This is a genomic window from Aeromonas sobria (genome assembly GCF_000820145.1).
Lineage (GTDB): Bacteria > Pseudomonadota > Gammaproteobacteria > Enterobacterales > Aeromonadaceae > Aeromonas > Aeromonas sobria.
This window is the reverse complement of record NZ_CDBW01000023.1, coordinates 1-57,671: the sequence shown is the minus strand read 5'-3', so window position 1 is coordinate 57,671 and position 57,671 is coordinate 1. Positions and strand designations below refer to the sequence as shown.

Annotated in this window: 52 protein-coding genes, 1 tRNA gene and 1 riboswitch (1 of these 54 running past the window's edge); of the genes, 20 read left to right on the top strand and 33 right to left on the bottom strand. The window is 58.2% G+C overall.

The window, feature by feature from the left end; translation table 11 throughout:
- Positions 1-647 carry the 3' end of a lytic transglycosylase gene (locus BN1135_RS11580; protein WP_042021220.1) on the top strand. 916 nt of this gene lie to the left of the window's left edge, so only the last 647 of its 1,563 coding nucleotides appear in the window; its start codon lies beyond the left edge, outside the window; it ends in the stop codon at positions 645-647.
- Positions 648-809: 162 nt separating this feature from the next.
- On the opposite strand, the gene astE is transcribed toward BN1135_RS11580, so the two are convergent.
- Together astE and BN1135_RS11570 are read right to left on the bottom strand one after the other, a co-directional pair.
- Entirely contained in the window at positions 810-1,835 is a 1,026-nt protein-coding gene (astE, locus tag BN1135_RS11575; protein WP_042021219.1) for a succinylglutamate desuccinylase, read from the bottom strand.
- 294 nt (positions 1,836-2,129) lie between these two features.
- Positions 2,130-2,339, bottom strand: a complete 210-nt coding sequence (locus tag BN1135_RS11570; protein ID WP_042021218.1) for a DUF1127 domain-containing protein — start codon at positions 2,337-2,339, stop codon at positions 2,130-2,132.
- 523 nt (positions 2,340-2,862) lie between these two features.
- Between BN1135_RS11570 and BN1135_RS11565 the strand changes: the two genes are divergently transcribed.
- The gene (locus BN1135_RS11565; protein ID WP_042021216.1) at positions 2,863-3,756 is read left to right on the top strand and encodes a DNA replication terminus site-binding protein; all 894 of its coding nucleotides are present in this window, start codon (positions 2,863-2,865) and stop codon (positions 3,754-3,756) included.
- Between the two features lie 138 nt (positions 3,757-3,894).
- Here the strand turns inward: BN1135_RS11565 and BN1135_RS11560 are convergent, their stop codons facing one another.
- The 4 genes from BN1135_RS11560 to punC all read right to left on the bottom strand — a co-directional run bounded on the left by BN1135_RS11560 (position 3,895) and on the right by punC (position 11,752).
- Complete coding sequence (locus tag BN1135_RS11560; RefSeq protein ID WP_042021215.1) at positions 3,895-7,758, bottom strand: DEAD/DEAH box helicase; 3,864 nt, start codon at positions 7,756-7,758, stop codon at positions 3,895-3,897.
- A gap of 406 nt (positions 7,759-8,164) precedes the next feature.
- Positions 8,165-9,019, bottom strand: coding sequence for a patatin-like phospholipase family protein (locus tag BN1135_RS11555; protein ID WP_042021214.1), 855 nt, complete (start codon positions 9,017-9,019; stop codon positions 8,165-8,167).
- 634 nt (positions 9,020-9,653) lie between these two features.
- A complete protein-coding gene (locus BN1135_RS11550; protein ID WP_042021213.1) occupies positions 9,654-10,379 on the bottom strand; it encodes a CBS domain-containing protein in 726 nt (241 codons plus the stop codon).
- 185 nt (positions 10,380-10,564) lie between these two features.
- A complete protein-coding gene (gene punC / locus BN1135_RS11545; RefSeq protein ID WP_042021212.1) occupies positions 10,565-11,752 on the bottom strand; it encodes a purine nucleoside transporter PunC in 1,188 nt (395 codons plus the stop codon).
- 120 nt (positions 11,753-11,872) lie between these two features.
- Between punC and punR the strand changes: the two genes are divergently transcribed.
- The gene (gene punR, locus BN1135_RS11540) at positions 11,873-12,790 is read left to right on the top strand and encodes a DNA-binding transcriptional activator PunR (RefSeq protein WP_042021211.1); all 918 of its coding nucleotides are present in this window, start codon (positions 11,873-11,875) and stop codon (positions 12,788-12,790) included.
- A gap of 212 nt (positions 12,791-13,002) precedes the next feature.
- Here punR and BN1135_RS11535 read toward each other — a convergent pair.
- Positions 13,003-13,092 (bottom strand) — tRNA-Ser (locus BN1135_RS11535).
- Positions 13,093-13,420: 328 nt separating this feature from the next.
- The gene (locus BN1135_RS22145; protein ID WP_175479120.1) at positions 13,421-13,567 is read right to left on the bottom strand and encodes a hypothetical protein; all 147 of its coding nucleotides are present in this window, start codon (positions 13,565-13,567) and stop codon (positions 13,421-13,423) included.
- Here BN1135_RS22145 and BN1135_RS11530 point away from each other — a divergent pair.
- Complete coding sequence (locus tag BN1135_RS11530) at positions 13,566-14,489, top strand: L,D-transpeptidase family protein (protein ID WP_139245252.1); 924 nt, start codon at positions 13,566-13,568, stop codon at positions 14,487-14,489. The two genes, BN1135_RS22145 and BN1135_RS11530, sit on opposite strands and share 2 nt — an antisense overlap.
- A gap of 69 nt (positions 14,490-14,558) precedes the next feature.
- Positions 14,559-15,545, top strand: coding sequence for a DUF481 domain-containing protein (locus BN1135_RS11525; protein WP_042021209.1), 987 nt, complete (start codon positions 14,559-14,561; stop codon positions 15,543-15,545).
- Between the two features lie 120 nt (positions 15,546-15,665).
- On the opposite strand, the gene BN1135_RS11520 is transcribed toward BN1135_RS11525, so the two are convergent.
- From BN1135_RS11520 to BN1135_RS11505, 4 genes are all read right to left on the bottom strand, one after another.
- A complete protein-coding gene (locus BN1135_RS11520) occupies positions 15,666-17,081 on the bottom strand; it encodes an SLC13 family permease (protein ID WP_042021207.1) in 1,416 nt (471 codons plus the stop codon).
- 245 nt (positions 17,082-17,326) lie between these two features.
- A complete protein-coding gene (locus BN1135_RS11515) occupies positions 17,327-18,052 on the bottom strand; it encodes a MaoC family dehydratase (RefSeq protein WP_042021205.1) in 726 nt (241 codons plus the stop codon).
- Between the two features lie 244 nt (positions 18,053-18,296).
- The gene (rlmF, locus tag BN1135_RS11510) at positions 18,297-19,268 is read right to left on the bottom strand and encodes a 23S rRNA (adenine(1618)-N(6))-methyltransferase RlmF (RefSeq protein ID WP_042021202.1); all 972 of its coding nucleotides are present in this window, start codon (positions 19,266-19,268) and stop codon (positions 18,297-18,299) included.
- Positions 19,269-19,416: 148 nt separating this feature from the next.
- Positions 19,417-19,905 carry a C40 family peptidase gene (locus tag BN1135_RS11505; protein WP_042021200.1) on the bottom strand — a complete coding sequence of 163 codons (489 nt, stop codon included), beginning with the start codon at positions 19,903-19,905 and terminating at the stop codon, positions 19,417-19,419.
- 275 nt (positions 19,906-20,180) lie between these two features.
- Here BN1135_RS11505 and BN1135_RS11500 point away from each other — a divergent pair, with 275 nt between their 5' ends.
- Positions 20,181-20,903: a 4'-phosphopantetheinyl transferase family protein gene (locus tag BN1135_RS11500; RefSeq protein WP_042021197.1), complete on the top strand. Its 723-nt coding sequence runs from the start codon at positions 20,181-20,183 to the stop codon at positions 20,901-20,903.
- Positions 20,900-21,748, top strand: a complete 849-nt coding sequence (locus tag BN1135_RS11495; protein WP_042021195.1) for a tetratricopeptide repeat protein — start codon at positions 20,900-20,902, stop codon at positions 21,746-21,748. The genes BN1135_RS11500 and BN1135_RS11495 overlap by 4 nt, the downstream gene beginning before the upstream one ends.
- Positions 21,749-21,901: 153 nt before the next feature.
- On the opposite strand, the gene BN1135_RS11490 is transcribed toward BN1135_RS11495, so the two are convergent.
- Together BN1135_RS11490 and ribB are read right to left on the bottom strand one after the other, a co-directional pair.
- A complete protein-coding gene (locus tag BN1135_RS11490) occupies positions 21,902-22,144 on the bottom strand; it encodes an Lpp/OprI family alanine-zipper lipoprotein (protein ID WP_042021193.1) in 243 nt (80 codons plus the stop codon).
- Between the two features lie 224 nt (positions 22,145-22,368).
- Positions 22,369-23,022: a 3,4-dihydroxy-2-butanone-4-phosphate synthase gene (ribB, locus tag BN1135_RS11485; protein ID WP_042021191.1), complete on the bottom strand. Its 654-nt coding sequence runs from the start codon at positions 23,020-23,022 to the stop codon at positions 22,369-22,371.
- A gap of 105 nt (positions 23,023-23,127) precedes the next feature.
- Positions 23,128-23,284: riboswitch (FMN riboswitch) on the bottom strand.
- Positions 23,285-23,552: 268 nt separating this feature from the next.
- Here ribB and purU point away from each other — a divergent pair.
- A complete protein-coding gene (purU, locus tag BN1135_RS11480; protein ID WP_042021375.1) occupies positions 23,553-24,389 on the top strand; it encodes a formyltetrahydrofolate deformylase in 837 nt (278 codons plus the stop codon).
- A 78-nt stretch (positions 24,390-24,467) separates the two neighbouring features.
- Here purU and BN1135_RS11475 read toward each other — a convergent pair whose 3' ends face one another.
- Positions 24,468-25,730: a DUF945 family protein gene (locus BN1135_RS11475; protein WP_042021190.1), complete on the bottom strand. Its 1,263-nt coding sequence runs from the start codon at positions 25,728-25,730 to the stop codon at positions 24,468-24,470.
- A gap of 107 nt (positions 25,731-25,837) precedes the next feature.
- The gene (gene cls, locus BN1135_RS11470; protein WP_042021374.1) at positions 25,838-27,319 is read right to left on the bottom strand and encodes a cardiolipin synthase; all 1,482 of its coding nucleotides are present in this window, start codon (positions 27,317-27,319) and stop codon (positions 25,838-25,840) included.
- A 97-nt stretch (positions 27,320-27,416) separates the two neighbouring features.
- Here cls and BN1135_RS11465 point away from each other — a divergent pair, with 97 nt between their 5' ends.
- A complete protein-coding gene (locus BN1135_RS11465; protein ID WP_042021372.1) occupies positions 27,417-27,959 on the top strand; it encodes a YceB family lipoprotein in 543 nt (180 codons plus the stop codon).
- Positions 27,960-27,963: 4 nt separating this feature from the next.
- On the opposite strand, the gene BN1135_RS11460 is transcribed toward BN1135_RS11465, so the two are convergent.
- Positions 27,964-28,404 (bottom strand): GNAT family N-acetyltransferase, encoded by a 441-nt coding sequence (locus BN1135_RS11460; protein WP_042021371.1) that lies wholly within the window; start codon positions 28,402-28,404, stop codon positions 27,964-27,966.
- Positions 28,405-28,732: 328 nt separating this feature from the next.
- On the opposite strand from BN1135_RS11460, the gene BN1135_RS11455 reads away from it, so the two are divergent.
- The gene (locus BN1135_RS11455; RefSeq protein WP_396027170.1) at positions 28,733-29,482 is read left to right on the top strand and encodes a lytic transglycosylase domain-containing protein; all 750 of its coding nucleotides are present in this window, start codon (positions 28,733-28,735) and stop codon (positions 29,480-29,482) included.
- Between the two features lie 84 nt (positions 29,483-29,566).
- On the opposite strand, the gene aqpZ is transcribed toward BN1135_RS11455, so the two are convergent.
- Together aqpZ and BN1135_RS11445 are read right to left on the bottom strand one after the other, a co-directional pair.
- Positions 29,567-30,256, bottom strand: a complete 690-nt coding sequence (gene aqpZ, locus BN1135_RS11450; RefSeq protein ID WP_042021370.1) for an aquaporin Z — start codon at positions 30,254-30,256, stop codon at positions 29,567-29,569.
- 253 nt (positions 30,257-30,509) lie between these two features.
- Positions 30,510-30,731, bottom strand: a complete 222-nt coding sequence (locus tag BN1135_RS11445) for a DUF1653 domain-containing protein (RefSeq protein ID WP_042021186.1) — start codon at positions 30,729-30,731, stop codon at positions 30,510-30,512.
- Positions 30,732-31,124: 393 nt separating this feature from the next.
- Between BN1135_RS11445 and BN1135_RS11440 the strand changes: the two genes are divergently transcribed.
- On the top strand, positions 31,125-32,339 hold the full coding sequence (locus tag BN1135_RS11440) for a pyridoxal phosphate-dependent aminotransferase (RefSeq protein ID WP_033136717.1): 1,215 nt from the start codon (positions 31,125-31,127) through the stop codon (positions 32,337-32,339).
- A gap of 197 nt (positions 32,340-32,536) precedes the next feature.
- Here the strand turns inward: BN1135_RS11440 and fabV are convergent, their stop codons facing one another.
- From fabV to BN1135_RS11415, 5 genes are all read right to left on the bottom strand, one after another.
- Positions 32,537-33,730 carry an enoyl-ACP reductase FabV gene (gene fabV, locus BN1135_RS11435; RefSeq protein ID WP_042021184.1) on the bottom strand — a complete coding sequence of 398 codons (1,194 nt, stop codon included), beginning with the start codon at positions 33,728-33,730 and terminating at the stop codon, positions 32,537-32,539.
- Between the two features lie 150 nt (positions 33,731-33,880).
- Positions 33,881-34,468 (bottom strand): histidine phosphatase family protein, encoded by a 588-nt coding sequence (locus BN1135_RS11430; RefSeq protein WP_042021181.1) that lies wholly within the window; start codon positions 34,466-34,468, stop codon positions 33,881-33,883.
- A gap of 154 nt (positions 34,469-34,622) precedes the next feature.
- The gene (locus tag BN1135_RS11425) at positions 34,623-35,276 is read right to left on the bottom strand and encodes a helix-turn-helix transcriptional regulator (RefSeq protein WP_042021179.1); all 654 of its coding nucleotides are present in this window, start codon (positions 35,274-35,276) and stop codon (positions 34,623-34,625) included.
- Positions 35,277-35,340: 64 nt separating this feature from the next.
- Positions 35,341-36,630 (bottom strand): L-cysteine desulfidase family protein, encoded by a 1,290-nt coding sequence (locus BN1135_RS11420; protein ID WP_042021176.1) that lies wholly within the window; start codon positions 36,628-36,630, stop codon positions 35,341-35,343.
- Between the two features lie 22 nt (positions 36,631-36,652).
- A complete protein-coding gene (locus BN1135_RS11415; RefSeq protein ID WP_042021172.1) occupies positions 36,653-37,036 on the bottom strand; it encodes a Rid family detoxifying hydrolase in 384 nt (127 codons plus the stop codon).
- A 251-nt stretch (positions 37,037-37,287) separates the two neighbouring features.
- On the opposite strand from BN1135_RS11415, the gene BN1135_RS11410 reads away from it, so the two are divergent.
- From BN1135_RS11410 to BN1135_RS11400, 3 genes are all read left to right on the top strand, one after another.
- Positions 37,288-38,583 (top strand): SLC5/6 family protein, encoded by a 1,296-nt coding sequence (locus tag BN1135_RS11410; protein WP_083220976.1) that lies wholly within the window; start codon positions 37,288-37,290, stop codon positions 38,581-38,583.
- Between the two features lie 224 nt (positions 38,584-38,807).
- Positions 38,808-40,814 carry a methyl-accepting chemotaxis protein gene (locus BN1135_RS11405; RefSeq protein ID WP_042021171.1) on the top strand — a complete coding sequence of 669 codons (2,007 nt, stop codon included), beginning with the start codon at positions 38,808-38,810 and terminating at the stop codon, positions 40,812-40,814.
- Between the two features lie 262 nt (positions 40,815-41,076).
- Positions 41,077-41,364: a hypothetical protein gene (locus tag BN1135_RS11400; protein WP_042021170.1), complete on the top strand. Its 288-nt coding sequence runs from the start codon at positions 41,077-41,079 to the stop codon at positions 41,362-41,364.
- Positions 41,365-41,443: 79 nt separating this feature from the next.
- Here the strand turns inward: BN1135_RS11400 and BN1135_RS11395 are convergent, their stop codons facing one another.
- Positions 41,444-41,632: a hypothetical protein gene (locus tag BN1135_RS11395; protein ID WP_042021168.1), complete on the bottom strand. Its 189-nt coding sequence runs from the start codon at positions 41,630-41,632 to the stop codon at positions 41,444-41,446.
- 264 nt (positions 41,633-41,896) lie between these two features.
- Positions 41,897-43,798 (bottom strand): biosynthetic arginine decarboxylase, encoded by a 1,902-nt coding sequence (speA, locus tag BN1135_RS11390; RefSeq protein ID WP_042021166.1) that lies wholly within the window; start codon positions 43,796-43,798, stop codon positions 41,897-41,899.
- Between speA and BN1135_RS22140 the strand changes: the two genes are divergently transcribed.
- Positions 43,779-44,168, top strand: coding sequence for a hypothetical protein (locus BN1135_RS22140; protein ID WP_157830656.1), 390 nt, complete (start codon positions 43,779-43,781; stop codon positions 44,166-44,168). The two genes, speA and BN1135_RS22140, sit on opposite strands and share 20 nt — an antisense overlap.
- A 586-nt stretch (positions 44,169-44,754) precedes the next feature.
- On the top strand, positions 44,755-45,978 hold the full coding sequence (gene pepT, locus BN1135_RS11385; RefSeq protein WP_042021165.1) for a peptidase T: 1,224 nt from the start codon (positions 44,755-44,757) through the stop codon (positions 45,976-45,978).
- 144 nt (positions 45,979-46,122) lie between these two features.
- Here the strand turns inward: pepT and BN1135_RS11380 are convergent, their stop codons facing one another.
- The 4 genes from BN1135_RS11380 to BN1135_RS11365 form a co-directional block, all read right to left on the bottom strand.
- Positions 46,123-46,431: an Rdx family protein gene (locus BN1135_RS11380; RefSeq protein WP_042021163.1), complete on the bottom strand. Its 309-nt coding sequence runs from the start codon at positions 46,429-46,431 to the stop codon at positions 46,123-46,125.
- Positions 46,432-46,508: 77 nt separating this feature from the next.
- Positions 46,509-47,633 (bottom strand): adenosylhomocysteinase, encoded by a 1,125-nt coding sequence (locus tag BN1135_RS11375; protein WP_042021162.1) that lies wholly within the window; start codon positions 47,631-47,633, stop codon positions 46,509-46,511.
- Positions 47,634-47,828: 195 nt separating this feature from the next.
- Positions 47,829-48,566: a hypothetical protein gene (locus BN1135_RS11370; RefSeq protein WP_042021160.1), complete on the bottom strand. Its 738-nt coding sequence runs from the start codon at positions 48,564-48,566 to the stop codon at positions 47,829-47,831.
- Complete coding sequence (locus BN1135_RS11365) at positions 48,566-49,126, bottom strand: YceI family protein (RefSeq protein WP_042021159.1); 561 nt, start codon at positions 49,124-49,126, stop codon at positions 48,566-48,568. The genes BN1135_RS11370 and BN1135_RS11365 overlap by 1 nt, the downstream gene beginning before the upstream one ends.
- Positions 49,127-49,235: 109 nt before the next feature.
- Here BN1135_RS11365 and BN1135_RS11360 point away from each other — a divergent pair, with 109 nt between their 5' ends.
- Complete coding sequence (locus tag BN1135_RS11360) at positions 49,236-50,138, top strand: LysR family transcriptional regulator (RefSeq protein ID WP_042021158.1); 903 nt, start codon at positions 49,236-49,238, stop codon at positions 50,136-50,138.
- 29 nt (positions 50,139-50,167) lie between these two features.
- Here BN1135_RS11360 and BN1135_RS11355 read toward each other — a convergent pair whose 3' ends face one another.
- On the bottom strand, positions 50,168-50,584 hold the full coding sequence (locus BN1135_RS11355) for a hypothetical protein (RefSeq protein WP_042021157.1): 417 nt from the start codon (positions 50,582-50,584) through the stop codon (positions 50,168-50,170).
- A 67-nt stretch (positions 50,585-50,651) separates the two neighbouring features.
- Between BN1135_RS11355 and BN1135_RS11350 the strand changes: the two genes are divergently transcribed.
- On the top strand, positions 50,652-52,382 hold the full coding sequence (locus BN1135_RS11350) for a formate--tetrahydrofolate ligase (protein ID WP_042021156.1): 1,731 nt from the start codon (positions 50,652-50,654) through the stop codon (positions 52,380-52,382).
- Between the two features lie 197 nt (positions 52,383-52,579).
- Here BN1135_RS11350 and BN1135_RS11345 read toward each other — a convergent pair whose 3' ends face one another.
- Positions 52,580-54,235 carry a methyl-accepting chemotaxis protein gene (locus BN1135_RS11345; RefSeq protein ID WP_042021155.1) on the bottom strand — a complete coding sequence of 552 codons (1,656 nt, stop codon included), beginning with the start codon at positions 54,233-54,235 and terminating at the stop codon, positions 52,580-52,582.
- A gap of 416 nt (positions 54,236-54,651) precedes the next feature.
- Positions 54,652-55,308 (bottom strand): GTP cyclohydrolase I FolE, encoded by a 657-nt coding sequence (gene folE, locus BN1135_RS11340; protein ID WP_042021153.1) that lies wholly within the window; start codon positions 55,306-55,308, stop codon positions 54,652-54,654.
- Positions 55,309-55,619: 311 nt separating this feature from the next.
- On the opposite strand from folE, the gene moeA reads away from it, so the two are divergent.
- Both moeA and moeB read left to right on the top strand, forming a co-directional pair.
- Positions 55,620-56,846: a molybdopterin molybdotransferase MoeA gene (gene moeA, locus BN1135_RS11335; RefSeq protein WP_042021152.1), complete on the top strand. Its 1,227-nt coding sequence runs from the start codon at positions 55,620-55,622 to the stop codon at positions 56,844-56,846.
- Positions 56,843-57,598: a molybdopterin-synthase adenylyltransferase MoeB gene (gene moeB / locus BN1135_RS11330; protein ID WP_042021151.1), complete on the top strand. Its 756-nt coding sequence runs from the start codon at positions 56,843-56,845 to the stop codon at positions 57,596-57,598. Before moeA ends, moeB begins: the two co-directional genes overlap by 4 nt.
- Positions 57,599-57,671: the final 73 nt, after the last annotated feature.

Below are 57,671 nucleotides of genomic sequence, written 5' to 3'. Positions count from 1 at the left end.
CCCGTGGCCCTTACCGTCTGCTGGTACCGGTAGAGTATGCCGATACCCTGGAGCTGGCGCTGGCCGATCTGCCCCAAAGTGAGCGCACTCGCACCACTACGGGCTCTGGCTCCTATCTGGTCACCAGTGGCGACACCCTGTCACGGATCGCCCAGAATCACGGCGTCAGCGTCAGTGAACTGAAGCTGGCCAACAATCTGCGCAGCAATAACCTGCGTCGTGGTCAGCGACTGGAGATCCCGGACAACGGTCGGGTCAGCAGCAAAGCCACCCCCGCCAGCAAGCCTCAGCAGCTTGCCAGCCGTGGCAGCAGCCAAAACAAGATCAACTATAAAGTCCGCTCAGGTGACAACCTGTGGAGCATCAGCCAGACCCATGGCGTCTCCCATAGCGAACTGGCCAAGTGGAACGGTCTGAATGCCAAATCGGCACTCAAGCCGGGCATGAAGTTGGTGGTCTATACCAAGCCAGGCAAGAAGAGCGGTAAGTCGATGGTGTATCAGGTACGCCGCGGTGACTCTGTCTCCTCCATCGCAGCCCGCTTCCAGGTTGCCATCAACGATGTGATGCGCTGGAACCAGCTGGATAAAGGGGAATACCTCAAGCCCGGTCAGGAGCTGACCCTGTTTGTGAAGAACAACAGCTAAGCGCCACCCCTTGAACTCGATAAAAAAACGGGGCCAGTCAGATGACTGGCCCCGTTTTTTTTATTCCTGCGGCAAAGCGCTGTGTCTCAGCCGCAAACCCAAACAGTGGGCTTGGCGCCGCCTGCGAACGCCTCACCACTCTGCCGGCAAAGAACTCAAGCGCTATTCCCAGAGCCTTGTTGGCACCACCAGCAACACGGTGCGCTGGCCGACCGCCACGTTGGCATTGGGAAAGACGACGGCTTCTCGCGGCTGCTCAACCGTGTAGCGCAGCTCGCCATCCTCGGCCAACACGAATCCTTGGGGAAATTCGGTGAAGTTGTCCACATCGCTGGCAAACAGGAAGCGAAAGTCCGCCGATTTTTTAGTGATCACCCGATCGATGGCAAACAGGGTGAACTCCTCCGCCCGCCAGGGCTCCAGCACCACTTCATCCTGACTAACCAGCTCTTGCAGTGCCTGCCGGGTCTCGATAAAGCGGGTCATGTCGTTCTCGCCAAACGGCCGAACCTTGCCCAGCTCCACCGTAAAGGCATGGGCCCCATGCTGGCGGGAGCTGTAGTAGCTGAAGGTGGTGGTGGGGGCATTAGACAGCAATAGGGTACGCACCCCACAGGCGCCAAGGAACTGCACCTGCTCGCGGCAGTGGGGCCGCTCGTGGGGGAAGGGGTAGACGGCGAACTTCTCGTGGCGAGAGCCGCGAATGGCGGTGTGCAGATCGTAGTGATAGCGAGGCCGGGCCGGATCGGCAAAGAAGCGGCTCACATACTGCTCGAGGCGCATGGCGCGGATCCGCTCCCGATTGCAGAGCCCCTCCCCCTTGCTGTGGGCACCAGAGAAGAGCCGGTTCATGTTCTCCTCTACCTCTCGCAGCCCCAGATTCATCGCCGCCGGATTGCCAAACAGAAACAACAGCCGATGGCGGGCGCTCAGCTCGCCAGAGAGCAAACGGCTCAGCAGCTGGTTGCAGATCTCGATGGGGGCGGTCTCGTTGCCGTGAATGCCGCAAGAGAGGACGATATCCTTGCGCCCGTCCAGCAATTCGCCTGCGCCACTGGCAGGCTCCAGACAGAGCACTCCCGTATCCCAGACGCTGACCCGCGCGCCGTCGGGCAAGGCAAAATCAAAGGGCTCAAGCTGCCACTCATTGCTGCGGGTCAGGGCCAAAAAATCGTGCTGGGGAATCATCCGTCTCACCCTCTTGCTCTGGATCACTATGGCCGGATTATACGCAAGGCGTCGCGGCTTAAAATCGTTTTTTAAACAAATTCAAACATTAACGACACAATTTTGATAACAATCGAACGACGACAGCAATGACAGTAGCGATGTGAAATAAAGAGGAGAGGAAAGAGGATCAACGAACAACAGGGGGAAAATGGGGGGAGATAAAACAGACTATTGCCGGCCTGATAGCAGGGCGCCACAGGGGCAGGACAGCAAACGAGTCAGCAGAAAAACGAGGCATCCATGCCCGGTTGATCAACCACGCCAGAACGGCTTGGTGGTCTCTTGATAACGGTCAGCCTCGTTCAGGCCGATGTCTTTGAGCAGGTACTCGGGCAGCTCGGAGAGCTGGCGACGGCTGCGGCTACGCTCCAGCCAAGTCAGAACGGCCATTTTCACCCGGGCAACCAGATTCAATTGGCTGGACTGCTGGTAACCGGTTTCGGTATAAGTCATGTTGGCCATGTTGTGGCTCCTCTGGATTATGTTTGCGCACTGGGCTTTATTTGATGCGCAAAGCTTAGTCAGGGAGACCATCCGACTCAATTGACGAATTTTGATACATTACATTAGTAAAACTAATGGCATAAATCTGACTGATACGATTTTAATCATTTGATTTATAACGAGTAATTAAATCACCATTCGGCCATCCACTGCCCACAGCATATTGTGCTGCATGGCACCACCTTACATATGCAATTTACCGCCCTGCCTATGCACTCGCCAATATGCCCCCAAGCGCTGGCAACCCCACCATTACATTCAGTTGTTAATCAGGTGATCTTTTGGTGATCTCTATTTAACACAGTGATACATAAAACAAACTTCAGGTCATTCACTCACATCCTGCTGAACAGCAACCTGCAAACGAGCCCCTTGGCGCGCAACCGACACAATGATATGGTTATTTATACAGTAGTTTAGTCGCCCGCCTTTGACGCCATCGCTTATGCCGTCAAAGGCGGATGCAACCACAGGATCATCGATGGATACCTTTACCCCGACCGCGGCCCTGCGCCAACAGATGGAAGCCATTGAAGCCTCCCTGCACCAGCTGACTGACCTGCTCGGCCAGCTCGCGCTGCAAGAGGCCCATGTCTACCCCCTTCCCCCGGTGCCACAAGGGGAAGAGCACGACCCGATCGAACAGATTGAGGTGGGTTACCTCAACGGTGAAGCGGCGCTGGCGGCCACTCTCGCCGCCTATCGGGATCACAGTGCCCGCCCCGGCTGCTCCACCAAGGCGACTCATCGGCTGCCCGGCTGGTTGCGCTTTCCTGCCGCCGCCGCCCCCTTGCTGCAACCGCTGATAGACCAAATCAACCAGCACAAGCTCGATTTCAAGGGACTGGTGCAGCAGGCGGGCGGACGGGACGAGAAGTTTGATCTGGTGCACACCGCCCTGCCCGGGGTGATCACCTTGCAGGTCTATCGCAAACTGACCCTGCTGGCCGGGGAGCTACAGTCCCTCGGCTTTACCTGGGCCGACAAGCAGACCATCAATCGCCTCCGTCGCGAGCAGGTGCTGGAGATGCTGGAGCGCAGCCGCCGCTACATTCCGGCCCTCTCCAACAACGAGGAGTGGAGCAAGATGGTGGATCAGGAGGTGTATGACATTCGCCGCCTGCCCGCCGATGCCGAGTTGCGGATCCGCCGCCCGGTCAAGACCCACCCGATGATCAACCTGCTCTGGCTGGAGCGCACCCCGCGCAAGCAGCAGATCAAGGCGAGCCTGCCGCTGCTGCTCTGCTCGGATACCCCGCCCGCGGTCACCCATCTGGGCAACTACCCCCCCAAGAGCCGACAGGCGCGGCGGGATCGCAAGATTGGTGGCGAGCCCATCATCGAGCGGCTGCACCTCTATCTCTATCAGGGGTGACTGGATCAGGAGTAACTGGGCCGCCTTGCCGCGATAAACGACGCATCCCACATCAGCATCCCAAACGAGAAAGGGGGAGAACATCTCAAGATGTTCTCCCCCTTTTCTGCAGGTATGGATGGAAGACGGTTAAGCCAATCAGCCCATCAGCAGGGCCCGCAGGCTCTCCACATCCAGCCCGCGCACCTCGGACTGGCCGCTCAGCAGGCCATCGGCCAGCGCCCGCTTCTCGTCGTGCAGGGCGACAATCTTCTCCTCCACCGTCTGCTCGCACACCAGCCGGTACACAGTCACCGGCTGGGTCTGCCCCATCCGGTGGGCCCGATCGCTCGCCTGATCTTCCACCGCCGGGTTCCACCAGGGATCGAGGTGCAGCACGGTATCGGCCTGGGTCAGGTTGAGGCCGGTGCCCCCCGCCTTGAGGCTGATGAGGAACAGTGGCACCGCTTCATGACGAAAACGCAGGATGGAGTCCTGACGGGACTTGGCGGAGCAGCCGCCATCCAGATAGCAGTAATCCCAGGATTTCTGCTCGATGCGGGCACGCAGCAGGCTCAGCAGATCGACGAACTGGCTGAACACCAGCACCCGATGACCGCCGTCGATCGCCTCTTCCAGCAGCGCCATCGCCTCGTCCAGCTTGCTGCTGGTCTGCGACCACTCGGGCATCACCAGCTCCGGCGAGCAGCAGAGGCGGCGCAGCCGTGTCAGACCGCTCAGAACATGCATCAGAGCGCGGCCATCGGCGCTTTGCACCTGCTGCACCACTTCACGCCGGGTCGCCTCGTAGAGCTGGCGCTCTTCGGGGGAGAGGCTGATGTGATGGATGATCTCGGTCTTGTCCGGTAGCTCGGTCAGCACCTGCTGCTTGAGACGGCGCAGGATGAAGGGGCTGATCACCGCCCGCAGCAGCGCCATGTGTTGGGGATCCTTGACCGCCTTGCCAAAGCGGCGCTTGAACTCACCGAGGCTGCCGAGCAGCCCCGGGTTGATAAAGGTAAACAGGCTCCACAGCTCCCCCAGATGGTTCTCGATGGGGGTGCCGGAGAGGGCGAGGCGAAAGTCACCGTCGAGCTGGAACAGCAGCTTGGCGCGCTGGGTACCGGCATTCTTGATCTGCTGCGCCTCATCGAGCACCATGCTCGACCAGCGGCGGGATTTGAGTGCCTCCGCCAGACTGCCGAGCATGCCGTAGTTGATGAGGATCAACTGACCGGCCTTGGCCTCGCGAATGATCGCCTCGCGCCCGGACGCATGTTCAAACACCACCACCTCCAGTTCGGGGGCGAAGCGAGCCACCTCTTCCTGCCAGTTGGTGACCACTGACTTGGGCACTACCACCAGCGCCGGGCCCAAGTGCTGGCGCATCCGCAGTACGATCAGCGCCTGCAGTGTCTTGCCCAGACCCATGTCATCGGCCAGACAGGCACCAAAACCATGATGGGCCAGGGTCGCCAGCCAGCGCACCCCATCCTTCTGGTAGTCTCGCAGCGCGGTGAGCAGCTCGTCCGGGCACGCGACCTCCTGCTGCCACTCCTGCTGCAGGGATTGCCACGCCGTATCCCCTTCAGTGGTAATGACCGAGAGCAGGCGCGTGAGCGGATAGGCCAGCTTGTTGTTGATGCGCTGCTCTTCATCGAGCATGGCCCCCAGCATGGTAAGCCGCTCCACCAGCTTGTCGCTCAGCATCAGGCTGGTCTTCTCGTCGAGCTGAACGGTGCGCTGGCCCGGGGTCATCTGGCGCAAGATAAGGCGCAGGTCGAGGATCTGATGCTCATCGAGCGCCAGCGCCCCTTCGACCTGGAACCAGTCCTGCCGCCGCTCGATGCGCAGGCTCAGGGCCGCTTCATCAAGGCTCTTGAGGCGGGCGCTATCCTGATGCCAGTGAATCACCACGCCGGCATCCACCAGCTCGGGCAGGGCATTGACCAGCGCCAGCGCCTGCTCCCCTTGCAGCAACCACTCGCTACCGGGCAAGCCGATAGGCAATTGATTGCGCAGCAGCTGGGCCTGCACCTTCTCGGCCGCGAGATCGCGCTGCCAGTAGTGGTACGCCTTGATCCCCTGCCGCACGATGGGCTCCCCCTTGCCAAGGGGCTGGGGCGGCAGCTCGTCAAAGCGGGTAACCAGCTTGACCGACAGCTGGCCATCCTGCCAATCCAGTTGCACTGACGGAATACCCGGCCAGGGGGCCAGTTCGGCATTGCCGCTAAGCCCCTCGACCTGACTGTGCCAAGGGAGTTCAACAATACCATCCAGGGTGCGTTGCAGCTCGGCGAGCCCTTCGGCGGGCAACAGCGGGATAGATTCGAGCGCGGGCAGCCGGTCGAGCAGCGGCTGCGGGGTGAGGATCAACTGCCACAAGTCTTGCGCCAGCGGCACTATATGGGCCCCGCGCGCCGCGGCATCCGGGCAGAGCGCCGCACTCATTCCCTGCTCGGTGGCGACCACCTGCAGCAAGGGCGCACTGATGGCCAGTTGCAGCTTTTGCCCCTTGGCATTGAACAACCGCGGATGATCGGCCAGCGGTGGCCAGACATCCCGTGGCAACTGTCCCATCACCCGTGGCAGGGTGCGCACCAGCGCCCAGTCGTGCTCATCGAGCATGGCCGCATATTGGGTGGAGAGCAGCGCCGGATCGACCCGACGCCCAGCGGTCCACTCCCCCTTGGTACTCAGTTTCTGGATCTTGCACTCCAGCTCCGGGCCCTCGGCATGGAGCAGCCACACCAGCCGCTCCTGGGGCTTGCGCACCCCGCTGGAGCGACCCAACCCCTGCAACCAGTTGAGCCAGCTGGCAGAGGCCGCACTGTTATCTTCGTCGGCCTCCTCTTCTTGCTCATTCGCTTGACTATCCGCCGAGCCATGACTGCTACGCAGCTGGCAAAGGGGCGCCCCTTTGGCCCCCTCCCCCAGCAGAATACGCAGCAGATCCTGACAGAACGCCATCAGGCGATGATGGGGCTCGGCATCGAGCAGATGGGTAAGATCCCACTTGTGCAGCATCGCCACTTGCGGACTCTGGGCGCCGTGACGGGCCAGCGCGCAGAGATCGAGCCAGAGATAACCCCAGTGAAGCTCCTCCACCGGCAGTTGCAGGGTATCGAACAGACCGACCGCCTGACCGTGACGATCGCCCGCCCACTGGCTGAGCAGATCCGAGAGCAGCGGGAACTGGCCAGTCAGACTGCGCTGCCACTTCTTGCGCTGTTCGCTGGCAATGACCGGATCGGCCTGCTGCAACCAGCCAAGCCAGAGCAGGGCGCTGAACGAACGGGGCCACTGCCCGGCATTACCTTCATCACCGCCCTGCCACTGACCCAGCGCTGTCAGCAAATGCTCATCGAGCGGGCCACTCTGGCTCTGCTGGGCCAACGCCTGCAGCGCAGGCCAGCAGGTGGTGGCATCCTTGTTGCTCTCCAGCTCACCATCACCGCAAAGCCAGTGCCACTCGGCCTCACACTCTTTGGCTCGGGTCTGTACCTCGGGAGTACAGCGCACCAGGGCATTGGCCAGCGGCCAGCGCTCTTCATAAGGGGCATCGAGCAGCAGTTGCAGCGAGAAGTGCTCCAGCAGCAGTTGCTGCCAGGCGGGGCTGGAGCCTGCCAACAGTTGGTATGCATCCGGCGTATCGAGCAGGGTCAGCAGATCGCTGGCGGAAAAATAGGTCGGTATCTCTCCCGCCTTGCCGCGACATAGCTCGCGCACCACCGCATGGGTGAGGTCCTGCCCGGTCAACGAGGGCACCCGGCTCCAGTCCGGCGCCGGGCAGAGTCCGGCACGCACCCCGAGGATCAAGGCCAGGGTGCCTTCGGCAGTCAAGCTCCACTGCTGCTCTCCGCGCAATCTCACCAACCCGGCCTCTTGCAGCGGAGTCAGTTTATCGATCAGCGCATGGCCAACCGCCAGTTGATCTTGCAGCAAACGGGTACTGGCGACGCGCTGCAATTGCAGGGTGCTGAGCAGGGCATAACTATCCGAAGAGAGGGTGGACGCAGACATCAAGACTCACGGGCAGGTGCAAAAGCGGAATTTTAACGGTAAAGCGTCAGCGGCTCGACCCTTAACTGCGAAATAACTCAAAAAAAAACGGCCATCCGTGATGACCGTCGAAAGTAACGAAGGAAATAGCCGGATTGTCCGGTACTTCCCACAGCGGGAAAATCGAGGGCGTGAGCCCCAAATTCGTGCCGTCATGCTAGAGCCTGGCGACGGAAAAAGCTATGAAGCAGATCACAGTTGAAAAGGATTTCTGAAAGCGATTTCAAGTTCAGCTGCAAAAATGCGGCGAATCCCCCTTGAACCGGCAAACGCTCACAGGTATGAGAAAAACAGGGCGTGGCGGACATCCGGGGCCCTGATGAATGCTCATGAATGCGCCATTGACTCGTCTCTGCCGCCTGATCGCTCAGGCTATCTCTTCTCTCGCCTGCAACAGGCTCTGGCATCCCTGCCAGTAGCCCTGCAGGTAACCGGCGTCGAGCTTGGCTGGATCTTTGGTGAAACGAGATACCGCAAAGTCACCGGGCGGTGCTATCACCTCAATCTTGCAATCAGCAGGGGGATTGGCGATGAAATCGAGGGCTCGGTTGTAATGATACGCACGCATCAGCATGGCGTTGGCCAGCGCGGGCTGGGTCTTTAGCAATGTCTTCACCATCCAGCAGAAGCGTGCTGGCTTCTTTCTATATCCCCATGGCTCGGACAGGATGACCATCAGCTGGCGTGCTCCACGGCGATAGGCTTCGATCACCGGGATGGAGTCACTGAGACCGCCGTCCGCCATGGGACGACCTTCGACACAGGGTGTTTCATGCTGCACCACGGGCAAGGAGCAAGTGGCCGTCAGCACCTCAGCCATATTGTCATGACGTACCGGCAAGTAGGCGGCACAGCCCGTCTCCACGTCAGTGGTCACCGCATAGAACGGGATTGCCCGCTCACGAAAGGTGTCGAAATCGAGTGGAAAACGGTGACAGCTGGTGCGCCACAACCACTCAATGTCTACCAGATTGCCGCCCTTGACGAAGCGTAACGGGTCGAGGAAATCCGAGCTGCAGGCGAGCTCGGTAATGATGTGGTGGCTACGACGGGTCTGGCCGCTCAGGTAGGAGAGCAGGGCCGTCGCGCCGGCCGAGACACCGATGGCAAAATCAAAGGGGAAATAGCCACTCTCGATGAAAGCATCGAGGACTCCGCTGGCAAAAATGCTGCGCATGGCCCCGCCCTCGACGATGAGGGCCGACAGGGCGCCGTCGGTCATCGCTGGCCCCCAAGATGAAACCCCTGGCTGGATATAAGACACTGCACGAGTTTGGATCGCGGGCGGCCATTTTTCTGGGTAGGTCATTGATATCATCCGTCGGTAGATTGGCTATCTTACTAGGCGGCCATGGGGGGTTCGCAGACCATAGCGGCAAGCTATTTTCATATGGCTTGTATTGGTGTTTTGTTCAGATAACAGAGGCCTCGTTGTCGGAGGCATCCTGACTCTGTATCTCACTTTCCTTCTGGCTCGGCATAAATTGCTGGAGCTAAATATGTGTTGTAAGAAAGGCTCTCGTGCAAGCAACTAATAACCAAGAATAAAATAACACTGGCCATAGTATTTTCTGTGTAGATACGACTAACGTTAAACAAAATTTTCCAGCACCCCACCGAATGACGACATTAATATATTGCCAAATTATGCCATCCACCCCGCGATGACATTTTCACTAAATATTGAAGCCTGTGAAATAGATGGTAGCCTGCCATTAAGGAAGGGGACTTATTGGAAAGGGGATGTTTTAAATTTCTGCACTGTTGAAATCCCAGTTATTAATCATTGGCTATTCATCATCGCATTTTAAGCGGCGCCATTATCGACAAGATTCACCATCAACAGAGGAGAGGTATCAATCATCTCTGGCGATACAAAATCCTGTTGTTGGCTCGATGAAAACAAGATGATCACAGATATCGCCATTGCCAGTCACCTCTTCTATCAACGTAATCAAGGCCGCTCTTATATTTTCATCCCAAATAGCACCGCTGATATCTACAACACCATTTTTGACATTAATCCTGATGTTGCTCTTGGGCGCCCAAGGCTGACTATGTATTCGGTCTATTATTTCTTTTTGCATCGAGTTGTCATCGGTAGTTTTTTCATGTGCCCTCTCTGGGGTGCGGTCGCGTTGCAATATGGTGCGAAGCGCCTTTAAAATGTCAACCCGGGTGATAATACCGACTAACTTGCCTGCCTTCACAACGGGAACTCGCTTGATATTATTCTTTTCCATCAAACCGATGACCTCATCCAGTGGCGCCTCTGGACTGACCGTTAACGGTCTGGCGGTCATAATCGCCCCTGCATAACAGGCATGGCTTTGGACGTAGTCCTTGGCAAGCTTGTCTGGGCCTAAAAAGAGTGCTTGCCAGTGCGGGCGTTTTATTTCCGTGCCCAGTTCACTTCGGCGCAGCAGATCTCCCTCAGTGATAATACCTACCATTATCCCGTTACTGTCGAGTACTGGTAATCCACTTATTTTTAAATCGAGCAGCAAGTCTACAACCTCAAATACAGGGGTGTTTTCGTTGACGGTAATCGGGGTACTAGTCATCACATTAGCGGCTATCATGGTTATCTCCTGACGTTAGGGTTGTTGACCGTTAAATTATCTGTGTCTCATTAAACTATGACAGTGAGCGGGTACGCTCAGCCGTGTAACCCACTACCGACAAGGTCAATGCCAAGACGGCACAACCAGCTCGCGAAATATCGGTTAACTCCATACGAATTTGGGCAATGCGACTAATTTGCTAACTAAACCGTGGCCAACTTTAATTGACCATTACGTTTCGAACGCGCTAACCAATAGCCCAACAGCGCCAACGGTGCGCTCGCCAGCATTACGATCGCGGTGATCTGCAGTGGCTGCTCGATCATGGATGACACCAGAAGGCTGCTAAGAAAGCACAATCCCAATTGCAGCGTATTTTGCAACGCAGCAGCCTTGCCAGAGTTTTCCACAAATGGCATCAGCGCATTGGTCATAACGATCGGATAACTGGCGGCATTGACCAGCGCCATCAGGCTGAATGGGATCAGTAAGCTAAAGAGGGTTGGCTCGGTGAACGTGGCAACAACATACAACACCACCATACAGAGGCAATACGCCACTAGTAACCAAGGCAACAAGGTCTTGCCATGGAAATGTTGCAAGGCGCTGCGGCAACCAAACCCCCCCACTAAAAATGCGAGTGTAGGCGGTACATAGCTCCAACCAATATCACTGGGGCTATAGCCCATATCCCCAAGGATAAAAGGCGAAGCGGTCAGCCAGGCGAAGAAACTGGCAGAAGATGCGGCAAAGATCATCACGTTACCGGTGAATACCCGCGACGTGAGCAAATGTCCATAACCAAGCCGAGATGGGGCTTTGTCGGTGATCAAACGTTTTGGCTGCGATTTAAGACCGAATGTCAGTAACAGCAATAACAGAGAAATACCCAACAACACCGCGAAGATTTCCTGCCAGCCCCAGTGCTTCAATACAAAAGCACCGAGTAATGGCGCCAGCGCCGGTGACAGGGACATCAGGGGTATGATGCCAGCAAACACCCGACGGGCCTTGTCCGCTGAATAACGGTCGATCACCAGCGCTTGCCAACTGACGGCAGCGGAACACACGCCAATCGCCTGGATAAACCGCAGCGCCCATAACTGAGGTGCGCTCTCGACCCAGAACATGCCCAGACAACCGAGCACAAACAAACTCAAGCCCATGAGCAGAACTGGCTTGCGCCCAATGCGATCCGAGAGCGGCCCCCATAGCAACTGTCCCACGGCAAAGCCTGCGAGGAAAATGCTCAAGCTGATGCCTACGGCACCAGCCGAAATCTGCAACTGCTGACCCATGACCCCAAACGCAGGCAGGTACATATCCATGGCCATCTGGCCGAGCATACTCAGCCCAATCAGGTAGCCGGTGAAGCCAAAGGATTTGTTCATTCAACACCCCAAAAAATTAAAAACAAATATTTTGTTAGCAGCGGCCATTATATTTATTGATTTTTTGGTGTGAAGCGGTAATAAATGATGACATGTATCAATATTTTTGAATGCAAGTAAATGTGGTCTGAATATTCATTGGATGTAGTCAGTTCCGTGGCACGACACGGCAGTTTCAGCGCCGCGGCTCAGGAACTGCACCGCGTGCCTTCGGCGGTCAGCTACACCGTGCGCCAACTAGAACAATGGCTGGCTGTGCCACTGTTCGTCCGGCGCCATCGCGACGTGGTGCTGACACCCGCTGGCAAGCTTTTCATTGAGCAAACGCGGGAGGTGATGAAAAATATGCTCGACACCCGCCGCCTGTGTCAGCAAGTAGCCAACGGATGGAGCGGTCAGTTAAAAGTAACGGTCAACGCCATCGTCAAACAAGAACGTTGCCAACAACTGGTGCTGGATTTTTATCGGCAGTTTCCCGATGTGGAATTGCTGCTTGGGTATGAAGAATTCAACGGTGTGTGGGACGCTATCGCGGATGAGACTGCCGACATTGTCATCGGTGCCAATAGTGCCGTGCCGGTGGCCAGTCGCTACAGTTTCCGCGACATGGGCCAGCTGAACTGGTTGTGTGTCGTCAGCGCCCGACACCCGCTAGCATCTTTGAGTAGTCCGCTAAACGACGACCAGCTGCGGTTCTACCCTTCATTGTGCATACGCGACACCTCGCGCAATCTCCCCACTCGCGACACATGGACCCTGGACAACCAGCGCCGGTTGGTGGTACCAAACTGGGCCTCGGCCTTGGATTGTTTGCAAGAAGGCTTATGCGTGGGTATGGCACCGACACATCTGGTACAGCCATTTATCAAACAAGGCGACCTGGTTGCCCTGGATCTACAACGACAGTTCATCTCCAGCCCATCCTACATTGCCTGGAACCAGGACAAGCATTCGCTTGCCATGGCTTGGGTACTCGATTACCTGGGAGATACCGAGACGATGAATCAGGAGTGGTTAAATGGAGAGGTTATCGTTTAATACTCACGTCCAAGGTCGTCTCGCGTTCAACCTGTTCGCCTCGCAGGCTGAATTCGAGCGCCAGTTGATCAAAAGAGGGGGCGAACGGATCGCATCGGTGGCCGTTCATCTGCATACCCTACCAGCCAATGCCTAGTGGCATGCTGGATGGCATACCAGCAAAAGCAGAAAATGAAAAAGCCCAACCTAATCAAAAGGCTGGGCTTGGTATATGGCGGAGAGACAGGGATTCGAACCCTGGGTGGCATTGCTGCCACAATTGATTTCGAGTCAATCCCGTTCGGCCACTCCGGCATCTCTCCATGGCGCAGATTTTGACTCAAGCCTGGATGGGATAGCAACAAAATATGATATATATCAAATAGCTAAATAAGATATCTGGGAGCAGGCTCACAATGCGACTGTGCTAACCACCCTCAATAGCCATGATCTCCCTTCCCATGTGCCGGACATCTTTTTCCATTCAAAGTGAATGATCGCTGACAACTTCCTCGCACGCCGGATCGGGTTCAGGGGCCGCCCCTCAACATACCGCTCTTTCGCCGCACTTATTCATCAGGTCGTAATCTTGTATCTGTTTTTCCCACTTGGCATTCAAACATGTGGAAGAAGCCGATTTTGGCAGGTTTCCTATGCATCCCTAAACCGTTGCGGGTGCGCGGCAAGCTGGTAATCATAGGCTGATTGAGGAACAATCGCGCCATCCTGGCGGCTGTTTTGATTATTTTCCGCCCCGATCACACTGATGGATTTCCCTATGCGATTGCCGATACTCATGACCCTCTCCATAAAGCCTGCGCTATCCCTGCTGCTGGCTGCGACCATGCTCTGCGCCGCGCCCGCACAGGCCAAGCGCTACCCGCTGCCGCCGGCAGAGAGCCGCCTTGTGGGCGAGCTGGAGGATTACATCATCCAGCAGGATGAGCATCTGGAGCTGGTTGGCAAACATACCCAGATTGGTTTTTTGGCGTTGCTTGAGGCAAATCCCGGCGTAGACCCCTATTTACCCAAGCCGGGCACCCGCTTGACGCTACCCACCCAGATGCTGCTGCCCGATGTGCCGCGCGAAGGAATTGTCATCAATCTGCCCGAGCTGCGCCTCTACTACTTCCCCAAAGGCAAGCCAGAGGTCATCGTGCTGCCCATCGGGATTGGTGATATCGGCCGCGAGACTCCCGAGATGACCACCACCGTCATCGAGAAAAATCCCGACCCGACCTGGGTGCCCGGCCCCATGGTGCGTAAATCCTGGCTGGAGCAAAAAGGGATCACCCTGCCTGCCGTGGTGCCCCCCGGCCCGGAAAACCCCCTCGGCAAGTTCGCCATGCGCCTTGGCTATGGCAAGCGCGACTACCTGATCCACGGCACCAACAAGGATTTTGGCGTAGGTCTGAGGGTGAGCGCAGGCTGCATCCGCTTGCGGCCGGACGATATCGAGGCACTGTTCAAGATGGTGCCTATCGGCACGCCGGTGCGGGTTATCAACCAACCGGTCAAGGTGGCCATCGAACCCGATGGGCGACGCTGGCTGGAGGTACACTCCCCGCTCTCCCGTACCGAAGAGGAGCTTGAAAATGGGGCCCCTTTGGTGCTATCACCGGCCATAGAGCACTTTATCGCGGCCCCTGAAGTCGCACAGGATGAAGTCTCCGCTGCGCTGGACAGTAAAAATGGCCTGCCCCGGCCTATCAGTAGCTAGCTATCCAGCGGCTAGATCAGCAGTGGCTACGCCATCAGAGCCTGAGTCATACCGGAGTTGTCATACGCCATGAAATACCTGCCCCTCCTGCTCATCCTGACCAGCCACTGCTTGTGGGCAAAGGACATTCTCTGGATGAACAACGGCGATCGCCTGACCGGCACCATTGAAGAGATCGGCGAGGAGTCGGTGCGTATCGCCCTGCCCTATACCGGCGCAGTTACCGTCCAGCGGGATGCCATCAAGCGCTGGCGGCTGGAGAAGCAGGATAAACCCAAGGCGACCGCCAAAGGGGGGATCAAGCTGTTCAAGGATGAGCAGAATGAGCGCAATGCCTGGCTCTGGACCGGCAATGGCGATCTCAACGTCAAACTCAAAAACAAAGACAAACACACCAACAACGTCAACTTCAAGGGCAAGACCGAGCTGGCCAATCTGGACTGGCGCTACAGCCTATCCGGTGAATACTCCTACGAAACCTCTGACAGCGTCACCGATAGCCACGACTACAAGCTGAACCCGACCCTTGACTACTTTTTCGATCATCAGTGGTTTGTACGCAGCTCGCTCAATGCCGAATATGACATGCTGGAGAGCAGCTACCTCAGCCTCGACTATGGTACAGGCCCGGGCTACCGCTTCTGGAACGAGAAGCGCCGTCGGCTGGAGTTCGTGGCACAAGGGGGCCTGCGCAAAGCCTACTTCAGGGAAGAGAGCGGGATTGGAGTGATCTTTAAAGGCAACCGGATCATTGATTATCCCTTTGCCAGCATGAACTGGGATTATCGCCAACCTATCCCGCTGTGGCGGGAGAAACTGGAGCTGTTCAGTCAGGGGCGCTATCTGGTCTATCTGGATCAACCCTCCCCCTATATCACCCTGGATCGAGATGTGTCCGGCAGCGTGGGCCTGCGCTACTACTTCAACGATCACCTGCGCCTCTCCTGGTCGAGTGAGATGGAGTGGGAAGATGGGGAAGTGAATTTCTTCGGCATCGAGCAAGAATACAAAGAGACCGAGTTCAAGCATCTGCTCAGTCTGGGTGCCAGTTTCTAAGTCGATCACAAAGTCGAGCACAAACAAGAGGAGCCAATTTGGCTCCTCTTGTCATTCGCGTACACGGTGCTGTGTTGCCTTACCTACGCAGGACCATGGCATGACAGGCAAGAGCCATGGTCAGATCAGCCCCCAAGCCGCAATCTGGTAGATCCATACCATCGCCAGCAGGGTGCCGACCAGTCCCATGATGACACCGATCCGCACCATCTGGCGGCTCTCCACCAGGCCGGTGGCGTGGGCCAGCGCATTGGGCGGGGTACTGATGGGCAGCGACATTCCGAGCGAGACCGAAATGGTGACCGCCAGGATCAGGGTATGGCTGCCACCCCACTCGGCCAGCTCCGGCATACTGACCGCCAGCGCCGCCACCAGTGGCAGCAGCAAGTTAGCGGTTGCGGTATTGGACATGAAGTTGGCCATCACCACCGCCAGCAGACAGGCGCCGACCAGCACCGCCAGCGTGGAGTACTCATGGAACGGAATGTGGGTGATGAGTCGCTCCGCCAGACCGGAGTCCTCCAGTGCCAGCCCCAACGCGATACCGCCTGACACCAGCCAGAGCACGTCGAGAGAGATCTTGTGCAAATCATCTTTGGTGATGATGCCGGTGGTCAGGAACACCGCTACCGGGATCAGGGCAACCACATAGGAGCTCATGCCATGAAAATCCCCCAGCAACCAGAGCACTATGGTGGTGATGAAGGTGAGGTAGACCACCCAGGCACGGGGGGTCTGCATAAAGCGCCCCTCGATCTTGAGATCAATGCGCTTGAGGGTACTCGGGAAGAAGCGCCCCAGCAGAAACCAGCCGAGTAACAACAGTACAGCGACAAAGGGCACCGCAAACCCCATCCACTGACCGAACGAGATAGCATGCTCGCCAGTCAGGTATTTGAGCGCCACCGCGTTGGGCGGAGTGCCGATGGGGGTACCGATCCCACCCAGGTTAGCGGCCAGCGGAATGGCCAGTACGAAGCCGATTTTAGCGGGGTCCTTGTCGGGAAAGACCGCCAGCACCGGTGAGAGAATGGCCAGCATCATGGCGGTGGTGGCGGTATTGCTCATGAACATGGAGAAGGTGGCAGTGATCAACATCAATCCCAGCATGACAATCTTGGGATCCCGGCCAAAGGGGCGCAGCAGCACTCGTGCCAGATTGATGTCCAGCTGATATTTGGTGGCGGCGATAGCGAGGAAAAAACCGCCGAGAAACAGCATGATGACCGGCGAGGCAAAGGTCGCCATCACTTCGGTCGATTTGAGCAGCTCACCAAATCCCGGCTCACTCTTGCCAGCGGTCATGAACCAGAGCCCCTTGTCAGAGAGCAGCAGCAACTCCAGCACTATGATCAGCACCGAGGTGGCAAAGATGGGGATGGGCTCCAGGATCCAGCAGAGGGCGGCCAGCACGAAAATAGCCACGACCCGCTGCTCGACCACCGTTATCCCCTCCAGCGGGATCCACTGGGTCGGGATCAGCAAGATAGCGAGGCTAAGCAGTAGTGGCAGAATAATCTTGTGATTGATGGGCACTATTGTCACCAGAATAGGGAATCAGGCGCCAATAGTCGCACAATATGCTATTTCGTCAGACCTCAATGTGGCCAAAATGGGAGCTGGATAACTGCAGTGGGTCCGGTTTTGTGAGTCATATCAAGCTGGGGTCGGCGCGCAATGGCTGACACCTCACAACTGGCAACAAACAGGCAAAAAAACGGGCCCACTGTTAGTTGAACACTACAGTGGGCCCGTTTCATCATTCATGCCAATCAGGACGCCTAGAAGTAGATGCGGGTCACTGACTCGATCACGCAACCCGGGCGGCGGATCCCTTCGATCTCCACCTTGATCTCCTTGAGCAGCTCCAACCCACCCTTTATCGGGGTCACCCGTGCCAACTTGGTACGAGCGCGGATCTTGCTGTCCACCTTGATGGGGTACGGGAAACGCACCTGATCCAGCCCGAAGTTCACCACCATACGGGCGGTCGGGAACTCGGGGGTGGCCTCATCGACCGAACCGGTCAATTGCGGCAGCAGCGACAGGGTCAGGAACCCGTGAGCAATGGTGGTCTTGAAGGGCGACTCGGCGGCCGCCCGCTCAGGATTGGTGTGGATCCATTGGTTATCGCCGGTTGCCGCAGCAAACTGATCGATCATCTGTTGGCTGATATGAAGCCACTCACCCACATGGGTCTCTTCGCCAACCCGAGCCTGCAGAACCCCATAGAGCTCACCAATCTCGCCCGACAACGCCATCACGGGCTCTTGGGCCATGATCGGCTGACCGTTGGCCACTTGTGCCACGGTTGCTGCATCCTGTTGCTGTTCGCTCTGAGACTCACTCTGCAAGTCCAGTACACGTCCCAACAAAGGGTGAAGATGTGCCTTTTGCTGAAACTCACGCCAGTAGTCGCGGATCGCCGGAGAGAGCCAATCCTTGAGCTCAAAGGGGTGCTGCGCCAAAATTTCGCGCTTGCGCTTCAGAAAATCGACAACTTTCATTTACCGATCCCTATTTGATTCAATGCCGAATAAGAGGTCTAACCAGTCCTATTTTATTAAAGTTTCAGCGGTAAGTGCAAAAAAATCTCGGCGTACACGTGTACCAAGGCAGAAGTAACTACTTACACCATGTAAACCAGCACGATATGCCAATGAGGAAATCGATTACCAGAGATGCAGCCAGCAGGGGAAATTCGCGGGTTCATCATGAAAAAAGGCCCTCGTCGGGCCTTGTGGTGGGGGTTTAGCGCGCGCTCGACCAGCCGTTACGCAATCCCTCTTCATCCAGGAAGGACCAGGCAAGGATCCGGCTCACCTTGTTGCCCTGCGCCATGTCGATAACCCGCACCTGACAGGCCCCAACTCTTGCCAGCGCCTTTTTCGCCCCCGGCAAGTTCTCTTTTTTTGACACCAGCGAGCTGAACCAGAGGCACTGAGTGGCAAACTCCTTGCTCTGGGCAATCATGTTGGCCAGAAACGCCGCCTCGCCCCCTTCGCACCAGAGCTCGGCTTTCTGACCACCGAAGTTGAGCAGCGGTGTCCCGGTGACCTCTTTCCCCAGATTGCGCAGCTTGCGCTCAGAGCCTTTGCTCGCCTCTTCCAACGATGCATGGAACGGTGGATTGCAAAGGGTCAGGGCAAAGCGCTCCTTCGGCCCTATGATGCCGCGAAACACATGGTTGGCATTGCCCTGCAAGCGGCACTCAATCTGATTACCCAGCCCGTTGCTCTTGGTCAGCAAGGTCGCCGCCTTGACCGACACCGGATCAATATCAGACCCCACGAAGCGCCAGCCATATTCGCGGCACCCGAGCAGCGGATAGATGCAGTTTGCCCCAACCCCGATATCCAGCACCCTCACCCCCTTGCCGGTAGGGACCTGGCCCGCGCTCTCGGCCAGCAGGTCGGCCGCCCAATGCAGGTAGTCCACCCGTCCCGGGATGGGAGGGCAAAGGTAACCGGCAGGCAGATCCCAGTGGGCAATCCCGTAGTGATGGGCCAGCAGGGCGCGATTGAGAGTCTTCACCCCATCGGGATTGGCAAAATCGATAGTGCGGGTGCCGTAGTCATTGGTAAAGACGTGAGCGGCCAACTCGGGAGTTCGCAGGCAAAGCGCCGCAAAGTCGTAGCCCGCCTGATGGCGATTACGGGAGTGAAGTCCGGATTTGCGGTCGCCCGACTGGGGGCCACCGGCTGATGGGATGCGGGGTTTCATGCTGAGCCTGCCGAAGAAAACGGGCCCACACTATAGTGATTTGACTCGGGAAAGTCTAAACGACGGCAATAAAAAACCGGGCTATCGAGCCCGGTTCAAGTGAGGTTGGAAAAACAGTCCGTACTGCGAGCCGTTTGTCCAGCCTGACTCAGATGTCGATCCGGCGAGCTTGCCAGAACTTGCTGCGCCAGTATTGGCTGTCCAGCTTGGAGCGCGTCACCCCTGCGCGGGTCGAGGCGTGGATAAATTCACCATTGCCGACGTAGATACCAACGTGGTTGAGACGACGATTGATTTTGAAGAAGACCAAGTCACCCTCGACCAGATCCTGCTTGGAAACGCGCGTCCCTTCGTGGACTTGGGAGCGGGTATCACGGGGTAATTCGACACCGACGGCATTGCGGAACACTTCACGGGCAAAGGCGGAACAATCGATACCGCGCTGGCTACTGCCACCCATCCGGTACGGAACGCCACGCCACTCTTTATATACAGTCAGGATTTCATTCACATCAGGTGTCTGGGAAGCTTCTGGTTCAATGACAGGTTCAACCATGGAAACTTCGATCTTGCTCGCGACCTCGGTCTGGGGTGCCGAGGCACAACCCACCATTCCGAGCGCGACCAGCAGTAGCATCAGGTGGCGCAATCCTTTATCCCCGCTAAATAGTCAATCTTGTTAAAATACGGCCCCAAAGGGCAATTTATAAGGCAACAGCACCCGACTATATCCAAGAATTCTATCGAGGCAAGTGAAAATCCCTATCGAGCTCACATTTTTGCAAGGTAATGCACTATTTTTCATAATTAATGTGATCATGCCCAAACAATATACAATCCCTAAAAGAGCCTTGGGGCTCATAGATAACTGACTTTTATCCCTGCTTCAGCACCTTTTTTAAGTGAATAACAATGATCGAAACCGATCTTTTTTTGTTAAATTCAGCCGCCGTATGCCAGCAACAACTGCTGCAATTACCACAGTGGCTGTCGGACAATGAACGGCATATCTGGCAAACAATTACCCATCCCGCTCGCCGTCAGGAGTACCTGATAAGCCGCGCCCTCTTGCGCCAGCTACTGGCCGAACGGCTGCAACAAACCGCTGCCAGCTTGCAATTTTGTCAAGATGAACACGGGAAACCACGGTTGCATGATAATGGCTGGCACTTCAACCTCAGCCACAGTGGCCACTGGCTGGTGCTGGCGCTCTGCTCGCATGGGCCGCTGGGGGTGGATCTCGAACTGGGCAAACGGCGGCATAATCCCCTCCCCCTGGCACGCCGATTTTATGCACAGAGTGAATATGAGTGGCTCTGCGCGCTGCCCGCTAACGAGCAGGAGTGCGCCTTCTACCGGCTGTGGTCGCGCAAGGAGGCGGTACTGAAAGCCCACGGGGGCGGCATAGCAGCAGGGCTCGAAAAGGTGCGTTTCATCCCGGATGAAGAGTGGCGACTCGACAATCGGCTGGATAACCTTACTTATCAGGTGCAGGATTGGCCCTTTGCCAACGGCTGGCTGAGCCTGGCCGGGGCGACAACCACGGTGAATGTTTACCGACTGGATGAGCGCTTGAATTGCCTGCCTATCAACCCCATGTTACTTACCACCCTTATTAAAGAGTCCAACTCATGATCGTCGATATTACTCCCCAGAATTTTCACGCCGAACTGATCGATGCGTCCATGAAGAAACCGGTCGTCATCTACTTCTATGCGCCGCAGATGCCGGAGTGTCAGGGGATGACGCCGCTGATCGAGTCTTTGGTTGGGCCCGTCAATGAGCAGGTCACCCTGGCCAAGGTGGACATGAACGATCCCCAGCTGCAGCCACTGGCCAGCCAGCTCGGCCTGCGCGCCCTGCCAGCGCTGGTGCTGTTCCATCAGGGACGACCTGATGAGCAATCCATTATTGAAGGCCCGCAGGATGAAGCAACCTTGCGTCAGTACTTCGCCGCATTTGCCCCCAAAGAAGAGGAAGAGCTGCTGAGCAAAGGACAGCAAGCGCTGACGGAGGAACAGCCCAGCATCGCCTATGCCCATCTGACCAAGGCCCACCAACTGGCGCCCGAGCGCCACGACATCAGCCTGTGGCTCATTCAGGCGGCGCTTGAGCTCAATTTGCTAGAAGAAGCGCAGGAGCGCCTCGGCACCATCCCGATGGTGGCACAGGATGATCACTTCCATACCCTGAGCTCACGACTGGCGCTGGCGCTGCAAGCGGCAGACAGCCCCGAGTTGCGTGCGCTGGAAGCCCGCCATGCGGAACAACCCGATGATTTTTCCCTGACCCAGGAGCTGGCTGTGCAATACCACCAGGCTGGCCGTCAAGAAGAGGCATTGAGCTTGTTGCTGGAGATCCTCAAGCGGGACTTGGCATTCGGCGATGCCAGAAAGACCTATCTCGATATTCTGGCAACTATGGGCAGTACAGCGGCGGCGCAGAACTACCGTCGCAAACTCTATAGTCTGCTCTACTGATCAGAGTCGAACTGGCTGGTAATGATGGGGGAGTGCCGGGAGACCGGCATGACCTCATGGGTCACAGGTAAAGACAGGGACGTGCAGACAGGGAAACGGTGAATTTCAGGCAAAAAAAAATGGCGCATAATTGCGCCATTTTTTTCGCATGGATTACTTCTTGTAAGAAGTAGCCATGTTGTCGATGCGCTGGTTAGCACGCATAGCTTCTTGCTTGGCTTCAGAAACATCAGCAGCAATTTTGGATTGATCAGCACGAACAGCGCTAACATCTTGAGCCAGTTGGTCAACTTTGTTAGACAGATTCTGAACGGAAGTTTCCAGTTCGCTGGTGTTTGCACAACCGCCCAGCAGAGCGGACAGACCAACAACACCTACCAACAACAATTTTTTCATTTTTAAAGCTCCCTTGAACTCGCCAGACGTTTAGCAAGCGGCGTGATTATGGCACAAAAAAATCATACTTTGCATAGTCCCCACCACAGATAAACGCATTAAAAGCCTCATTTTTTTTCGAGTGGACAGTTTTTATCCAAAATCTCTAAAAAATGAGTGCCGCATGGTGGAAACACAGACAGAGGTTACCCAACTTTTTGCCTTATTACAATTTCGTATGAGGCTTAAGCTGTTCGATCTGACGCCGATTGACGGTATTGCACCAGATCTTCAATGGTCAGTACCGGCATTTGATGCTGCCGACCAAACGAAATCAGGTCAGGCAGTCGAGCCATGGAACCATCTTCTTTGGTCAATTCGCACAACACACCGAACGGTTTGAGACCGGCCAGTTGCATCAGATCGACCGTGGCTTCGGTATGACCACGACGAGTGAGCACTCCACCGGTACGAGCCCGCAGCGGGAAGACATGCCCCGGGCGATGCAGATCCCCCGGTTTGGCGCCATCGGCAATGGCAGCACGGATGGTGGTGATGCGATCGGCCGCAGAAACACCGGTGGTCACCCCCTGCGCCGCTTCGATGGTGACAGTGAAAGCAGTCTGGTAATGGCTGGAGTTGGCGTCCACCATCATCGGCAGTTCCAGCTGACGAACCCGTTCGTCGGGCAGGCAGAGACAGACGATGCCGGAACATTCGCGGATCATCATCGCCATCTGTTCATTGGTCATGGATTGAGCGGCAAAAATAAGGTCACCCTCGTTCTCCCGATCTTCATCATCGGCCACCAGCACGCCGCCACCGGCACGCAAAGCTGTCAGGGCCGCTTCGACACGGGCAATGGGATCACCGAATTCACTGAATAGAGACTGATTCATGGTAAAACTCCTAAACAAGACAAGGACCAGAATCAGGGCACGGAAAGGCAGACAGAGATAAACATGCGGCAGCCAGCCCACCCTGGGCCAACGCGGCAATGTCTGTCTTATCCTCTTTCATCCGGACTATCACCGTCGGCTCCGGCATCTCACCGGATCTGCTGACCCCGAACCGGCAATCTGCCAGGTCGGGCGCTCGCGGGCTCCCCGAGTCAATCGGGATACCGCCGGTGGGGAATTGCACCCCGCCCTGAGAATAAGCGCAGACAGCCTAAAGAAAAACGGTTGCAGATACCAGCCAAAATCCCCCGCTGGCTGAAAACCGTTTCAACACCGGATCAAATGAGTGCCCTCCGCTGCCGACTGACTACCGCACCACCCTGGCTGGCGAAGTGCTTTATGGTGCGGATCGGTTTATGGCATAGTTCCCCCCCACAACAACTATAAACAGTGCCTCGAAATGAGAGCCTGAATAAATGCGCTCCCTGCGCAGACAGCGGCGCCAACACCACAAACGGAAAATGACAGAGATGGAAAAGAAAATACTGCTCACGGATTGCCCGGATGCCAAAGGGCTCATCGCCAAGATCACCAACATCTGCTACAAGCACCAGCTCAACATCATCAAGAACGATGAGTTTGTGGATCACGAAAATGGCCGCTTCTTTATGCGTACCGAGCTGGAGGGGCGTTTCAACGACGAGACCCTGCTGGCAGATCTGGACGATGCCCTGCCCGCTGGCGCCGAGCGTCGTCTGGTCAAGGCAGGCAAGAAACGTATCGTCATTCTGGTGACCAAGGAGACCCATTGCCTTGGCGACATTCTGATGAAGAACTACGCGGGCGCGCTGGATATGGATATAGTCGCGGTGATCGGCAACTACGACACCCTCGGCGAGCTCACCGGCAAGTTCAACATTCCGTTCCACACCGTCAGCCACGAACAGCTGAGCCGTACCGAGCATGAAGAGCAGGTGCGCGCCATCATCGACAGCTATGAGCCTGACTATGTGATCCTGGCCAAGTACATGCGAGTGCTGACCCCCAGCTTCGTTGAAGCCTACCCCCGCAAAATCCTCAACATCCACCACTCTTTCTTGCCCGCCTTCATCGGCGCCCGCCCTTATCAACAAGCGTTCGATCGCGGGGTCAAGCTGATCGGCGCCACCGCCCACTTCGTGACCAACGATCTGGATGAAGGCCCCATCGTCGAGCAGGATGTGATCCACGTCGGCCACGCCTTCAGTGCCGACGACATGGCCAAAGCGGGCCGGGATGTGGAGAAATCGGTGCTGAGCCGCGCGCTGGAGCTGGTGTTGAACGAGCGGGTATTCGTCTGCGGCAACAAGACGGTGGTGTTCAAGTAAGCACCATCGCGACACGTATGCAAATGCCAGAAACAACAACGGCTCCCGCGGGAGCCGTTGTTGTTTACACACCATCTATCAAAGCGGCAAATTATTCACCGTCACGGCACCCTTCACCAGCTTCAGCTCGGAGATCAGTTTTTGCTGATCGGCCTTCAGATAACCCATCAAGGTCAACTGATCGAGCATCGGGGCCAGTTGTGGCACCGCCTTGCCCAACTTGTCGCTGAGGCTGGCATGCAGTTGGCCACTCAGTGCCTGCATCCCATCCTCGCTATTGAACAGCTGCTCCAGCGAGGTGGACGCCAGCGCCACATCCCCTTTCATGGCAACAGCTTCACCGTTGAGCTTGGCACTCAGGTCGGCCAGCTCCAGGGTTGCGCCACGTTTGAGCATCTTGTCCAGCGCCTGCTGGATGGCGCTATCCTCAATTCCCTGACCGCTGGCAGCCTGCAGACCCTGATATCCTTCCAGATCCAGCCCCTTGAGGTTAAGCGCCAGCTTGCTGTCAGTTAATGCCAAGGTATCGGTTTCACTCTCCAGATCGAGTTTGGCAATCTTCATCTGATAACTGCTGGAGAGGGTTTGGGCATTGTCCCCTGTCAGCTGGGTCGCGGTGGTCAGCCCCTGTAACGATACCTTGACGCTATCGGGCAGTTGCAAGGTCAGCGCCGCCAGTGCCATTTCACTCTGGGGAGAGAGCATGACACCGCTGATCTCGGCGATGTCGGCGCTGCCCTTCAGGTCGGCCAGCACCAGATCCATCTTGCTCTGCTCTTCGTGGACCGTCATGCCCTGCCAGGTCATGGTGAGGTGGCCACTCCCTTCCAGATCGCCGTGGAACTCTCCGCTAAGTGGCAAAAAATTAAACTCGTCCAGCCCCTGTTTGACCTTGAACTCGTTAGCCCAAAAGCGGCTGCTGTTGGCTTGGGTCCAGAGGCTGCTCACTGACTCCACACCTAATTGCCACTGCTCCATCCCCAGCGTGGCAAACACCGGCGCCAGAGAGCCTTGTTTGGTATCAAGCAGCACGTTGCTTTTGATATAGAGCGGCAGGATCCTGCTGGTCACGACAAACTGCAGATCCAGTGGTTGATCCCCTTGCAGATTACTATCGAGTGCCGCCATCTCCTGCGGGCTGACCACCAGCTTCAACACCCCGTCGCGCGCGAACAGATTGCTGTTGCCCGGCAGCCACTGCAGTTCCAGGCCCGTCTCGTTCTTCACCTTGGCAATCTGCTCCGCCACTATGTTATCGAAGCTGTTTCCGGTGTACCAACAGGCAGCCAAACCACCACCTACCAATGCCGCACCCACGGCGAGGGCCACTATCTTTTTCATAAATCCATGTGTCTCCAGCGAGTTGTCACTGCACTCTACGGGGCGGACTCGGGACGAGGCAAGTCCAATCAGATGGCAAGCCAACATTCTGTCGGCTCGCCACAGCGTCACAACAAGGGACTGAAGAGATAGAAGATGTTCTCCATCGCCTTTTTGTACCAGGGACGCGCCTGCCATTTGGCCAGGGTCATCGGGGTCGCTTCCATCATATAACCCTGCACCAGGCGAGTCATCTGGGCCACGAAGGCCGGATTATCGACCAGTAGCGTCACTTCGAAATTGAGCCAGAGGCTGCGACGGTCCAAGTTAACCGTGCCCACCAGCGCGAAGTCATCGTCTACCAGCACGCTCTTGGTATGGAGCAAACCGGCATCATAACGATAGATCTCCACCCCGGCCGCCAGCAGCTCCTCCATAAAAGCATTACAGGCATAGTTAGCCATGATGGAGTCGTTGCGTTCGGGCAATACCAGTTGCACCTGCACCCCGCGGGCGGCCGCCGAGCTGAGCGCTGCCGCCAGTGGATCATCAGGCACGAAGTAGGGGGTGGTTAGCACCAGATGGCTACGGGCTTGATAGATGGCCAGCAGCAGGCTCTGCTGAATACAATCGCCACCAACGAAAGGACCAGAAGGGATCAGCTGGGCACGGTAGTTGGTCTGGGGCCAGACCTCAGGATCGTGCTGCAAACTGTCGAGCAACCGCTCGCCGGTCTCCATCTCCCAATCCCAGACGAAGATGGACCACATCAGCGGTACCATGGGGCCCTGTACCCGGATCATGATATCGACCCACTGGCCGACGCCGGCATCCTGTTTGAAGAAACGGGGATCCACCATGTTCATCGAGCCGGTGTAACCCACTCTGTCATCGATCACCACCAGCTTGCGGTGCATCCGCAGATCCTGGCGCTGGAACAGAATGCGCCAGGCGCCAACTGGCAGCACCTCCACCAGTTTGACCCCCGCCTTGCGCAGCTTTTTCGGCCATGGGGAGCGGAAGAACTGTTTGCTGCCCACCGAATCGAGCAACAAACGACAATCCACGCCGCGCATCGCCACCTCAATCAACGCCTCGCATACCTGGTCAGCATCGCCACCCGGGTGCCAGATGTAGAACTCCAGATAACAAGACTGGGAGGATTGACGAATATCGCGCACTATTTCGCGTAATATCGATTCGGGTTTGTTCAGCAGCGTCATGCGATTGCCAGACAGCATCGGCATCCCCAAGCGACTCTGGATCAAATCGTGCAAAGGCAGCGCCTTGGCACCCACCTCACAACAGTGCTGGGGAAACAGACGGGCCAACTGACGCGTCCAGATAGCATAAGGGCGGTACATGGCCTGGGCACGCTCAGCGCGGCGGCGACCCAGTTTGATCTCGCCAAACAAGATGTAGAAGCCTACCCCGGCAAACGGAATAGCATAGATAAGGGCCAGCCAGGCCAGCGATACCCCGATAGGACGCCGCTTCATGATCACCCGAAACGACACCCCGGTGACGATCACGGTATGAAAAAGCAGTAGCAGCCAGCCCAAAAAACGGGAGAAAAGCAGGTGGAGATCGTATTCCAAACCGTTGAGCAACGGGGACTCCTTGTGATCGACAAACTGTGCGCTGGGCAGACCCAACATGGCCAAAATGGTATGCTGTAAGACAAATCCATTCTATCAGGTCGCCCCCATGATCCTGCAATCTATGCTGCTGAGTCTGGCCATGCTAAGCCAGGGCTCATATGACATCAATGAGCAACAGATTAACCAGTACCTGCAATCTCAGGTACAAGTCGACAAACAGCTGGAGCTGCCGGGCATCATCAAGGCCCATGTGCAACTGGAGCAGAGCGATGTGCAAATTGGTCGCCAGCGCCCCGATACCGCCCGGGTCTATGGCAAGGGCAAGCTCAAAATAGCCCTGCCAGACAACACCGAATATGACGCCCGCCTGCAGATGACCTATGAGGCGAGACCCCGCTATGACAAGGCCCAGAGCGCGCTATTTCTCGATAACATGAAGCTGGTGGAGTACAAGCTGGAGCCAGAGGCGGCCGAGAAGAAGTTCGGGCTCATGCTCGGCATGCTGTTGCAAAGCATGGAGAAACGGCTGGAGAGCAAACCTGTCTACAAACTCAATGACAAGGATCCGGATCAGGCCTGGCTGAAGGAAAATCTGCTGGGACTGGAGCTGTCACCGGGCAAGATCCACCTGCTGACCAAGCCTCGTTGACCACTTAATTCGGGAGGAGCTGGGTGCTTTCTCGTATCAGTAGCTCAACCTGATAGCCTTGCTGCTGCTGCCGCTCATACAGTGAGAAGAGTGACCCACTCAATCGGTTGAGCGGCATATCGGCAAAACCGGCCTTGAGATAAAACGGCTTCTCGAAAGGCAGCGCCTGGCAGACCACCGGCTTTTCGAGCAAATCGCGGCAGGCATGTTGCAACAGGCAAGAACCCAGCCCCAACGACTGATAGTGGGGTAACAGGCGAAAGCCGCACAGATGGTAAAACTCCTCCTCGTCCCGCAACCGAACCGCCCCCACTAGCCAGTGAGCATCACGTACGACAAAGATCCGCTCGGCCAAGTCCGGCACATAGTGGGAAAACGTCGTCTCGTAATAGTCCCTGATGAGAGAGAGGTCGGCGTCGCAGTACTCTTCGAAAGTGAGTTCCATCGCCAGCTTGCTTGTCACAGACAAATCCTTTGATAATCAATTATTAGTGCCAGATACGGTGTGCTAATCCGACCAGATGACGCCAGCACGATAGCATGCCTTTCGTCAACAAAAAAGCGGACATCATGGACACCTTGCTGACCCGGAGGAAGAGGCCATGACCCACCGCCTGACGACCAAAACAGGGCTTCATGATGACTCCCCTTTATTGCGGTGGATACTTTGATCCCGGTCACCGAATCGGATCATTTGCATCCTGTTGGCCGCTTGTTCTGCCCTCGTCATGATGCTTTACTCAACATGGTCATCACAGGAAGGAGTGTTACGGTTGAAAGCATGGATGCTGGCAGGCCATATGTTGTTGATCCCCCTGAGCGGATGGAGCCAGACTACCCCACCCGCGGAGGTGATCTTCCTGACCGTAGCCCCCTCCCCCTTGCGTCCGGTCAATGATGCCGCGCCCGCCCCGCAACCCGAAATCGCTCAAACGGCGGCAGTCGCGACTAACGGCAAGAAGCAGATCCAGGTCTATAAATCGGTGCAGCAGAACGGGGTGGTACGCTACTCCGACATGGCGCCCGAACAGGGCCACTACGAGCTGCTGCTGTTCAACGACTGCTTCGCTTGCGATCCCAAATCCAGCGTCAACTGGCAGACCACAGGGCTGTTCCTCTATGACTATGCCAGCACCATCAAGGCTGCCGCCAAAACCTATCAGGTTGAACCGGCGTTGATCCGGGCCCTGATCCATGCAGAGTCAGCGTTTAATCCGTTGGCGGTTTCCCGCAAGGGGGCGATGGGCCTGACCCAGCTGATGCCTGCCACTGCGCAAGAGCTTGGGGTCGGCAATGCCCTGTTGGCGGAGCAGAACATCTTCGGTGGGGTAAAATACCTGGCTGGCTTGCTCAGGCAGTATGGCGGCAATGTGACGCTGGCAACCGCTGCCTATAATGCCGGCCCGGGAGCCGTACAAAAACATGGCGGTGTCCCGCCCTATGCAGAAACACGCGCCTATGTGGAACGCGTCCAGTTATTGCACCAACGCTACAAAGATATGCTGCAGGCCAAAGGGCTCTAGTCGCTCTGCCAAGCACTGCCAGCACCCATCAGAAACAAAAAACACGCCCGCAGGCGTGTCGATACCACACTTTTGTTTGAACGATTACTTCTGCTCAGTCGCCACCAGGCGATAAGCCAGCGCACCCAGAATGGCACCGACAATCGGGGCAACCCAGAACAGCCACAGCTGGCTGACAGCCCAGTCACCAACAAACAGGGCTACGCCAGTACTGCGAGCCGGGTTGACTGAGGTATTGGTCACCGGAATGCTGACGAGGTGGATCAGGGTCAGGCACAGGCCGATGGCGATCGGCGCGAAACCGGCAGGGGCGCGGCTATCGGTGGCACCCATGATGACGAACAGGAAGAAGCCGGTCATCACCATTTCACACATCAGTGCCGCAGTCAGGCTGTAACCACCCGGAGAGTGCTCACCGTAGCCGTTGGAGGCAAAACCGGCTGAGAGATCAAACCCGGCCTGACCACTGGCAATCACATAGAGCACGGCTGCAGCGGCGATGCCACCCAGCACTTGCGCCACTATGTAAGGCAGCACGCCAGATGCAGGGAAACGACCACCCGCCCACAGACCAACGGTAACGGCCGGATTGAGGTGGCAACCGGAGATATGGCCGATGGCAAATGCCATGGTCAACACGGTCAGACCAAAGGCCAGCGAGACCCCCAACAGACCGATCCCCACATGCGGAAAGGCCGCTGCCAACACAGCACTGCCGCACCCGCCCAATACCAGCCAGAAAGTACCCATAAACTCAGCAGCAACAGGTTTCACATTCATTCTCCCAATGAGATAACAGCAAAAAAGACTCAAAAAAAGCCTCAGATTCAATAAGCGCAGCATTATGGGAGTGTCACTCGAGAATACGAACCTTACAGACGCGGGTCACTTTTTGTGACGTCCATCACAAACAATTGATTAAATGAGATTTTTATCACTATGGAGGGGTGGCATATGGTGCTGTCACTGCACACATGGTGCGACAAAAATTGACGCCGCACGTCAGGGGCGCGCGTATATCGCTCAGCTAACGTGCCATATGCCCTGCGGGCGTGAAGCGGCTGACAACCTGCCCTTGATGCTCGATCCACTCCATGAACATAGCGACAGGGCGAGCATAGACCTGACCATCCTGCTCGGATTGATAGATCACCAGCTGCTCCTGGGTTTCGGTATGCAGGGCGAGGGTGAGCACTTGATAGTAACCCCCCTTGAAGTGGCGATAACGGCCAGGAACGGGTGCATGCATGGGAATGCCTCAATATGGGTGGGTCGATGCGATGACATGGCTCGCCGAGTATGGCTAACCCAATCAGCCGGTACCAGCTTGCCTCAAAGAACAAAGGGGATAAGACATTTTTGTAAACAAGCTTATCGTGCCAGCGGATACCAATATTTCAACACAGTCGGGTATCTTTGTTAATCAGCCCACCATCTTTCACTGGTAACCTCTAGTCACACAAACGATCGTGCTGAATTTAACGTTCTGGCAACCCTGTTTCAGGGCTAAAAATCAGGGAATTCTTCTAAAAAGAGGATTGTTCTAGCATTCAATTCTGTGAAGAATAGGGGAAAAGAAATTTGATACTAAAAATCGCCTTTTTCGCCAACGCGTCCCCATGGGGAAGGAATCACAGTCACCATGTTCACTATCGACAAGTCGCACAAGCTCGACGATGTCTGCTACGACATCCGCGGCCCGGTGCATAAAGAAGCCCGCCGTCTCGAAGACGAAGGCCACCGCATTCTCAAGCTCAACATCGGCAACCCGGCCCCGTTTGGTTTTGATGCCCCGGAAGAGATCATCAAGGATGTGATCCTCAACATGCCGCTGAGCCAGGGCTACTGCGACTCCAAGGGGCTGTTTTCTGCCCGCAAAGCGGTGATGCAGTACTACCAGCAAAAAGGGATGCGCAAGGTCGATATCGACGACATCTATATCGGCAATGGCGCCAGCGAACTGATCGTGATGGCGATGCAGGCGCTGCTCAACAACGGCGACGAGATGCTGGTACCCTCTCCCGACTACCCGCTCTGGACTGCTGCCGTCACCCTCTCCGGTGGCCATGCGGTGCACTATCGCTGTGACGAAGGGGCTGACTGGTATCCGGATCTCGACGACATCCGCGCCCGCATCACCCCGCGCACCCGCGGCCTGGTGCTGATCAACCCCAACAACCCGACCGGCGCCGTCTACGGCAGCGAGTTCCTGCTGGAAGTGATCGAGATCGCCCGCCAGCACAACCTCATCATTTTCGCCGACGAGATCTACGACAAGATCCTCTACGACGACATCTCCCACACCAGCGTCTGCACCCTGTGCGATGACGTGATGGTGGTGACCTTCAACGGCCTTTCCAAGGCCTACCGCGCCTGCGGCTTCCGCCAGGGCTGGATGGTCATCACTGGCCCCAAGGGCCGTGCCAAAGGGTACATCGAGGGGCTGGAGATGCTGGCCTCCATGCGACTGTGTGCCAACGTGCCAATGCAGCACGCTATCCAGACTGCGCTCGGCGGCTACCAGAGCATCAACGAGCTGATCCTGCCGGGTGGTCGCCTGCGCAAGCAGCGGGACAAGGCATGGGAGCTGCTCAACGACATTCCGGGTGTCTCCTGCGTCAAACCCAAGGGGGCGCTCTACATGTTCCCGCGTCTCGACCCCAAGGTGTATGACATCCGCGACGACCAGAAGATGGTGTTCGACCTGCTACAACAGGAGAAGCTCCTGCTGGTGCAGGGCACTGGCTTCAACTGGCCGGCGCCGGATCACTTCCGGCTGGTATTCCTGCCCCGCGAAGAGGAGCTGGAAGAGGCCATCGGCCGCCTCGCCCGCTTCCTCAAGGGCTACAAGCAGTAAGCACAACGCATCGCAACAAAAAGGCTCCTTAGGAGCCTTTTTGTCTTTTTACGCGCCATGATGCTAGCAACCGGTGCGGCACTCTCCCCCTCACGACCATAGTGCGAGGAAACCACGTAACCGCAACCCCATTGCGTTGATAAAAAAAAGCCCCCTCTTTTTCCAAAGAGGGGGCTCTGTTTTCGCTTGCGTCAGGATCAGAGCTCGACCACGTCGAATTTCACGTCCGGATTCACATCCGCATCGTAATCAACCTCATCCAGCCCGAAACCGAACAGGCCGAGGAAGGTCTGCTTGTAGCCGGTGTAGTCGGTCAGATCGGAGAGATTCTCGCTGGTGATGGAGGGCCACAGGTCGCGGCAGGTCTGCTGCACATCTTCGCGCAGCTCCCAATCATCCATGCGGATGCGGGCCTGATCGTCCAGCGCCATATCGGAAGCGTAGAGACGGGTGCGCATCATGCGGTCCACCTGCTCCATGCAGCCCTCGTGAATGCCCTTCTCCTTCATGATCTTGAAGGCCATGGAGATATAGAGCGGCATCACCGGAATGGCAGAGGAGGCTTGGGTCACCACGGATTTCAGCACGGCCACGTGGGCGGTGCCGCCCTTGGCTGCCAGATCGCCACGAATGGCGGTGGCGGCGCGGTCCAGATCTTCCTTGGCGCGGCCCAGGGTGCCATGCCAGTAGATGGGCCAGGTCAGATCGGTACCTATGTAGGAGTAAGCCACGGACTTGGCGCCGTCGGCCAGCACGCCCGCATCACGCAGGGCTCCCATCCACAGCTCCCAGTCCTGACCGCCCATCACGGTGATGGTGCTCTGGATCTCTTCTTCGTTCGCCGGCTCGACGGTGGCGGTGATGATCTGATCCTTGTTGGTGTCGATGGCGGTGGAGGTGTAGACCTCGCCGATGGGTTTGAGGGCAGAGCGCACCACTTCGCCGGTATCCGGCATCTTGCGCACCGGAGAGGCCAGGGAGTAGACCACCAGATCGATTTGACCCAGATCCTGCTTGATGAGCTCGATCACCTTGGCGCGGCACTCGTGGGAGAAGGCATCGCCGTTGACGCTCTTGGCGTAGAGACCGGCCTCTTTGGCGGCCTTGTCGAAGGCGGCGGAGTTGTACCAGCCGGCGGAGCCCGTCTTGGTCTCGGAGCTCGGCTTTTCGAAGAAGACGCCAATGGTGGCGGCGCCGCTACCGAAGGCAGTGGCAATCCGGGAGGCCAGACCATAACCGGTGGAGGCGCCGATCACCAGTACCTTCTTGGGACCATTCTCGATGGTGCCCTTGGCCTGGGTGTAAGCAATCTGGCGACGAACATTGGCTTCACAACCGACCGGGTGAGTGGTGGTGCAGATAAAGCCGCGAACCTTGGGTTTGATAATCATAGGGGTCTCGGATCCGTTAAATGGATGAAATCGGGGCATAAGATACCTCATTGTGGCCCGCTATGGTGCTCTGATGTGTTGAACTGCGGCAAAAATGGCCATCCGAAGGTGGCCATCATAGTCCATACCATGGTGCCTACCTCACGGCAACTAGCAGGCAATGCGGGTGATATGGCCATCCTGCAGCTTATAGAAGGCATCTTGCGGCAACTCCTGTGACCAGGTCGCCTCATAGTCGAGATCGGCATAGACGCCACGCAGCATGGCGCCGAGCAGGCCGTGGGAGATGACTATGGCACGTTCAGCAATCGCGGGGTCCTGCAACCACTGGTGTGCACGGCGCTGGATGCTCTCGAAACTCTCTGCCCCCAGTGCCTGCAGATACCAATCCCCCTTGCCGGTATCGAGTTCGGGGTGGGCAAGCCGCAGCGCCGGGATCTGGCAGCTCTCCCACTCCCCCATGCCGAGCTCCATCAACCGATCGTCCCAGACGATGCGATCTGCCGCCAGCCCCAGTTGCTCGCACACCAGCAACGCAGTTTGACGGGCTCGCCCGAGCGGGCTGGCATAGACGGTCCAGCGGGCGGGATCCGCCAGCTCGTCGGCGAGCCGCCGCCCCATGGCGATGGCTTGCGCCTCCCCCTTGTCGGTCAGATCGGAGTTGCAACGCCCCTGCAGACGCTGCTCGGCATTGAATCGGGTCTGGCCGTGGCGCAGCAGATAGATGAGTCGAGACATGGTTTCTCCAGCACGTTCAGATAGATAGAAATATGAAGGGGGACGATGATAGCAGATGAGCCCGGGGGATGACGCAAACAGGTCTGTTGAAGCAGGCGTAAAAAACGGGTCACTGCTGACCCGTTTGCTGTCAATTTGGCCAGATTGAACCGGCTCAGCCCTTCTTGATCTCCCGCAGATAGCGGTAGATGGAGTGAACCGAGATGCCGAGCTGGCGCGCGGCGATCTGGGCGCTGTCTTTGAGTTCGAAGATCCCCATGTCGTGCAGCTGGTTGACGATGATCCGGGTCTTCTGGGACGGCGGCACCGCCTCGTTGCCACGCACCTCGGCACTGACGGTGTCGATGGTGCTGTTGAGCGCTTCGTCGATGTTACGGGCGAACACCTCAGGTGTGGCATGGCTCTCGTGGGGATGCATGCACTCCGGCATCATGGTCCGCAGCACGGATTGCAACGGGGCATCCATGTCGCTATTGATGCAGAGCAGCCCGATTGCCTGATGCTCACTATTGCGAATGACGGTGGTCAGGGATCGCAGCGTCTTGCCGGTGGCACACTTGGTCATGTAGGGGCTAGAAATATCCTGCCCGCTCTTGAGCTTCATCATCGCCAAATTGGTGATGGGGGCGCCGACACTGCGGCCAGTGATATGACCATTGGCAATCTTGATGATCGAGGGATTGCGCCCATCCAGACTGTGGAGCAGCACCTCGGTGTGCTGGCCATACATGGCGGCGATGCCGTCCACTATGTTCTCCATCGACTTGAGGATCTCAAAATCGCTCGGACTCAACTCTTGCAGCTTCACAATGGGACCTTCTTGCAAGGGCTACTGCACGTGGGATAAGGCCATGCAGCAGCCGACAGGGACATCAGGCGGACATGATATCAATAATGGTGGTATCTGTGGCAGACATGCCGTCCTTGACCATCTGGCCGACGTTGCGGATGGTTTGATCCACGTTGTCGGAGACGATCCCCTGCCCCGATACCGAGTGGCTGTTGAGGGCCATCAGGAAGCCGCGCACCGCCGCACCGGAGGAGGTACTCACCTTCATGGCACAGGAGGCTTTCGCCCCGTCGCACACCATGCCGGCACTGTCGCTCAACACGTTCTGGATGGCGAAGCTGGATTGCTCGAAGCTGCCGCCCGCCAGATAGACCATGGCCATGGAGGCCGCCGCGCTGGTCACGGTATTGCCACAAAAGGCCGACAGCGGCGGATAGTGGGACTTGATATAGATGGCGCCCAGATGGCTCATGATGAGCGCGCGAGCCAATTGCTCTTCGCTGGCACCGTAACGCTCGGCAATCACCATCACCGGGATGGTGGCCGCAATGCCCTGGTTGCCGCTGCCGAAGTTGCTCATGGCAGGCAGGGTAGCGCCCCCCATGCGGGCATCGGAGGCGGCGGCCGTCATCATCACGATGCGGTTCATCACATCCTCACCAATAAGGCCAGCCTGAATATTCTGCTGCATGGTACGGCCAATCTGCAGACCGTAGGGATTGTTCATCCCCTCGGCGGAGAGCTTGCCGTTGAGCACAGAGGCCTGGAGAATGAACTTGATCTGCTCGAACTCCACCTGGGTGGCGAACTCATAGATGGCGGCGATGCTGATATCGACCCCGTCACAGATGGCACCGGTGGCACCACCCTGGCTCTGATCAGCGGCGAAGGTTATTTCACCATTGCGGCGCTGCTCAACGATACGGGTATGACCACCGCACAGGGTCACGTCGGCGCTGTGCTCTTCCCCTTGCTCATCCACACCAAACACGGTCACCCGGCAGAAAATAAACTCGGGGGCGGCGGTGCGGCTCACCTGCACGTGGCCGGCATCGATCAACAGTTGGGCACGGTCCACCTGCTCGGGCCCAATGGCAGCCAGTACCTCCAGTCCGGCATCGGCGTTACCACCGATGGCACCGGCCGCGGCCGCGATGGCCAGACCGATCTTGCCGGTACCCGGCACATAGACACCCATCGAGTTCTTGTAGAGATTATCTGACACCACGACTTCGAGGCGGCGGGGTTCACACCCCAACTGCCGGGCGGCGACAGCCGCAGCATAGGCAGCGGCGATTGGCTCGGTACAACCCAGCGCAGGTTTGACAACCTGTTGAATAATTTGCAGATACTGCTGCCACGCTTGTTTCATCTCGGGAACCTTTTTTTCAGCATTAACGAGCGATATGAGCGATCGCTTCCACTTCAACCTTGACGCCCATCGGCAGATCCTTCACTGCGAAGCAGCTGCGCGCCGGACAATCGTTCTGGAAATAGGCTTTATACACCTCGTTGAACGCGGCAAAATCGCTGATCTCGGCGAGGTAGCAGGTGGTTTTGAGCACGGTATCCAGCGAGCCGCCTGCGGCTTCCAGCACGGATTTCAGGTTTTCCAACGACTGGCGAGTCTGGGCGGCAATGCCCCCTTCCACCACCCCACCTTGCTGTTTGCAGACCGGCAGTTGGCCGGAGGTAAAGATGAGATCGCCATAGGCGGTGCCGTGGCTGTAAGGGCCGATAGCGTCAGGAGCCGCTGCTGCTGTGATGATGCTTTTCATTTTACCACTCCAATGCATGCAATTTTTTTTGCAGTTATGAATCTAATTTACTTCAACATTATTTGCTTTTTATTTTATTCATTCAACAAAAAGATACAAAAATGGCGTTTAAAGGCACCTTTTGGCCTCAATATAAACCGTGATCGCCATCCTGATTTGAACAAAAGTACTCTTATGGGCATTGTTTATGACAGTTTTATTCAACTATATTTGCGCAGTTTTCCCACACCCCTACAAAAAAGAAGGTTTTAATGGACGCGCATAGCACTACACTCGCCAGCCCCGCGATGGGCACGCTGGAATGGAAAGAAGCGGTTCGCTTCGACAGCACCGACTGGGGCTGGATCATCATGAGCATCGGCATGGCCATCGGCGCGGGGATCGTCTTCTTGCCGGTACAGGTAGGTCTGATGGGGTTGTGGGTCTTTCTGCTCTCTGCGGTGATCGGCTACCCAGCCATGTATATGTTCCAGCGCCTCTTTATCAACACCCTGGCCACCTCGCCAGAGTGCAAGGATTACCCCAGCGTCATCACCGGCTACCTCGGTAAAAACTGGGGTATGCTGCTCGGTGCCCTCTACTTCGTGATGCTGGTGATCTGGGTCTTTGTCTACTCCACTGCCATCACCAATGACAGCGCCTCCTTCTTGCAAAGCTTCGGCGTCACCGACGGTCTGATCTCGGACAATCCCTTCTATGGTCTGGTGCTGATCTGCGGTCTGGTGGCGCTGGCCTCACGTGGCGAGAACCTGCTGTTCAAGATCTCCACCTTTATGGTGCTGACCAAGATCAGCGTGGTAGCGGTGCTCGGCCTGATGATGGTGGACAAGTGGGATGCGGCCAACATCACCGCCATGCCCGCTGCCGGTGACTGGATGAAGGATGCCATCATCATGCTGCCCTTCACCCTCACCTCCATCCTCTTTATCCAGAGCCTGAGCCCCATGGTGATCTCTTACCGTTCGCGGGAGAAGTCACTGGAAGTGGCCCGCTTCAAGGCGATGCGCGCCATGAACATCGCCTTCGGCATCCTGTTTGTGGTGGTGTTCTTCTATGCGGTCTCCTTCACCCTGGCCATGGGCCACGATCAGGCGGTCAAAGCCTCTGAAGAGAACATCTCCGCGCTGGCCATGGTAGCCCAGGGGATGCCCGGCCAGACCCTCAAGCTGCTCAGCCTGACCCTCAACATCTTCGCGGTGATGACCGCCTACTTCGGCGTTTACCTCGGTTTCCGTGAAGCCTGTCAGGGACTGGCGATGAACCTGCTGCGCCGCGTAATGCCGGAAAACCGCATCAACCGGGATCTGGTGGGCAAAGGCATCATGGTCTTTACCGTCATGCTCTCCTGGGGTGCCATCGTGCTCAACGCACCGGTGCTGAGCTTCACCTCCATCTGCAGCCCCATCTTCGGCATGGTGGGTTGTCTCATCCCGGCCTATCTGGTCTATCAGGTACCGGCGCTGCACAAGTACAAGGGCACCTCCCTCTACATCATCATCGTCACCGGCCTGCTGCTCTGCGTCTCGCCCTTCCTGGCGTTCAACTGATCGGTTGCAAGCGGATATCCCCTCATCGACCACGGGTCACCTTCGGGTGGCCCGTTTTTTTATTGCTATCAATAGCGGAACAGATGGCTCGTTCTGCTTTCCCCCACAGAGACAAAAAGCCAAGGGGATCACAACTTGCAATCGAGCCTCACCCAAGGGGGAACCGCTCAGAGTACTATTCAGGCAGCACCCATCACGCCCGCGCTCAGGTATCGAGGCTTAACATGAAATGGATTTTCAACCCTGCCATCCGGCTGGGCAATCAGCTCTCCTTCAAATACAAATTCCTGCTCTGGTCCTGCCTGATGCTGCTGCCGCTGGCCTACAGCATGGCCAATCTGCTGGGGCAGCTACAGGATGACAGCGAGCAGGCCAACCGGGAGCTGGCGGGGGTGGTCAATCTCGCCCCTGTTCCCGCCATCGAACAGGCCCTGCTCGCCCATCGCAATCTGGTGACCCGCCACGCCTATGAGGTGGATCCGGTCGGTGACGATCAGGTCAAGGCGGCCGCGCAAACGGTGGATCAGAGCTTGCAAGCCTTTGCCGACACTCGCCAGAACAACCCCTCCTTTGAGGTGCTCCAGCAGGGCTGGGCCGCCCTGCAGAGTGCAGCGGGCAAGCTGGAGGTGGAGCAGAGCAACCTGCGCCACGACAAGCTGCTGACCGGAGTGCGCCACCTCTACAAGCACATCACCGCCTCCAGCAGCCTTATTCAGGATCCGGCGCTCGGCACCTACTACATGGTGATCCTCACCAGCGAGCGGTTGCCACAGCTGCGCGACCTGCTGGCCCAGGTGCGGGATCGCGCCGCCACCATCGCCGACTTCGGCCTGTTTCAGGCAGAGGGCTACAGCGGCCTGCGTTTTCGTCTCGACCTTATCAACGCTACCCTGCAGGAACTGGAAGCTGACCTGACCCTGCTCTATCAGATCGAACCGGCCTACCGCGCCGAGCTGGGCCAGCAGACCGATGCCCTGATGCAACTGGTGCGTCAGGGGGTCGAGACCATGGAAAACAAGATGATGAAGGATCAGCTGGTGCAGCTCTCCACCAAGGAGGTACAGGCACTGGGGGATAACATGGATGGTGCTATCACTGCACTGGCAGGCCATGTGCGCCAACGGCTGGAGGCAGATCTGCACCAGCGGCTGGAGGCCAACCAACGCCACTTCGGGTGGGTCACCGCGCCGCTGACTGCCAGCTTGCTGCTCTACCTCTACCTGATGATCGGCGCCTATCTCTCCCTGCGCGAAACCGTGGGGCGGGTGCGTGATATTGCCGCCCGGGTCAACGCCCGGGATCTCAGCCAACATATCGAGATCGTCGGTCAGGACGAGCTGGCTGCCATCAGCCGGGATTACAACGTAACCCTGGAAACCCTGCGCACCCTGATGCTGCGGGTGCGGGAGAATGGCGTCACCGTGGTGGAGAGCGCCACCGACATCGAAGCGCGCACCTGCCGCTCGCAGGAGGTGATTGCCGATCAGCAAGGGGAGACCCATCAGGTCGCCACCGCCATCAAGGAGCTGGCAGCCACCTCCCAGGACATGGCGGGTAACGCCCTGCAAGCCGCCCGCATGACGCAGGAGGCGCAGAACGTGGTCGGTCAGGGTGAAGATGTGGTGGAGCGCACCATCAAGGCCATCGACCATATCAACCGCGAGGTGCTGCGCACCGCCGACACCATAGGTCAGCTGGAGCAGCAGTGCAGCCAGATTGGCGGCGTCATCAGCGTGATCCGCGGCATCGCCGAACAGACCAACCTGCTGGCCCTCAACGCCGCCATCGAAGCGGCCCGGGCCGGTGAACAAGGCCGTGGCTTTGCGGTGGTTGCCGACGAGGTGCGATCCCTGGCCAACCGAACCCAGGGGGCCACCGTCGAGATCCAGCAGATGATTGAGCAGTTGCAATCCGGCGCCCGTGCCTCGGTCACCGCCATGTCGGCTGCCAGCCATGAAGCGCAGGAGGGGGTCGGGCTGGCGCAGGAGGCGAAACAGGCCTTCGGCGCCATCACCGAGAAGGTGGATCGGATGGTTGATACCAACGCCATCATCGCCAGCGCCATCGAGCAGCAAGGGGCCGTGGTCAACGAGATCGAACGCAACGTGGTGCGCATCTCCGATGGCAGCGATGAGGCACTGCAAGTGGCCAACGCCGCCCGCGATGCCGCCCGCCAGATCCACCAGCTCACCGAACAGCTGCGCGCCATGGTGCAGAGCTTCGTGCTGTGACCCCGCGCTAACAAGCCGGGCTCAATATGAGCCCGGCATCATCCCAGCCTTGCGCCTGCCCACAACATCTCAGTTGCACGGATCATCCAGAAAATCCCTACGCCCCACTCGCTCGGCAGATATCGAACAAGTAGTCTCGAACGAAAACAAAATGCGGCATTTCCGACACGCACTGTCTGCGATGTCGAGGCAGGCCGCCTGCCAGCCACAGATAAAACCAGCGTCACTTCATCTATCACCCGCTTCAGGCAAGGATTTACCCATGGCCAGATACCAGTTTTTTACCGTTCCGGCATCCAATCGGCAGCAATACACCTTTATCGACATGGCATCCCCGACTTTTCTACATGAAAAGGCGGCACTGCTGACCCAAGGGTTCGAGGTGGAGGAGGACTTTATTGACGCAACCAGCCCGCGAGAGGCCGTCGAGAAGTACCAATCCAATTTTCTCTATGTGGCGGACGAGATAGGCAAGTCCGATAGTACCTACGCCGCAGCCGTCGCCATGCTGGAGATTGGCAAGGAATTATTGGGCAATAAAACACGCTGAGAATATGCATAGCAATGAGGAGATGTGGCCATCGTGGCAACGCGCCCGATGGCCATCGAGAGAGATGTAATCACACCGTTCAGCCGCCAGCCAGCTGGCGGAGCATCTCAATCAGCTCCTCTTCGCTACTCGGCTCATAGGCTAGTTGCAGCGCCGGGGCTGCGCCCCCCATCAGCATGTAGACATTGGTGCTGCAGTGGTCGTAGTGATACCACTTACCATTGATGCAGACATCGGTATAGCATCTCGGGTCCCTTTCCAGTTCCATAATCACATCCTTTTGTTACATATCCACAACATCACTTCTGACCGTAAAATAACCGGCACGGGTCAAGCTTGATGCAGATCAAGAGAAGCGGCTGACAAGCGCAGATATCTGCCGGATCTGTGGCCTGCGGTGCCCGGAGCTGCCCATTGCTATCCGAATGAAGATGGGGAAAGCCTCACTACAGCGTCGCGGGACTTCCACAACAAAAACGGCGCCCGAAGGCGCCGTTTTTCTTTCCCGCCAGGCGGGCAACAAGCCAGAGGCTTATTCGTCTTCCAGATAGGCGTAGCCTTGCAGACCCAGCTCCAGCTCGTCGAGCAGAGCTTTGCGAGTGGCCTCGTCCAGCGCCGGATGAGCGGAGATCCGCTGATAGCTCTCGCGGATCACTGACGGGTCGATGTTGACGTAACGCAGCAGCTGGTCAACGGTGTCGCCGCGCACTATGTTGCGAATGTCCATCTTGCCTTCGTCATCCAGCCACACTTCGGCGCAGTGGGTATCACCGAACAGGTTGTGCAGATCGCCGAGGATTTCCTGATAGGCACCGACCAGGAAGAAGCCGACGTGGCACACTTCGTTCTCGGCGTACTCCGGCATCGGCAGGGTGCTCTCGACCCCCAGACCGTCGACGTAGTGCTCCACCTGACCGTCAGAGTCGCAGGTGATGTCCATCAGGATGCCACGACGAGTGAGCGGACGCTCAAGCCCGGTCAGCGGCATCACCGGGAACACCTGACCGATACCCCAGGCATCTGGCAGGGACTGGAACAGGGAGAAGTTGGCAAAGCACTTGTCCGCCAGCTTCTCGGAGAGCTCGTCCGCCAGCGCACGGTGGTTGCGGTTGACCGGGTTGAGCAGCTCTTTGAGTGCCAGACAGGTGTTCTGGTGCAGCATCTCGGCCCAGGCACGTTGCTCCAGGTTGAGCAGGCCCATGGTGTACTGGGTGTTCACATCGCCCAGATCTGCCACCGAGTCGTGGAAGATCTCCAGCAGGGAGGGATCTTCGCTGCGCAGATCCAGCCAACCTTTCCACATGTTCTGCAAAATGGTGGGGGCATCTTCGTCCGGCGCGCTGATATCGCTCATCTCCACCCCTTCGGCACCAATCAGATTGGTAACCAGTACCGCGTGGTGAGCGGTCAGAGCACGGCCAGACTCGCTGATGATGGTGGGGTGCGGCAGATCGAACTCACGGCAGACATCGCCGATGCCCCACACCACGTTGTTGGCGTACTCGGAGAGGCTGTAGTTGGCGGAGCAGTGGCTCTGGGAGCGAGTGCCCTCATAGTCCACACCCAAACCACCGCCGACGTCGACCACGTCGATGGGCACACCCAGACGACGCAATTCGGAATAGAAGCGGCCGCACTCGCGGATACCGCCCTGAATGTCGCGGATGTTGGCGATCTGGGAGCCCAGATGGAAGTGCAGCAGTTGCAGGCAATCCAGCTTGTCCAGGCTGCGCAGACGCTCGACCAGCGCCAGGATCTGGGAGGCTGAGAGGCCGAATTTGGACATGGAGCCGCCGCTCGATTCCCACATGCCGGAGCCGGTGGAGGCAAGCTTGGCGCGCACCCCGATATTGGGCTTGATGTTGAGGCGAGCTGACTCGTCCAGCACCATTTCCAGCTCGGAGGGCTTCTCTACCACGATGTAGACCTTGTGGCCCATCAGGTTACCGAGCAGGGCATGGCGAATATATTCGCGGTCTTTGTAACCGTTACAGACGATCACCGATCCTTGATCATGGTGATGGGACAGCACGGCCAGCAGTTCCGGTTTGGACCCAGCTTCCAGGCCAAGCCGGGGCTTGTCGCTGTAGGACTGGCTGATGGTCTCGATGACGCGACGCTGCTGGTTTACCTTGATCGGGTAAACGCAGAGGTACTCCCCTTGATAGCCTGACTTCTCGATGGCCTGACCAAAGGCGTTGAACAGTGCATCGACCCGGCTCTTGAGGATGTCGGGGAAACGCAGCAACACGGGGGTAGTCAGCCCGGATTGACGCAGCTGTTCGATGGCATCAGAGATGACAATATGTGCATCAGGGCGTGACTTGTCGGGAGCAACGGTCACCTGACCGGCGTCATTGATATTGAAAAAACCCGCACCCCAGTAGGGAACGTTGTAGACCTTCAAGGAGTCCTTGCTGGACCAGTTAGTCATGGGCTATGCCTCGCAAATGAGCGACCAGAAGTCGCCTTCGTTACCCTCTATCACATCCAGACCCTCTTTCTTTACATCGTGGCAAGCCACGCTGTCTGGTGGATTTTGGGAAGTAACGAGTCTTGATGTGGGGCTGGTGGCTTTACATCAAGCTCAACGGTATGCGGTGCCACCAGAAACGGGGCGCCGCGGTACTTTGATGACAGACGACATCAGCCACGCCGTCAGTTCATCATTCGGCAGCCATCACGACAGAAGGAGAGGGTTTCAAGGAAGAGAAGCGAAGACGCCAGCACGCATGCGTGTTGATAGACGACAACAACCACAGCCCAGCTCACATCAAGTGACCACCCATGACAAGGGAAGATGATGAGCCATTGGCCCACTCGGTCAAATGAACGATGAGAGTCTGTTGCTCTCCCTGATACCGGAGCCTAACCGGTATTAAAGAAACCATGCCCAGCAGTGTCTGTCGTTTCTGCGTGCCTCGCCCTATAGGCGTATGATCGGTCGGTTATCTGGCGGCGCTGCCTGCTTCAGAGTTGCCCTTGGATCGGCGCGGAGTGTACACACTTACCGCAGGCAGTGACAATAAAAAAGAGTGCGCAAAATCCCCTTTTAACCAAGGGATGAAATCTTGCTGGCGGGCAGGCGGGCTCTGGGATGGCACTGGTTATGCGATGCGGCTATTTCCCCTTGAAAAGTGTGTTAAAACGACACGGCAAGGCTGACGCCTTGCTGTGCGCTGGCTGGGGGGAATTTCACCCCCACCACAAGCGCCTAAATATCGCGATAACGCCACATTTTATGCGCACCCACACGCCACAGATACCCGACGGCCATTCGGCGAACTGCCGCGCTGTGCGTCAAAAAATGGGAAAAACCTGCGCTGACGCAATGAGTGGCCGACACGGATTGGCCACAATGACCGCTCATCACCGGTTAGAGGCTGACTAATGGATACCCTGCTTGAGCGTTTTCTGCGTTACGTGACTTTTCATACCCGCTCCGATGAGACCAATCCTGCCTGCCCCAGCAGCGAAGGCCAGCTGATCTTTGCCCGTGCCCTGCAGGAGGAGATGACAGCGCTGGGGCTGACCCAAGTCACCCTGGATGAGCACGGCTACCTCACCGGCTGCCTGCCCGGCAACCAGCCAGATGCCCCCGCCATCGGCCTGATTGCCCACATGGATACCGCCGATTACGAGGCGGAGCACGTGGTGCCCCAGCTCATTGAAAATTATCAGGGCGGCGACATCTGCCTTGGCAAGGGTGACGAGGTGCTCGCCATCCGTGACTACCGCTTCCTGAAAAACTATCTGGGTCAGGATCTCATCACCACCGATGGCACCACCCTGCTGGGCGCCGACGACAAAGCGGGCATCGCCGAGATCCTTACCGCCATTGACCATCTGCAGGCTCACCCCGAGATCCCGCGCGGCGATATCTGGGTCGGCTTCACTCCGGATGAAGAGATCGGCCGCGGCGCCAACCTGTTCCCGCTGGACAGATTCCCGGCCAAGTGGGCCTATACCGTCGATGGCGGCGAACTGGGGGAGCTGGAGTATGAGAACTTCAACGCCGCCAGCGCCAACCTGCGTTTTGTCGGCAACAACGTCCACCCCGGCACCGCCAAGGGCAGCATGCTCAACAGCCAGACCCTAGCTGCCCGCTTCCACACCGCCATGCCCGCCGCGCAAACCCCGGAGTGTACCGAAGGGTATGAAGGCTTCTTCCATCTGGCCCAGATGAGCGGCACCGTGGAGGAGAGCACCCTGCACTACATCATCCGTGACTTCGACGACCAGCATTTCGCCGCGCGCAAGGCCGAGATACAGAGCCGGGTCGCCGCCATGCAGGCAGAGTATCCCAAGGCCCGCATCGAGCTGACTCTGACCGACAGCTATCGCAACATGCGCAGCCAGATCGAGCCGCACATACATATCGTCGAGCTGGCCCGCGCCGCCATGGAGGCCGCCGACGTGGTGCCGAAGATCAAGCCCATTCGCGGCGGTACCGACGGTGCCCGCCTCTCCTTTATGGGACTGCCCTGCCCCAACCTCTTCACCGGTGGCCACAACTTCCACGGCAAGCACGAGTTTATCCCGCTGCAATCCATGGAAAAATCGGTCGCCACCTTGGTAGAGCTGGTGCGCCTGACCGCTGCTTGGCGCGCATAGCGCCTTGGCTACAGAATGGCGGATCCGGGCAAACCGCCCGAATAGACCATCCCCGCAGGTGGGAAACTAAACAAGGAGAGGGAGGCCATGGCCTCCCTCTCCTTTTCTGTTTTTGTTTTTGTTTTGCTGACGACGCGTCAGGTGCTACTCGGCCGCCTTGCGATCCGAGTGGCCGAGATCCCGCTCTGGGGCGATGACATCACGCACCCGCTGCTTGATCTCCTTGGCTTCGGGGAAGCCATCATCCACCACCCGATCCCACACCTGCACCCCGTTGACCAGAATGCGAAACTCCCCCTTGCTGGCCGGCACCAGCGCCACCTCTCCCAGATCGCTGTCGAAGGTGGAGAGCAGCTCCTGCGCCAGCCAGGCGGCGCGCAACATCCAGCGACAGAGGGTGCAGTAGCGGATTTCGATGCGGGGTTTGCTGATCAGGGGTTCGGATTCGGTCATGAGGGACTCCATAAAAAATCGGCCAATGGCAGGAAGTGGCGTACCGCCGCCCAATGGCCGATCCCGGTTTGGTCAAATCAGTGCTGGTCAACACCATGAAAATCGGCCAGCCAATGGCGGGCAATGGTACGCATCGCCGATTCTGGCAGCTCGAACAGGCCGGGTGCAAGGGGGCCTGCCGCCAGCATCCGGATCCCCTCCATGATCTCCGCCAGCACCAGATAGACATATTCACCAATCACGGCGCCATGGACGAAGTTGACCGCCTCGCCCCGGTTGAGCAGGTAGATCTGGGTGCCATCCGGCCGGTTGAGGGCCAGCACGTGGGGGCACACCTCTTCGCTCAGCCACGGCAGCTGGGCCAGCGAGAAGGCAAACTCGTCGTCGGCCGAGGTGACCGAGGCCACCATGGTGCCGGGGCGCAGCGCCTGCAGATCCGCCAAGTCCAGCGAGCCGTTGCCGGTGGAGCAGATCACCAGCTCGGCACGGCCGAGGGCCTCGGCCTTGGTGATCAAGCGAAAACCGTGGGAGAGCGCTTCGACCTGGCGCAGCACATCGGTCTCCACCAGCCCGAGATGGAGGTTGCGACCACGCAGGTCGCGGGCGATGCTGCGCCCCACCTTGCCATAGCCAAACAGCACGGCTTCGCAGACGTTGAAGGTGCGGTTGAGGGTGCGCGCCAGCGACTCGGCGGAGTAGACCACGCTCAGACCAATCTGAATATCCTCGGCCTGCTTGAGGGGGCTGCGCGCCACCGACACCACCGGGGTCGCCAGCACCTCCTGCTCATAGCGCTGATGGCCGTTCTCGGTCATCTCCACCACCCCGAGGAAACGGGGGCCGAAGTACTCACTCAAGATCATCTGGGTTCTGGCGAAGTAACCGCCGATATCGAGGATCAGCAACCGCTCGTGGGGGGCCACCAGCGGGGCAATCTGCTGGATGATGCTGTCGGGATCATTGGTCCAGTGCCGGTTGAGGGGCAGCACCGGATAGTGCTGGGATACCCACTCGAGGGTCGGGCCGTGTACCGATTTCGGTTTGGGCAAAATGGCGCCGATCCGTCCCATCTGACCGAGGGCGTCGATAAAACGGGGGCGATCGGGCAGCAGGTGGGTGACCAGCAGAATGCAGAGCCCGTCGATGCGTCCCTGTCCGGTGAAATGGCGAAAAAACAGATGCTCAGATCCTTGACTGCGCAACTGTGGCCTCCTTATGTGCCGCAAAGAGTGTGCTGCAAGCAAACACACAGAACCCGGCATAACCGGGTTCTGTGTGTGTCCAAATAAATTGAAAATCCTTTTTATCTGAAACACATAGGGGGCTCAATCATTATCTGCCAAGAGTATGAGCGGGTATGCAAAAATGACTGTAATTGCCTGTTTTTCATGCAAAAATCAGTACAAAGAAGCAGCAGGCCACACCCACCACAGGCTGAGTCCGGTTCCCGCCGCGGCGAGCAGGATCAGTGCGCCCCAGCGCAGCGGCAATCGCTTGTCACGCAAAGCCCACTCCAGCAGCGGCAGCAGCCAGACCGGCAGCAACACCACCAGCGGCACCTCCACATATTGCCAGGCGAGCATCTGGACAAAGGCGAGCGCCAACGCCAGACCGGCGGGTGCCACCTTGATGGCTGCAAAGGTGGCAAGCAGCGCGCGAAAACCGGCGAAAGCCGCCAGCGCACCGGCCAGCTGGGCTATCAGCAGGCTGCCATCGATGCCGATCACCAGCGCCAGCCAGATAAAGCCGAGGGCAAAGCCGAGCCCCTCGCGGCTATCACCACGCAGACCGCTCCATCCAAACCAGAGGATGGCGGGCAGCAGCGCCAGCCAGATCATCGGCTCGCTGGCCAGTACCGAGGCCAATCCCTGCCACCACACCAGCGCACTGATAACGGCAAAGAGCAGCAGCGAGCCACGCAGAACGCTCACCTGATCCGCGATGGCAGGCACCAGCAAGGTCAGCGGCAGCCACTGCCACGCCTTGGCCGGGATGCCATAAAGGCCGCCGAGCAAGGATCCCACCAGCCAGAGCGCCAGCGCCCCCCACAGATACCCCAGTCGCGGCCAGCGCCACGATAGCAAAGCGGCTCCCAGAGGAGCCGCCAGGGTTTGCAGCAGAAGTTCCGCGCCCATTACTTGCGCACGCCTTCGACAAACAGGTTGATGTTCATCTCGTCCGGGATGCCGGGCAGCATGTAGCTCACGCCAAAGTCGCTGCGCTTGATGGTGGTGGACGCATTGAAGCCGCTGCGGTAGCCGCCCCAGGGATCCTTGCCCTCGCCGATCTTGACCAGATCAAAGGCTACCTCTTTGGCGACGCCGTGCAGGGTCAGGGTCCCTTTCAGCACGCCTTTATCCTTGGTGCCCTCGTAAGCGGAGCTGACGAAGGTCATCTTGGGGTACTGCTTCACGTCGAGGAAGTCAGGGCTGCGCAGGTGCTTGTCGCGGGCCTCGTGGTTGGAGTCGACGCTGGCGGCATCCACTTCAAAGCTCGCCTTGGCCGCCGCCGGGTTGGCGTCATCCATGCTGAAGGTGCCGCTGAAGGTGTTGAAGCGACCCACCAGCTCGGAGAAGCCCAGGTGACCCACCTTGAACTGCACCGTGGTGTGCGCCGCATCCACATCATAATCCGCCGCCATCAGAGGGGTCGCCATAAACAGGCAGGAGGCCAGCAGAGCCTTGGTCATTTTCATCCGTTCGTTCCTTCATCTTGGGGTTCACATCAGTGGCCAAAATGCTAACCTCGTTCTGAAGATGAATAATCAGTGATTTATTAAATTCATTATTTACTGAGGATGGAAAATGGACCAGATCGCCGCCATGCGCACCTTTATCAAGGTGGTGGAGTGCCAGAGCTTTACCAAGGCCGCCAACCAGCTCGGCATCTCGGTCGCCATGGCCTCCAAACTGATGCAGCAGCTGGAGGAGTCCCTCGCCACCCGGCTGCTGTCGCGTACCACCCGTCAGGTCAATCCCACCGAGGCGGGCCAGTTCTACTACCAGCGCTCCCTCGCCCTGCTGGCGGAGCTGGAAGAGACCCACAGCCAGCTGACCCACCACAACCAGCAACCCCACGGCACCCTCAAGCTCTCGGTGCCGATGGATTTTGGCTACCTTCATCTCTCCCCCGCCCTACCGCTGTTTCGCCAGCGCTTTCCCGATCTCAAACTCGATATCGAGTACAGCGACCGGCGAGTGGCACTGGTGGAAGAGGGGTTCGATCTGGCGCTGCGCATCGGCCACCTCAGTGACTCCTCGCTGGTGGCACGCCAGCTGGCCACCATCAAGCTGGCGCTCTGCGCCAGCACCGCCTATCTGGCACGCAAGGGCAGACCGGAAAAACCCGAGGATCTCAAGCAGCACGACTGTCTGGTCTATACCCTGACCCAGCCGGAGTGGCACTTCAAACAGGGGGGCGAAGCCCAGAGCATCCGACCGCAGGGGCCGCTGCGGGCCAACAACGGGGTGGCGCTGACCCGTGCCGCTTGTGATGATCAGGGCATCATATTGCAGCCCACTTTTATCGTGGGGGAAGCCCTGCGGGCAGGGCAGCTGGTGAGCTTGCTACCGGAGTGGGAGAAGGGCGAGGTGGGGCTCTATGCGATCTATCCGCACCGCCGCTTCGTTTCGGCCAAGGTGCGTTGCTTTATCGAGTTCGTGCAGGAGCGCTACCTCGCCCCGCAAAAGTGGGATGCGCCCGCCTGATGGCCAGCGCGGACTGTTCGGCTTAAACCCTAACTTTTGCCGGGAGCAGTGGCGGAGATCAGCTTCGCCAGCAACTGCTGTTGTTCGAGTATCAACTGCCAGCGTGGCAGACGGGTGCGGATCACCGACAACTGCGATTCACTGAGGACATAGGGGAGCGCCACCTCCAGCTCGCTGCAGTCAAACATGGCGGCCAGCTGCAGGATCAGGATGAGGTTCGCCTCATCGGTTCTGTGCTTGTTGACCCGTTTACGGATCTCATGGCGCAGCTGGCTTTCTGGATCCTGAGTCATCGCCTGCCAACCGAAACCGAACAGCGGTACCAGCGCACTGACGATCCCCAGCGCTGTCATCGGCTGCTTGGGGGGATGATAGAGTGCGTTGAGATCCAGCCGAACAGGATTCTGACGAACCTCGCCCTCACCAAATAAAATCGTTTTCGTCATTGGATTACCCGTTATATTCCACTAGACTGCGCCGCATATTTTACCCCGATATGCCAACGAGGTGCTGATGCTAAGCGATATCGAGATCTCCCGCCAGTCCCCCCGTCTCTCCATTCACGCGCTGGCCGAACGCCTCGCCATCCCCCAGCACCTGCTCAGCCCTCACGGTCACTACAAAGGCAAACTCAGCCTGGCACTGCTCAAGGCCCAGCCCCAGAAAGCGGGCAAGCTGGTGCTGGTAAGCGCCATCACCCCCACCCCGCTCGGTGAAGGGAAGACGGTGACCACCCTCGGCCTCTCCATGGGGCTCAACCATATCGGCCAGCCCAGCATCGCCACTATCCGCCAGCCAAGCCTCGGGCCGGTATTCGGGGTCAAGGGGGGCGCAGCCGGTGGCGGCCACGCCCAGGTGGTGCCGATGGAGGAGATGAACCTCCACCTCACCGGCGATTTCCACGCCCTGACGGCGGCCCACAATCTGGCGGCGGCAGCCCTCGATGCCCGCCTGTTCCACGAGCAAAAACTCGGCGATGAGTTCACCGCCAGAACCGGTTTGCAACGGCTCGAGATCGACCCGGCCAATATCCTCTGGCCGCGCACCCTCGACATGAATGACCGCGCCCTGCGCCACCTCACCATAGGTCAGGGCGGCGCTGCCGATGGTGTGGAGCGCAGCGATCGCTTCGTCATCACCGCCGCCTCCGAGCTAATGGCCATTCTGGCGCTGGCAAGCGATCTCAAGGATCTGCGCGATCGCATCGGCCGCATCCAGCTGGCTCGCGACATCCACGGCAAGCCCGTCTCCGCCGAACAGTTGGAAGTAGCAGGCGCCATGACGGTGCTGCTCAAAGATGCGCTGCAACCGACCCTGATGCAGACCACCGAGCAGACGCCGGTGCTGGTACACGCAGGCCCCTTTGCCAATATCGCCCACGGCAACTCCTCGGTGATCGCCGATCGCATCGCCCTCGGTCTGACCGACTATGTGGTGACCGAGGCGGGTTTTGGCTCCGACATGGGGCTGGAGAAGTTCTTTAACATCAAGAGCCGCCAATCCGGCATTACCCCCGCCTGCGTGGTACTGGTGGCCACGGTGCGCGGCCTCAAGGCCAACAGTGGCCTGCTCGACATCCGCCCGGGCCAGCCGCTGCCAGCGAGCCTGCAGGGGGAGGATCTGCCGACCCTCAAGCAGGGCTGTGCCAACCTCGCCTGGCATATCCGGAACGCCCGCCGTTACGGGGTGCCGGTGGTGGTCGCCATCAACCGCTTCCCCACCGACAGCGAGGCCGAGCTGGCGCTGCTGGCCCATGAGGCGCAGCAAGCCGGTGCCTGTGGTGCGGCTATCTCCAACGCCTTCACCCAAGGTGGCGCAGGCACCAGCGAGCTGGCCCGCGCCGTGGTCGCCGCCTGCGAGCAACCTAGTAAGGTGAAACTGCTCTACCCCGACGAGATGAGCCTCGCCGCCAAGCTGGCGACCCTGGTGGAGTGCGGCTACGGTGGCCGCGGAGTGCAGCTATCCGACAAAGCCCGCCAGCAGCTGGCGCAACTTTCCGCCGAGGGGTGGGATCACTTGCCCATCTGCGTCGCCAAGACGCCGCTCTCCATCAGCCATGACCCCGCTCTCAAGGGGGTGCCGACCGATTTCGAAGTGCCCATCGACGAGGTGAAGCTCTGCGCCGGTGCTGGCTTCGTCTATGCGCTGGCGGGCCCCATCATGACCATGCCGGGGCTGGGCAGCCTGCCTGCCTATCGTCATATCGATATTGATGAGAACGGGGAAATAATCGGCCTGAGCTGAAGAGCCTGTTGGCAGCCTGCCCTTCCTGACCGTCATATCGATGAGTACGGCGAGATCATTGGACTGAGCTAAAGGTCGGGTGAGGGGTCTGACTTCGGCCGGTGACGCCTCACTAATTGACCCGCGATCAACAAGCCTGCCAGAAACAACAAGGCCCCGCCAATTGGCGGGGCCTTCTGTTATCCAAGCGTCACGGTTTAGAGGGTGAAGCGCTGGGTCATATGGTGCAGGGTGTTGGCCAGCTTGCTCAGTTCACCACAGGCCTGGGCGATCTGATGGGCACCTTGGGCATTCTCGTCTGCGGCATTGTGAATGTTGACGATGCTGCGGTTGAGCTCTTCGGTCACAGCGTTCTGCTCTTCGGTGGCGGTGGCGATCAGGGTATTCATATCGGTGATACGCACTACGGCACCGTTGATGGTGTCGATACTGGTGCCGGCATCCCGCGCCAGACCGACGCTCTCCTGCATCTGGTGACGGCTCAGCTGCATGGCGTTGCCCGCCTCGGCGGCGCGGCTCTGCAACAGCTCGATCATCTTGCTGATCTCGGCGGTAGAGTCCTGGGTACGCTGGGCCAAGGATCGCACTTCATCGGCAACGACCGCAAAGCCACGGCCCTGCTCCCCGGCACGGGCTGCTTCGATGGCAGCGTTGAGGGCCAGCAGGTTGGTCTGACCGGCGATATCGCGGATCACATCCAGCACCACGCTGATGTTGGCGCTGTCGGCCTCCAGCTGCTGCACCACGGTGCCCGCCTGTTCAATCTTGACCGACACCTCTTCGATGCTGGCGATGGAGCTGCGTACCACTTCGCTGCCAGCTGCGGAGGTGCGGGAGGCATCCTTGGCGGCGCTCATGGCATCTGTGGTGTTGCGGGCCACTTCGTTAACGGTGGACTGCATCTCGTTCATGGCGGTCGCCACCTGGGAGACTTCATTCTGCTGAATGGCCATGCCGCTGGCAGACTGGCTGGAGATGGCGCTCACCTCCTCCACCGCGCTGCTGAGCTGGCTCACGGAACCGGCGATCTCGCTCACCAGATCGGAGAGGGAGCCCTGCATCCGGTTGATGGCGGCACCCAGTTGACCCAGTTCGTCGCGGTTGAAGCGGCTGTCACGGATCCACTGCTGCAGTTCGCCCTGACCCAGCTCGCCATTGGCAATACGCTGGGCCTGACGGGCCAGCATGATCAGCGGATCGCGGATCTGGCGGGTCAGTACCATGGAGAGCACCACCACCAGTACCAGACCGAGCACCAGCGCGATGGTGACGCTCAGCTTGGCGGAATCATAGGAGGCAACCACGACCTTGCGCGACTCGGTCGCATAACCGTGGTTAATGCGGATCAGCTCCGCCACCGACTTGTGCAGATTGTTGTAGAGGGGGATCCCCTGATCCATGAAGACGGTCTGGGCCTCGCTCATCAGGCCGCTATCTTGCAACTGCTTAACCTGCTGGTGCAGGGCCAGGTAGCTTGCCCAGTCACCCTTGACGATATCGAAGGTGCGACGCTCTTCCACGTCCTGCGCCCAGATGGTCTTGTCGTGGTCAATCATCTGCTGTTTGAGGCGCTCCACCAACTGAGCGGCCGTGGTGCGGTACTCGGCACGCTTCTGGGGATCAGAGGCCACCAGGAACAGGGCCAGCTCATAACGACGCAGCTCACTGATGCTGTCACCGATGTCATTGGTGCGGTTGACTGCGGGCAGGATGCTGTCGGTAAAACCGATAGCCGCCCGGTTCATGTTGCTGAACTCCAGCAACGAGAAGCCGCCGATAAAGGCGACCATCAAACCGAGCACGGCAAAGCCGGCGGTGAGTTTTTTGCCTATGGTCATGGAACTGGTATTCATGGCGTATCCTGGTGGTCGTTAAATTCGTTGCACTCGTCCGGTTCACGCCCTCCTGGCATGAACTATCTGGCCACTTGTTCAGTGGCGCACCATCCAACCTTGATGAATATCTCTGAATTCCATGAGCGGCAGCGAGAGCCGTGAGGGGGCGCTAGAGTAACCAGATCGGGGTGGTTAGGAAAGAGTCTGTTTGGTTACTTTTTGTAAGGTGAGAGAGGTCAACTGCTCACCATTGATTAAATATACCGCTCAGATGAATAAATCGAAAAACAGCATAACGTTTACCTGATGCAGTCCCCGCGGGCCAAGCCGATGCGGGGCAAGGTTCTCATCCGCTACCAATGAAAAACGCCAGCAAGGGTTGCTGGCGTCTCGTTTATTCAGATGGGTGGTTACAAAATAACCGTTATTTTATCTTATCCGCGCAGACCGCCCAGAAATTCGGCCCGGGTATCAGGCTGGGTCTTGAATACCCCACCCAGCGAGGTGGTGGTGGTATGGGAGGTGGAATCCATCACCCCGCGCGCCTTGACGCAGTAGTGGGTCGCCCTGATGCTGATGGCCACGTCTTTGGTGCCGAGCAAAGTCTGCAGCGCCAGCAAGATCTGCTGGGTCAACCGCTCCTGCACTTGGGGGCGGCGGGCAAAGAACTGCACGATCCGGTTGATCTTCGACAGGCCAATCACCTTGCCGCGAGGGATATAGGCCACATGGGCCAGCCCGTCGATGGTGACGAAGTGGTGTTCGCAGGTACTGGTGAGGCTGATGTCCCGCACCATGATCATCTCATCCACCTGCATCTTGTTCTCGATCACCGTCACCTTGGGGAAGGTGGAATAATCGAGGCCAGAGAAGATCTCATTGACGTACATCTTGGCGATGCGGTGCGGCGTCTCGGCCAGACTGTCATCGGCCAGATCGAGCCCCAGCGTCTCCATGATGGAGCGCATATGGCCTTCGATCTTCTCCCGTTTCTGCTGGCTGTTCAGCTCGTTGGCAACCAGGGGAGTTTCCAGTCCCTGGGCTTCGAGGGCAGCCCTGACCAGCAAGGCTTCCTGACTAAGTATTGTCATTCTCTTCTCTCCCACGCTCAGGGACTATGTGAGGGCCGCTCGTCGAGCGACCCCTTATGTTATGACGATGCACAGGGCCGACGGCATCGTTGTAATGGTAGCCACATGAGATGTGACGGCCATCTGTTATGGCGGCATAGTAAACGGCCATTGCCGCCAAGATTCAAGTCAACTTGTGCGTCACCTCATACTTTATGGCCATCTCACCCCGTTTCAGCGCTGATTACCTCGAGATTCCCTTGAGATAACCTGCCCATCCCCGGGGAATTTTGTGATAATCCCGCCTTCAATCATAGAAAGAGGTCATGACGATGGGATTTGATACCAGCGGACTACTCCCCTTAAGCGATGCCCTGCAAGGGATGCTGGAGCAACTCGCCTGCTGCTGCGACAGCGAGCAGCTGCCCCTGCCAGAGGCTTTTGGCCGGGTACTTGCCAGCGATATCGCCTCCCCCCTCGCCGTGCCCCCCTTCGACAACTCAGCCATGGACGGTTACGCCGTGCGCCTAGCAGATCTCGCCACCGGCACCCCGCTCATCATGGCGGGCAAGGCCTTTGCCGGTCAGCCCTACCAGGGTGAGTGGCCCGCTGGCCACTGCGTGCGGATCATGACCGGCGCCCCGCTCCCCGCAGGGACGGATGCGGTGGTGATGCAGGAAGAAACGCAGGCCGACGGCGATCGGATCACTTTTTTGTGTGAACCGACTGCGGGGCAGAACATTCGGCTGGCGGGTAGCGACATCGGCAAGGGAGCCTGCGTGCTGCAAGCCGGTACTCGCCTCACCCCGCGCGAAATGCCGCTGCTGGCCTCCCTTGGCGTGGCCACCGTAGCAGTGCACCGCCCGCTGAAGGTGGCCATCTTCAGCACCGGTGACGAGCTCAAACCGGTTGGCACCCCGCTTGCCCACGGCGATATCTATGACTCCAATCGCTATGGCGTGCGGGCCATGCTGGCACGCATGGGCTGCGACTGCCTCGACCTTGGCATCATCCCCGACGACCCGGCCCAGCTACGCGCCGCCTTTATCCGCGCCGATGAAGAGGCCAATGTACTCATCACCACCGGAGGCGTCTCGGTGGGGGAAGCGGACTTCACCAAACAACTGCTGGACGAGCTCGGCGAGATTGGCTTCTGGAAGCTCGCCATCAAGCCGGGCAAGCCGTTTGCCTTTGGCCGTCTGCCCCGCGCCTGGTTCTTCGGCCTGCCGGGCAACCCCGTCTCCGCCATGGTCACCTTCGATCAGCTGGTGCAACCGGCGCTGGCCAAGCTGGCGGGCCAGCACTTCGAGCGCCCGCTCCAGCTGCAAGCCATTGTGGCCGAGCCACTCAAAAAGAGCCCGGGCCGACTCGACTTTCAGCGCGGCATCATGAGTCAGGGACCGAACGGCCTCGAGGTGCGCAGCACCGGCTCGCAGGACTCCGCCGTGTTCAGCTCCCTGTCGCGAGCCAACTGCTACATCGTTCTTGAACGGGAACGGGGCCGCGTCGCCGTGGGCGAGACGGTCACCGTCGAACCATTCGGGGGATTGCTGCTGTGAGCGAGATCCTGAGCGATGCCGAACTGCTGCGCTACAACCGCCAGATCATCCTCAAATCCTTCGACTTCGAGGGACAGGAGGCGATCAAGCAGGCCAGGGTGCTGGTGATCGGTGCCGGTGGCCTTGGCTGCGCCGCCAGCCAATATCTGGCGGTGGCCGGGGTCGGCCAGCTCACCCTAGTCGATTTCGACAAGGTGGAGCTCTCCAACCTGCAGCGTCAGGTGCTGCACAGCGATGAGCGCATTGGCCACCACAAGGTGGACTCTGCCGCCCAGTCCCTGCGCGCCCTCAACCCCTGGCTTAACGTGGAGACCCACGCCATCGTGGCCGATGAGGCACTGCTCGATACCCTGCTGCCCCGGCACCAGCTGGTATTGGATTGCACCGATAATCTGGCTATTCGCAACCTGTTGAATCAGAAGGCACGCCAGCACAGGGTGCCGCTGGTCAGCGGCGCCGCCATCCGGTTGGAGGGTCAGCTCTGCAGCTTCACCTGGCAAGAAGATGAACCCTGCTACGCCTGCCTCAGCGCCCTGTTTGGCGAACAGGCCCTCACCTGTGTCGAGGCGGGGGTACTCGCCCCCGTGGTGGGGCTGGTGGGCAGCCTGCAAGCGCTTGAAGCCATCAAGCTGCTGGCGGGCATGGGCAAAAGCTACAGCGGCCGCCTGCTGATGATCGACGGTCTCGGTGGCACCTTCCGCGAGATGAAGCTGCCCAAGCGCCCCGATTGCCCGGTCTGCTCCCATCCTTGACGCTCGCGGGATCAAAAAAGCCGAACCCTGTGGTTCGGCTTTTTGTTATCTGCGTGTCCCGTCCTGAATATGG

What these genes read in the sequence shown, in the direction of transcription:
- BN1135_RS11445 (WP_042021186.1), bottom strand. Translation starts at nt 30,731, where the DNA reads ATGCATGCACCCGTTCCTGGCCGTTATCGCCACTTCAAGGGGGGTTAC.
- BN1135_RS11410 (WP_083220976.1), top strand. Translation starts at nt 37,288, where the DNA reads ATGGACGCGCATAGCACTACACTCGCCAGCCCCGCGATGGGCACGCTG.
- BN1135_RS22145 (WP_175479120.1), bottom strand. Translation starts at nt 13,567, where the DNA reads ATGAGTATCGGCAATCGCATAGGGAAATCCATCAGTGTGATCGGGGCG.
- purU (WP_042021375.1), top strand. Translation starts at nt 23,553, where the DNA reads ATGGAAAAGAAAATACTGCTCACGGATTGCCCGGATGCCAAAGGGCTC.
- BN1135_RS11370 (WP_042021160.1), bottom strand. Translation starts at nt 48,566, where the DNA reads ATGGGCGCGGAACTTCTGCTGCAAACCCTGGCGGCTCCTCTGGGAGCC.
- BN1135_RS11515 (WP_042021205.1), bottom strand. Translation starts at nt 18,052, where the DNA reads ATGAAAGTTGTCGATTTTCTGAAGCGCAAGCGCGAAATTTTGGCGCAG.
- astE (WP_042021219.1), bottom strand. Translation starts at nt 1,835, where the DNA reads ATGATTCCCCAGCACGATTTTTTGGCCCTGACCCGCAGCAATGAGTGG.
- BN1135_RS11495 (WP_042021195.1), top strand. Translation starts at nt 20,900, where the DNA reads ATGATCGTCGATATTACTCCCCAGAATTTTCACGCCGAACTGATCGAT.
- folE (WP_042021153.1), bottom strand. Translation starts at nt 55,308, where the DNA reads ATGACAATACTTAGTCAGGAAGCCTTGCTGGTCAGGGCTGCCCTCGAA.
- BN1135_RS11530 (WP_139245252.1), top strand. Translation starts at nt 13,566, where the DNA reads ATGACCCTCTCCATAAAGCCTGCGCTATCCCTGCTGCTGGCTGCGACC.
- BN1135_RS11565 (WP_042021216.1), top strand. Translation starts at nt 2,863, where the DNA reads ATGGATACCTTTACCCCGACCGCGGCCCTGCGCCAACAGATGGAAGCC.
- BN1135_RS11405 (WP_042021171.1), top strand. Translation starts at nt 38,808, where the DNA reads ATGAAATGGATTTTCAACCCTGCCATCCGGCTGGGCAATCAGCTCTCC.
- BN1135_RS11365 (WP_042021159.1), bottom strand. Translation starts at nt 49,126, where the DNA reads ATGAAAATGACCAAGGCTCTGCTGGCCTCCTGCCTGTTTATGGCGACC.
- BN1135_RS11440 (WP_033136717.1), top strand. Translation starts at nt 31,125, where the DNA reads ATGTTCACTATCGACAAGTCGCACAAGCTCGACGATGTCTGCTACGAC.
- BN1135_RS11555 (WP_042021214.1), bottom strand. Translation starts at nt 9,019, where the DNA reads ATGACCGACGGCGCCCTGTCGGCCCTCATCGTCGAGGGCGGGGCCATG.
- BN1135_RS11400 (WP_042021170.1), top strand. Translation starts at nt 41,077, where the DNA reads ATGGCCAGATACCAGTTTTTTACCGTTCCGGCATCCAATCGGCAGCAA.
- BN1135_RS11395 (WP_042021168.1), bottom strand. Translation starts at nt 41,632, where the DNA reads ATGGAACTGGAAAGGGACCCGAGATGCTATACCGATGTCTGCATCAAT.
- punC (WP_042021212.1), bottom strand. Translation starts at nt 11,752, where the DNA reads ATGAACAAATCCTTTGGCTTCACCGGCTACCTGATTGGGCTGAGTATG.
- BN1135_RS11460 (WP_042021371.1), bottom strand. Translation starts at nt 28,404, where the DNA reads ATGGAACTCACTTTCGAAGAGTACTGCGACGCCGACCTCTCTCTCATC.
- BN1135_RS11570 (WP_042021218.1), bottom strand. Translation starts at nt 2,339, where the DNA reads ATGGCCAACATGACTTATACCGAAACCGGTTACCAGCAGTCCAGCCAA.
- BN1135_RS11415 (WP_042021172.1), bottom strand. Translation starts at nt 37,036, where the DNA reads ATGAAAAGCATCATCACAGCAGCAGCGGCTCCTGACGCTATCGGCCCT.
- BN1135_RS11560 (WP_042021215.1), bottom strand. Translation starts at nt 7,758, where the DNA reads ATGTCTGCGTCCACCCTCTCTTCGGATAGTTATGCCCTGCTCAGCACC.
- BN1135_RS11430 (WP_042021181.1), bottom strand. Translation starts at nt 34,468, where the DNA reads ATGTCTCGACTCATCTATCTGCTGCGCCACGGCCAGACCCGATTCAAT.
- moeA (WP_042021152.1), top strand. Translation starts at nt 55,620, where the DNA reads ATGGGATTTGATACCAGCGGACTACTCCCCTTAAGCGATGCCCTGCAA.
- BN1135_RS11420 (WP_042021176.1), bottom strand. Translation starts at nt 36,630, where the DNA reads ATGAAACAAGCGTGGCAGCAGTATCTGCAAATTATTCAACAGGTTGTC.
- BN1135_RS11505 (WP_042021200.1), bottom strand. Translation starts at nt 19,905, where the DNA reads ATGCTACTGCTGGTCGCGCTCGGAATGGTGGGTTGTGCCTCGGCACCC.
- BN1135_RS11355 (WP_042021157.1), bottom strand. Translation starts at nt 50,584, where the DNA reads ATGACGAAAACGATTTTATTTGGTGAGGGCGAGGTTCGTCAGAATCCT.
- fabV (WP_042021184.1), bottom strand. Translation starts at nt 33,730, where the DNA reads ATGATTATCAAACCCAAGGTTCGCGGCTTTATCTGCACCACCACTCAC.
- ribB (WP_042021191.1), bottom strand. Translation starts at nt 23,022, where the DNA reads ATGAATCAGTCTCTATTCAGTGAATTCGGTGATCCCATTGCCCGTGTC.
- BN1135_RS11550 (WP_042021213.1), bottom strand. Translation starts at nt 10,379, where the DNA reads ATGATAGCCGCTAATGTGATGACTAGTACCCCGATTACCGTCAACGAA.
- BN1135_RS11465 (WP_042021372.1), top strand. Translation starts at nt 27,417, where the DNA reads ATGATCCTGCAATCTATGCTGCTGAGTCTGGCCATGCTAAGCCAGGGC.
- BN1135_RS11345 (WP_042021155.1), bottom strand. Translation starts at nt 54,235, where the DNA reads ATGAATACCAGTTCCATGACCATAGGCAAAAAACTCACCGCCGGCTTT.
- BN1135_RS11500 (WP_042021197.1), top strand. Translation starts at nt 20,181, where the DNA reads ATGATCGAAACCGATCTTTTTTTGTTAAATTCAGCCGCCGTATGCCAG.
- BN1135_RS11525 (WP_042021209.1), top strand. Translation starts at nt 14,559, where the DNA reads ATGAAATACCTGCCCCTCCTGCTCATCCTGACCAGCCACTGCTTGTGG.
- BN1135_RS11475 (WP_042021190.1), bottom strand. Translation starts at nt 25,730, where the DNA reads ATGAAAAAGATAGTGGCCCTCGCCGTGGGTGCGGCATTGGTAGGTGGT.
- punR (WP_042021211.1), top strand. Translation starts at nt 11,873, where the DNA reads ATGTGGTCTGAATATTCATTGGATGTAGTCAGTTCCGTGGCACGACAC.
- speA (WP_042021166.1), bottom strand. Translation starts at nt 43,798, where the DNA reads ATGACTAACTGGTCCAGCAAGGACTCCTTGAAGGTCTACAACGTTCCC.
- BN1135_RS11360 (WP_042021158.1), top strand. Translation starts at nt 49,236, where the DNA reads ATGGACCAGATCGCCGCCATGCGCACCTTTATCAAGGTGGTGGAGTGC.
- BN1135_RS11350 (WP_042021156.1), top strand. Translation starts at nt 50,652, where the DNA reads ATGCTAAGCGATATCGAGATCTCCCGCCAGTCCCCCCGTCTCTCCATT.
- pepT (WP_042021165.1), top strand. Translation starts at nt 44,755, where the DNA reads ATGGATACCCTGCTTGAGCGTTTTCTGCGTTACGTGACTTTTCATACC.
- BN1135_RS11380 (WP_042021163.1), bottom strand. Translation starts at nt 46,431, where the DNA reads ATGACCGAATCCGAACCCCTGATCAGCAAACCCCGCATCGAAATCCGC.
- BN1135_RS11490 (WP_042021193.1), bottom strand. Translation starts at nt 22,144, where the DNA reads ATGAAAAAATTGTTGTTGGTAGGTGTTGTTGGTCTGTCCGCTCTGCTG.
- rlmF (WP_042021202.1), bottom strand. Translation starts at nt 19,268, where the DNA reads ATGAAACCCCGCATCCCATCAGCCGGTGGCCCCCAGTCGGGCGACCGC.